Annotated in this window: 53 protein-coding genes and 2 pseudogenes; 15 read left to right on the top strand and 40 right to left on the bottom strand. The window is 59.0% G+C overall.

Annotation, left to right across the window (positions count from 1 at the left end; all coding sequences use genetic code 11):
- Window positions 1–49 precede the first annotated feature (49 nt).
- A complete protein-coding gene (locus K7431_RS03200) occupies window positions 50–991 on the top strand; it encodes a LysR substrate-binding domain-containing protein (protein WP_012724589.1) in 942 nt (313 codons plus the stop codon).
- 97 nt (window positions 992–1088) lie between these two features.
- Here K7431_RS03200 and K7431_RS03195 read toward each other — a convergent pair whose 3' ends face one another.
- A complete protein-coding gene (locus tag K7431_RS03195; RefSeq protein WP_012724588.1) occupies window positions 1089–2381 on the bottom strand; it encodes a PQQ-dependent sugar dehydrogenase in 1293 nt (430 codons plus the stop codon).
- Window positions 2378–2791 carry a DUF2231 domain-containing protein gene (locus tag K7431_RS03190; RefSeq protein WP_012724587.1) on the bottom strand — a complete coding sequence of 138 codons (414 nt, stop codon included), beginning with the start codon at window positions 2789–2791 and terminating at the stop codon, window positions 2378–2380. Before K7431_RS03190 ends, K7431_RS03195 begins: the two co-directional genes overlap by 4 nt.
- A 174-nt stretch (window positions 2792–2965) precedes the next feature.
- Here K7431_RS03190 and K7431_RS03185 point away from each other — a divergent pair, with 174 nt between their 5' ends.
- From K7431_RS03185 to K7431_RS03175, 3 genes are all read left to right on the top strand, one after another.
- Window positions 2966–3997, top strand: coding sequence for a UV damage repair endonuclease (locus tag K7431_RS03185; protein ID WP_012724586.1), 1032 nt, complete (start codon window positions 2966–2968; stop codon window positions 3995–3997).
- Window positions 3998–4090: 93 nt separating this feature from the next.
- The gene (locus tag K7431_RS03180; protein ID WP_012724585.1) at window positions 4091–4570 is read left to right on the top strand and encodes an AAA family ATPase; all 480 of its coding nucleotides are present in this window, start codon (window positions 4091–4093) and stop codon (window positions 4568–4570) included.
- On the top strand, window positions 4567–5343 hold the full coding sequence (locus K7431_RS03175; protein WP_043205438.1) for a nucleotidyltransferase domain-containing protein: 777 nt from the start codon (window positions 4567–4569) through the stop codon (window positions 5341–5343). The genes K7431_RS03180 and K7431_RS03175 overlap by 4 nt, the downstream gene beginning before the upstream one ends.
- 1216 nt (window positions 5344–6559) lie before the next feature.
- On the opposite strand, the gene K7431_RS31060 is transcribed toward K7431_RS03175, so the two are convergent.
- The 3 genes and pseudogenes from K7431_RS31060 to K7431_RS03165 form a co-directional block, all read right to left on the bottom strand.
- A complete protein-coding gene (locus K7431_RS31060; RefSeq protein ID WP_370636048.1) occupies window positions 6560–7327 on the bottom strand; it encodes a methyl-accepting chemotaxis protein in 768 nt (255 codons plus the stop codon).
- 87 nt (window positions 7328–7414) lie between these two features.
- Window positions 7415–8416, bottom strand: a pseudogene (locus K7431_RS31055) (cache domain-containing protein); the annotation flags it as partial.
- 231 nt (window positions 8417–8647) lie between these two features.
- The gene (locus tag K7431_RS03165) at window positions 8648–12631 is read right to left on the bottom strand and encodes a bifunctional nitrate reductase/sulfite reductase flavoprotein subunit alpha (protein WP_043205437.1); all 3984 of its coding nucleotides are present in this window, start codon (window positions 12629–12631) and stop codon (window positions 8648–8650) included.
- A gap of 586 nt (window positions 12632–13217) precedes the next feature.
- Here K7431_RS03165 and nirB point away from each other — a divergent pair.
- Both nirB and nirD read left to right on the top strand, forming a co-directional pair.
- Complete coding sequence (nirB, locus tag K7431_RS03160) at window positions 13218–15758, top strand: nitrite reductase large subunit NirB (protein WP_043205436.1); 2541 nt, start codon at window positions 13218–13220, stop codon at window positions 15756–15758.
- On the top strand, window positions 15758–16120 hold the full coding sequence (gene nirD / locus K7431_RS03155) for a nitrite reductase small subunit NirD (RefSeq protein ID WP_012724580.1): 363 nt from the start codon (window positions 15758–15760) through the stop codon (window positions 16118–16120). Before nirB ends, nirD begins: the two co-directional genes overlap by 1 nt.
- A 331-nt stretch (window positions 16121–16451) precedes the next feature.
- Here the strand turns inward: nirD and K7431_RS03150 are convergent, their stop codons facing one another.
- The 6 genes from K7431_RS03150 to K7431_RS03125 form a co-directional block, all read right to left on the bottom strand.
- Window positions 16452–17783 carry an ABC transporter substrate-binding protein gene (locus K7431_RS03150; RefSeq protein ID WP_012724579.1) on the bottom strand — a complete coding sequence of 444 codons (1332 nt, stop codon included), beginning with the start codon at window positions 17781–17783 and terminating at the stop codon, window positions 16452–16454.
- 28 nt (window positions 17784–17811) lie between these two features.
- Complete coding sequence (locus tag K7431_RS03145; protein ID WP_012724578.1) at window positions 17812–18879, bottom strand: branched-chain amino acid ABC transporter permease; 1068 nt, start codon at window positions 18877–18879, stop codon at window positions 17812–17814.
- 22 nt (window positions 18880–18901) lie between these two features.
- Window positions 18902–19783, bottom strand: coding sequence for a branched-chain amino acid ABC transporter permease (locus K7431_RS03140; protein ID WP_012724577.1), 882 nt, complete (start codon window positions 19781–19783; stop codon window positions 18902–18904).
- 2 nt (window positions 19784–19785) lie between these two features.
- Window positions 19786–20562, bottom strand: coding sequence for an ABC transporter ATP-binding protein (locus K7431_RS03135; RefSeq protein ID WP_012724576.1), 777 nt, complete (start codon window positions 20560–20562; stop codon window positions 19786–19788).
- Window positions 20563–20572: 10 nt separating this feature from the next.
- Window positions 20573–21628, bottom strand: coding sequence for an AMP-binding protein (locus K7431_RS03130; RefSeq protein WP_012724575.1), 1056 nt, complete (start codon window positions 21626–21628; stop codon window positions 20573–20575).
- A gap of 190 nt (window positions 21629–21818) precedes the next feature.
- Entirely contained in the window at window positions 21819–22382 is a 564-nt protein-coding gene (locus K7431_RS03125) for a TetR/AcrR family transcriptional regulator (RefSeq protein ID WP_012724574.1), read from the bottom strand.
- 141 nt (window positions 22383–22523) lie between these two features.
- On the opposite strand from K7431_RS03125, the gene K7431_RS03120 reads away from it, so the two are divergent.
- A complete protein-coding gene (locus K7431_RS03120; RefSeq protein ID WP_012724573.1) occupies window positions 22524–23216 on the top strand; it encodes a glutathione S-transferase in 693 nt (230 codons plus the stop codon).
- Window positions 23217–23492: 276 nt separating this feature from the next.
- Here K7431_RS03120 and K7431_RS03115 read toward each other — a convergent pair whose 3' ends face one another.
- The 6 genes from K7431_RS03115 to K7431_RS03090 all read right to left on the bottom strand — a co-directional run bounded on the left by K7431_RS03115 (window position 23493) and on the right by K7431_RS03090 (window position 27921).
- Window positions 23493–23681: a hypothetical protein gene (locus tag K7431_RS03115; RefSeq protein ID WP_043205435.1), complete on the bottom strand. Its 189-nt coding sequence runs from the start codon at window positions 23679–23681 to the stop codon at window positions 23493–23495.
- Window positions 23682–23714: 33 nt separating this feature from the next.
- On the bottom strand, window positions 23715–24275 hold the full coding sequence (locus tag K7431_RS03110; RefSeq protein WP_012724571.1) for a cysteine hydrolase family protein: 561 nt from the start codon (window positions 24273–24275) through the stop codon (window positions 23715–23717).
- A gap of 56 nt (window positions 24276–24331) precedes the next feature.
- Window positions 24332–25057 carry a hypothetical protein gene (locus K7431_RS03105; protein WP_012724570.1) on the bottom strand — a complete coding sequence of 242 codons (726 nt, stop codon included), beginning with the start codon at window positions 25055–25057 and terminating at the stop codon, window positions 24332–24334.
- A 48-nt stretch (window positions 25058–25105) separates the two neighbouring features.
- Window positions 25106–25939, bottom strand: a complete 834-nt coding sequence (locus K7431_RS03100) for a hypothetical protein (protein ID WP_012724569.1) — start codon at window positions 25937–25939, stop codon at window positions 25106–25108.
- A gap of 41 nt (window positions 25940–25980) precedes the next feature.
- Window positions 25981–27258, bottom strand: a complete 1278-nt coding sequence (locus K7431_RS03095; protein ID WP_012724568.1) for a PDDEXK-like family protein — start codon at window positions 27256–27258, stop codon at window positions 25981–25983.
- Window positions 27259–27444: 186 nt separating this feature from the next.
- Window positions 27445–27921 (bottom strand): GNAT family N-acetyltransferase, encoded by a 477-nt coding sequence (locus K7431_RS03090; protein WP_012724567.1) that lies wholly within the window; start codon window positions 27919–27921, stop codon window positions 27445–27447.
- Window positions 27922–28051: 130 nt separating this feature from the next.
- Between K7431_RS03090 and K7431_RS03085 the strand changes: the two genes are divergently transcribed.
- The gene (locus K7431_RS03085; RefSeq protein WP_012724566.1) at window positions 28052–29455 is read left to right on the top strand and encodes an XAC2610-related protein; all 1404 of its coding nucleotides are present in this window, start codon (window positions 28052–28054) and stop codon (window positions 29453–29455) included.
- A gap of 78 nt (window positions 29456–29533) precedes the next feature.
- Here the strand turns inward: K7431_RS03085 and K7431_RS03080 are convergent, their stop codons facing one another.
- Together K7431_RS03080 and K7431_RS31385 are read right to left on the bottom strand one after the other, a co-directional pair.
- Complete coding sequence (locus tag K7431_RS03080; RefSeq protein WP_412070938.1) at window positions 29534–30568, bottom strand: methyl-accepting chemotaxis protein; 1035 nt, start codon at window positions 30566–30568, stop codon at window positions 29534–29536.
- Window positions 30569–30826: 258 nt separating this feature from the next.
- Window positions 30827–31099: pseudogene (locus K7431_RS31385) on the bottom strand (PAS domain-containing protein); the annotation flags it as partial.
- A 163-nt stretch (window positions 31100–31262) separates the two neighbouring features.
- On the opposite strand from K7431_RS31385, the gene K7431_RS03075 reads away from it, so the two are divergent.
- Complete coding sequence (locus K7431_RS03075) at window positions 31263–33461, top strand: OsmC domain/YcaO domain-containing protein (protein WP_012724564.1); 2199 nt, start codon at window positions 31263–31265, stop codon at window positions 33459–33461.
- A gap of 240 nt (window positions 33462–33701) precedes the next feature.
- Here the strand turns inward: K7431_RS03075 and K7431_RS03070 are convergent, their stop codons facing one another.
- The 4 genes from K7431_RS03070 to K7431_RS03055 all read right to left on the bottom strand — a co-directional run bounded on the left by K7431_RS03070 (window position 33702) and on the right by K7431_RS03055 (window position 38906).
- Window positions 33702–34868 (bottom strand): cystathionine gamma-synthase, encoded by a 1167-nt coding sequence (locus K7431_RS03070; RefSeq protein ID WP_012724563.1) that lies wholly within the window; start codon window positions 34866–34868, stop codon window positions 33702–33704.
- Window positions 34865–36241, bottom strand: coding sequence for a pyridoxal-phosphate dependent enzyme (locus K7431_RS03065; RefSeq protein ID WP_012724562.1), 1377 nt, complete (start codon window positions 36239–36241; stop codon window positions 34865–34867). The genes K7431_RS03070 and K7431_RS03065 overlap by 4 nt, the downstream gene beginning before the upstream one ends.
- A gap of 117 nt (window positions 36242–36358) precedes the next feature.
- Window positions 36359–37222: a 4-hydroxy-tetrahydrodipicolinate synthase gene (gene dapA / locus K7431_RS03060; RefSeq protein WP_012724561.1), complete on the bottom strand. Its 864-nt coding sequence runs from the start codon at window positions 37220–37222 to the stop codon at window positions 36359–36361.
- A gap of 292 nt (window positions 37223–37514) precedes the next feature.
- On the bottom strand, window positions 37515–38906 hold the full coding sequence (locus K7431_RS03055) for a hypothetical protein (RefSeq protein ID WP_012724560.1): 1392 nt from the start codon (window positions 38904–38906) through the stop codon (window positions 37515–37517).
- Between the two features lie 208 nt (window positions 38907–39114).
- Between K7431_RS03055 and K7431_RS03050 the strand changes: the two genes are divergently transcribed.
- Window positions 39115–40011: an SGNH/GDSL hydrolase family protein gene (locus tag K7431_RS03050; RefSeq protein WP_012724559.1), complete on the top strand. Its 897-nt coding sequence runs from the start codon at window positions 39115–39117 to the stop codon at window positions 40009–40011.
- On the opposite strand, the gene K7431_RS03045 is transcribed toward K7431_RS03050, so the two are convergent.
- Window positions 40008–40490, bottom strand: a complete 483-nt coding sequence (locus K7431_RS03045; protein WP_012724558.1) for a VOC family protein — start codon at window positions 40488–40490, stop codon at window positions 40008–40010. The genes K7431_RS03050 and K7431_RS03045 overlap by 4 nt on opposite strands.
- 383 nt (window positions 40491–40873) lie before the next feature.
- Between K7431_RS03045 and K7431_RS03040 the strand changes: the two genes are divergently transcribed.
- On the top strand, window positions 40874–41056 hold the full coding sequence (locus K7431_RS03040) for a hypothetical protein (protein ID WP_012724557.1): 183 nt from the start codon (window positions 40874–40876) through the stop codon (window positions 41054–41056).
- 315 nt (window positions 41057–41371) lie between these two features.
- Here the strand turns inward: K7431_RS03040 and K7431_RS03035 are convergent, their stop codons facing one another.
- From K7431_RS03035 to K7431_RS03020, 4 genes are all read right to left on the bottom strand, one after another.
- Entirely contained in the window at window positions 41372–42259 is an 888-nt protein-coding gene (locus tag K7431_RS03035) for a serine hydrolase domain-containing protein (RefSeq protein WP_043205432.1), read from the bottom strand.
- Window positions 42260–42384: 125 nt separating this feature from the next.
- Window positions 42385–42831 (bottom strand): GNAT family N-acetyltransferase, encoded by a 447-nt coding sequence (locus K7431_RS03030; protein WP_043205430.1) that lies wholly within the window; start codon window positions 42829–42831, stop codon window positions 42385–42387.
- Window positions 42832–42966: 135 nt separating this feature from the next.
- A complete protein-coding gene (locus K7431_RS03025; protein ID WP_043205429.1) occupies window positions 42967–43182 on the bottom strand; it encodes a hypothetical protein in 216 nt (71 codons plus the stop codon).
- Window positions 43183–43218: 36 nt separating this feature from the next.
- Window positions 43219–43638 carry a hypothetical protein gene (locus K7431_RS03020; RefSeq protein ID WP_224265939.1) on the bottom strand — a complete coding sequence of 140 codons (420 nt, stop codon included), beginning with the start codon at window positions 43636–43638 and terminating at the stop codon, window positions 43219–43221.
- 216 nt (window positions 43639–43854) lie between these two features.
- On the opposite strand from K7431_RS03020, the gene K7431_RS03015 reads away from it, so the two are divergent.
- The 3 genes from K7431_RS03015 to K7431_RS03005 all read left to right on the top strand — a co-directional run bounded on the left by K7431_RS03015 (window position 43855) and on the right by K7431_RS03005 (window position 45447).
- Window positions 43855–44322, top strand: coding sequence for a DUF1203 domain-containing protein (locus tag K7431_RS03015; RefSeq protein WP_012724554.1), 468 nt, complete (start codon window positions 43855–43857; stop codon window positions 44320–44322).
- A 32-nt stretch (window positions 44323–44354) separates the two neighbouring features.
- The gene (locus tag K7431_RS03010) at window positions 44355–44966 is read left to right on the top strand and encodes a hypothetical protein (protein WP_148270923.1); all 612 of its coding nucleotides are present in this window, start codon (window positions 44355–44357) and stop codon (window positions 44964–44966) included.
- A gap of 70 nt (window positions 44967–45036) precedes the next feature.
- Window positions 45037–45447 (top strand): hypothetical protein, encoded by a 411-nt coding sequence (locus K7431_RS03005; RefSeq protein ID WP_012724552.1) that lies wholly within the window; start codon window positions 45037–45039, stop codon window positions 45445–45447.
- Between the two features lie 112 nt (window positions 45448–45559).
- Here the strand turns inward: K7431_RS03005 and K7431_RS03000 are convergent, their stop codons facing one another.
- From K7431_RS03000 to K7431_RS02970, 7 genes are all read right to left on the bottom strand, one after another.
- Complete coding sequence (locus tag K7431_RS03000) at window positions 45560–46291, bottom strand: polyphenol oxidase family protein (RefSeq protein WP_012724551.1); 732 nt, start codon at window positions 46289–46291, stop codon at window positions 45560–45562.
- 228 nt (window positions 46292–46519) lie between these two features.
- A complete protein-coding gene (locus tag K7431_RS02995; protein WP_012724550.1) occupies window positions 46520–46945 on the bottom strand; it encodes a putative quinol monooxygenase in 426 nt (141 codons plus the stop codon).
- Window positions 46942–48006, bottom strand: a complete 1065-nt coding sequence (locus K7431_RS02990) for a ferritin-like domain-containing protein (RefSeq protein ID WP_012724549.1) — start codon at window positions 48004–48006, stop codon at window positions 46942–46944. Before K7431_RS02990 ends, K7431_RS02995 begins: the two co-directional genes overlap by 4 nt.
- Before the next feature lie 19 nt (window positions 48007–48025).
- Complete coding sequence (locus K7431_RS02985) at window positions 48026–49657, bottom strand: GMC oxidoreductase (RefSeq protein ID WP_012724548.1); 1632 nt, start codon at window positions 49655–49657, stop codon at window positions 48026–48028.
- Window positions 49654–50133: a hypothetical protein gene (locus tag K7431_RS02980; protein ID WP_012724547.1), complete on the bottom strand. Its 480-nt coding sequence runs from the start codon at window positions 50131–50133 to the stop codon at window positions 49654–49656. Before K7431_RS02980 ends, K7431_RS02985 begins: the two co-directional genes overlap by 4 nt.
- Window positions 50134–50230: 97 nt before the next feature.
- Window positions 50231–50596 (bottom strand): hypothetical protein, encoded by a 366-nt coding sequence (locus K7431_RS02975; protein ID WP_052308669.1) that lies wholly within the window; start codon window positions 50594–50596, stop codon window positions 50231–50233.
- Between the two features lie 397 nt (window positions 50597–50993).
- On the bottom strand, window positions 50994–52646 hold the full coding sequence (locus tag K7431_RS02970; RefSeq protein WP_043205426.1) for a methyl-accepting chemotaxis protein: 1653 nt from the start codon (window positions 52644–52646) through the stop codon (window positions 50994–50996).
- Between the two features lie 313 nt (window positions 52647–52959).
- Here K7431_RS02970 and K7431_RS02965 point away from each other — a divergent pair, with 313 nt between their 5' ends.
- The gene (locus K7431_RS02965) at window positions 52960–53202 is read left to right on the top strand and encodes a hypothetical protein (protein WP_012724544.1); all 243 of its coding nucleotides are present in this window, start codon (window positions 52960–52962) and stop codon (window positions 53200–53202) included.
- Between the two features lie 60 nt (window positions 53203–53262).
- Here the strand turns inward: K7431_RS02965 and K7431_RS02960 are convergent, their stop codons facing one another.
- From K7431_RS02960 to K7431_RS02940, 5 genes are all read right to left on the bottom strand, one after another.
- Complete coding sequence (locus tag K7431_RS02960; RefSeq protein WP_043205425.1) at window positions 53263–53688, bottom strand: hypothetical protein; 426 nt, start codon at window positions 53686–53688, stop codon at window positions 53263–53265.
- Window positions 53689–53765: 77 nt separating this feature from the next.
- Window positions 53766–54053, bottom strand: coding sequence for a hypothetical protein (locus K7431_RS02955; protein ID WP_043205424.1), 288 nt, complete (start codon window positions 54051–54053; stop codon window positions 53766–53768).
- Between the two features lie 47 nt (window positions 54054–54100).
- A complete protein-coding gene (locus K7431_RS02950) occupies window positions 54101–54457 on the bottom strand; it encodes a VOC family protein (protein ID WP_012724542.1) in 357 nt (118 codons plus the stop codon).
- A gap of 168 nt (window positions 54458–54625) precedes the next feature.
- Complete coding sequence (locus K7431_RS02945) at window positions 54626–55078, bottom strand: thiol-disulfide oxidoreductase DCC family protein (RefSeq protein ID WP_012724541.1); 453 nt, start codon at window positions 55076–55078, stop codon at window positions 54626–54628.
- A 130-nt stretch (window positions 55079–55208) separates the two neighbouring features.
- A complete protein-coding gene (locus K7431_RS02940; RefSeq protein ID WP_012724540.1) occupies window positions 55209–56546 on the bottom strand; it encodes an MFS transporter in 1338 nt (445 codons plus the stop codon).
- Between the last annotated feature and the right edge of the window lie 40 nt (window positions 56547–56586).

The raw sequence follows: 56586 nt of genomic DNA, 5'->3' as shown, positions 1-56586 counted from the left end.
CGGGTATGCTACAAACGAGTTCTCAGCCCTGGATCCATAACCTCAGATTATGAATGCACTCGGCAAAACCTTACCGCCTCTCGCGAGCTTGTTGCCCTTTGAAGCGGCGGCGCGCCTGGAGAGTTTCTCCAGGGCGGCCGATGAGCTTCACATCACCCAGGCCGCTATCAGCCGGCAGATTCGGGGCCTGGAAGACAACTTGGGCGTCAAGCTGTTTTCAAGGCGCAATCGCGCAGTGTTCCTCACCCAGGAAGGGCGTGAGCTCGGGCGGGTGGTGAGCCTTGCGCTGCAAAGCATCAGCGAGGGGGCCGCCAGCCTGCGCGCGTCGCACCACCGCAACCGGGTGGTGCTGCTGTGCCAATTGTGCGAAGCGTTTTATTGGCTGATGCCGCGCCTCTCCACGTTTCACCAGCAGTACCCGCACATCGAGATCCAGGTGGTGACCTCCACCCGGCCACTCACGGAATTCAATGGCCCGTTCGACGTGGCGCTGCAAAGCACCTGGCGCGCCAGTGGCTCGCATCCGTTGATGTTCACCGCCTCCGACGAGGTGTTTCCGGTGTGCAGTCCCGCCTACCTGAGCGCGGAACAACCGCTGCCGATCACCGAATTGCAGTCCTATACATTTTTGCACCACAGCGCTGACGCGCCCCACTTGATGGAGTGGGATGAGTGGCTACGGGTATTCGGGCAGTTGATGGCCGGGAATGCACGCAGTGCCAGCTTCGACAGTTACCCGCTGATGCTGCAAGCGGCCGTGGAAGGGCACGGTATCGCCATGGGCTGGCGGCGTACGGCAAGTCGGTTGATTGAAAGCGGCGCGCTCGTAAGGCCTTGTGCGCAGAGTGTGCATTTGCCTGAGGCTATTTCGGTGTACAGGCACCAGGGAGAGGGGGCCCGGGCGGAGGTTGCGGCCTTGCTGGCTTGGCTGGAAGCGCAGCTGCAGGATGATGAGGGGGAAGGCGTCGGCGAGCGCGTCACTCGCGGCTAACCCGGCGTCCTGCCGGGTTAGCCTCCGATTCAAGCCTGGGTTCGGGCGCCGTGTTAGACAGGGCGCCCGAGGTTAAAAGCAGATCACGCGCAGCCAGCTACTGATTACGTGTCACCCGCCACACGGTATTGGCCAAGTCATCGGCAATGATCAGCGCACCTTTCGGGTCCACCGTCACACCCACCGGACGCCCACGGGTCTTGCCGTCGTCACCGCGAAAGCCAGTGGCAAAGTCGATCGGCTCACCGGACGGCTTGCCGTTGCTGAAGGGCACAAAGATCACCTTGTAGCCCACTGGGTTGTCGCGGTTCCAACTGCCGTGCTCGCCGACGAACACGCCGTCGGCAAATTTCTCGCCCATTTGCGGGATCGAAAAGTCCACGCCGAGGGCCGCAACGTGGGAACCCAGGCTGTAATCCGGCTTGATCGCGGCGGCGACCTTGGCCGGGTTCTGCGGTTGGGCGCGCGGGTCGACGTTCTGGCCCCAATAGCTGTAGGGCCAGCCGTAAAACGCGCCTTCGCGCACGGAGGTCAGGTAGTCCGGCACCAGGTCCGGGCCGAGCTCGTCGCGTTCGTTGACCACCGTCCACAATTGCCCGGTGTCCGGCTGGATGGTCAGTGCCGTCGGGTTACGCAAGCCGGTGGCGTAGGGCTTGTGTGCGCCGGTGGTGGCGTCGATCTGCCAGACCATCGCACGGTCGATCTCCACTTCCATGCCGCGTTCGGTGACGTTGCTGTTGGAGCCGATACCGACGTAGAGCTGGCTGCCGTCGGCGCTCACGGCCAGGGATTTGGTCCAGTGATGGTTGATCTGTGCCGGCAGGTCGGTGACGGTGCTGGGCGGGCCGCTGGCCTTGGTCTGGCCGTCGGCGTAGTCGAAGCTCACCAGCGCGTCCTGGTTGGCCACGTAGAGCTTGCCGTTGGCAAACGCCAGGCCGTACGGTGCGTTGAGGTTGTCGGCGAACACCGTCTTGAGTTCGTAGGTGCCGTCACCATCGGCGTCGCGCAGCAACGTCAGGCGGTTGCCGCTCTTGACCTTGGTGTTGCCTTCGGCCTTGATCAGGCTGGCGATCACATCCTTGGGCTTGAGCTTGGCCGCGCTGCCGCCACGGCCTTCGGCCACGAGGATGTCACCGTTGGGCAACACCAGGGTTTGGCGCGGGATGGCGAGGTCCGTGGCGATCGCCGTGACGCTGAAGCCTTCCGGAACCTTGGGTTTCTGCTCGCCCCAGGGCGCAGGCTCGGCGATCTTCATGCTCGGCAACAGGCTGCTTTGTTGTTCCGGCAGCTTGGGGTCGGGGCCGCGGGCCTGGGTCTTGTCGCCTTCGCCCCCGCAGGCGGCGAGCAATAATGTGGCGCTCAACAGGGTCAGGGTGCTGGACGTTTTCATTTGACACCTCCCGCGCGCAGGCCGGTCCAGGTGGCCGCCAGTGTCAGCAGCAAGACGATGGCCGACAGGACCAGGCCGGTCGGCATCGAGGCATAGGCATCCTTGGCATGCTGGAAGGCATTGACCAGGCCCACTACCCAGGTGGCCACCAGCAGCAGGACATAGCGTGTGGGTTGCCCGGCCTTGCGTTCGGCACGGAGCAGGTTGACCAGTGCGAACAGAAACGCGAAGCCAGCAAACACCAGCGCACCGGCAATCAACCAGGACGCGAAGTTGGCCCATTGAATCTGGTAGGTCTGGGTGTAGGCAATGTCGCTGAGCAAGGCACCGAGAAACAACGGCACGGTGCCGGCCAGTAAGGTCGCATGCAGCGGCCCGGGTGTGTATCGGTAAGCGGGAAGGGTAGTCATCGTGGTAGCGGCTCCTTGTTGTACAACGCCCCTTAGCAGGGCAGCGCATAGGAAATGAACGCACCGCGTGTCAGAAAGTTCAGCGTGAATCGTGTCGAAATATTGTGAACCCACTGGGCCGGTTTCGGCCTAACGCCGTATCATTTCCGCACTTTTATTCCGTCAGGCGCTTCCATGACTCATCCTCGCATCGGCTTTGCATGCCAGTACAAGCATCCCGAACGCCTGCTGTCGGCCAGCGCCTTGAAGCTGATCGAAGGCCCCTTCAACCCGCGCACGACCACATTGCGTTGGATGGAGAGTGTCTCGCCGCAGGTGGCTCGCGACAAATTGGTGGAAGTGGTCACCCACAACCTGGCCGCCCAATTACGCCTGCTGAGCTATGTCGCCGGACTGCCACCGACCCTGCGCATGCTGCGCCTGAGCAGTGATCTGCTGCCGTTCTACAGCCATCCGAACGTTGCCGCCGTCTATAAAGACCCGGCCATCGAGCGTCAATTGGTGGAAGGTTTTGCCGCCATCGGCGAGCTTGCCCGCGCTGCGGATATCCGCCTGTCGTTCCACCCCGGCCAGTACTGTGTGCTCGGTTCGGAGAACCCCGGCGTGGTGGAAAACAGCCTGGCTGAATTCGAATACCACGCCGACATGATCCGCATGATGGGTTACGGCCGGCGCTTCCAGGACCTCAAGTGCAACGTGCATATTGCCGGCCGCCTCGGCGTGGAAGGCACCCGTGCGGTGTGGTCGCGCCTGTCGGAAGTGGCGCGCAACTGCATCACCTTTGAGAACGACGAAAAGACCTACGGCCTCGATCATTGCCTGCAAGTGGCTGACTTGGCGCCGGTGGTGCTGGACATTCACCACTGTTGGGTCAACGAAAACCACTACATCGACCCCCACTCGGAGCGGGTCGCCCGCGTGATCGAAAGCTGGCGCGGCGTACGGCCGACCCTGCACTATTCCCAACCCCAGGAGAGCCTGCAGGAACTGGGGTTCGACGCCGAGCATAAGCTGGAAATGGACGCGCTGTTGCAGGTGGTGTCCAAGCGTGACCTGTACGCCCACAGCGCGCAGATGTGGAACCGTTGGACCAACGATTACGCGCTGCAATTTCTCGATCGCTTCGACATCATGCTTGAAGCCAAGGACAAGAACGTCGCCTCATTGGCGTTCTATGAGCACTGGAAGCGGCGCAGCCCACCTTGAAGAGGGGCCATCGCAATAGCTCAAGGCGTGCAGGACGTTGTGCGATCAATCCTCAGCCTGCATGCTGGCAGGCCTGACACAAGGAACCGCCCTATGCCAACCCTGCATCTGCTCTGCGGCAAGATCGCCTCGGGCAAGTCCACGCTCGCCGCGCGCCTTGCCGCCGAGCACGCCGCCATTGTGCTGAGTGAAGACCACTGGCTCGCCACGCTATACCCCGGTGAAATCCGCGCCATTGCCGATTACCTCAGCTGCGCCCAGCGTATTCGCGGCGTGCTGGGGCCGCTGGTCATCAATATGCTGCAATCGGGCGTCAACGTGGTGCTGGATTTTCCTGCCAATACCTTGGCCAGCCGCGAATGGCTGTTGGGCCTGGCGCACGTCGCCCAGGTCCCGCACTGCCTGCATTACCTTGAACAGGATGACGCCACCTGCCGCGCCCGACTGCACGCGCGCAACGCCCAAGGTGACCATGACTTTGCCGCCACGGATGCCGAATTTGACCTGATTACCCGCCACTTCTGCGTGCCGAGCGAGGAGGAGGGGCTGGTGATCGAGAGGCATCGGCCATGAGCGCATCGCGATCCACTGGCGTGGACGCCGACGGTTTTATCCTCACGGTTTCCGACGGCCCCGTGCAGCGTGAGTTTCAGCCATTGCTTGAGGATGTCTGCAACCAACTCTCACATCCAGAGTTTGGGGTGGACGGCATTTACCTCTATGGCAGTGTGGCGCGCGGCGATGCCGTCCCGGGTGTTTCCGATCTTGATCTCACGCTGGTGCTGCGCGAGTCGCCGACGTCAACGCAGTTGGCGCGCTTGGACGTCGTGCGGTGCGACCTGGAGCGGCGGCACCCGCACGTCACCAAGGTGGATTTCGATATCGGCAGCCGCGCACAAGCACTTGCGGCTGAAAACCGGAACCGCTGGGGCTACTGGCTCAAGCACCATTGCCGATGCGTATGGGGCAATGACCTGGCACTGCACTTCGAGCGGTTTCGGCCGTCACTGGACATTGCCTTGGCCGTGAATGGTGACTATGCCGCGGTGTTGACAGCCTATGTCACCCGCATCGCACGTGCCGACACCGAGCAAGAACGCCTTCGCTTGCAGCGCGAAGCGTCGCGCAAACTGATCAGAGCCACCCAGGTATTGAGTGGAGAAGACGGATCGACGTGGCCGCAGACACTTGAAGAGCATGTTGCGCTGTTCCTACGGGGTTATCCGACGCAGGTTGCCCAAGTGGCCTTCTTCCTGTTTGAAGCCCGAAACCCCAGTGCCGACAGCGAAAAATTCTTAGATCGGCTTCAAGCATTTCTGGGCTGGATGGTTTCACAGCAAAGGTAGATAGCAGCTCCCATACCGATCTTCGCCATGGCTCAAATTGCGCTCGCCGCTACGACCGAAATCCCACTTACACAGCCGATCCCTTGTGGGAGCTGTCGAGCTTTAGCGAGGCTGCGATAGCGGTGTGTCAGACGCTGAAAATGTTGGCAGTACCGCCGCCTTCGCAGCCTCGCTGGGGCTCGACAGCTCCCACATTTGATTTTCGTCGTGGCTCAAATTGCGCTCGTAGCTACGACCAAAATCCCACTTATACAGCCGATCCCTTGTGGGAGCTGTCGAGCTTTAGCGAGGCTGCGATAGCGGTGTGTCAGGCGCTGAAAATGTTGGCAGTACCGCCGCCTTCGCAGCCTCGCTGGGGCTCGACAGCTCCCACATTTGATCTTCGTCGTGGCTCCAATTGCGCTCGCCGCTACGACCGAAATCCCACCCACACAGCCGGATCCCTTGTGGGAGCTGTCGAGCTTCAGCGAGGCTGCGATAGCGGTGTTTCAGGCGCTGAAGATGCCGGCAGTGCCGCTGCCTTCGCAGCCTCGCCGGGGCTCGACAGCTCCCACATTTGATCTTCGTCGTGGCTCAAATTGCGCTCGCCGCTACGACCGAAATCCCACCCACACAGCCGATCCCTTGTGGGAGCTGTCGAGCTTTAGCGAGGCTGCGATAGCGGTGTTTCAGGCGCTGAAAATGTTGGCAGTACCGCCGCCTTCGCAGCCTCGCTGGGGCTCGACAGCTCCCACATTTGATTTTCGTCGTGGCTCAAATTGCGCTCGCCGCTACGACCGAAATCCCATCCACACAGCCGATCCCCTGTGGGAGCTGTCGAGCTTTAGCGAGGCTGCGATAGCGGTGTGTCAGGCGCTGAAAATGTTGGCAGTACCGCCGCCTTCGCAGCCTCGCTGGGGCTCGACAGCTCCCACATTTGATTTTCGTCGTGGCTCAAATTGCGCTCGCCGCTACGACCGAAATCCCACTTACACAGCCGATCCCCTGTGGGAGCTGTCGAGCTTTAGCGAGGCTGCGATAGCGGTGTGTCAGGCGCTGAAGATGCTGGCAGTGTCGCCGCCTTCGCAGCCTCGCTGGGGGTCGACAGCTCCCTCACTCAATGTTGGTCGCGCACTTCCAGGCTCATACGATTGGCGTATGACCCCCCGCATGTCGCTCGTTCACGCCTTTATCCCGTTGACGGTAGGCGGCACCTCAATGAGCATCGCCGCCTTCCTCAGGACTTGAACCGGCCCACCAGCCCATTCAACTCATCCGACAGGTCCGACAGCCGCCCGGAGTCGTCCTGCGCCGAGTTGGCCAGGCTTTCCACCAGCCGCGCTTCGTCGTAGATCTGTTGGATGTGCCGGTTGATCTCTTCGGCCACGCTGTGCTGTTCCTCGGCGGCAGCGGAGATCTGCAGGTTCTGGTCGCGGATTTCGTTTACCGACGTCTGGATGCCTTCAAAGCTGTCCCGCGCGCTTTCGATGGACGAGACGCTGGCGCGCGAGAGGTCCAGGCAACTGCCCATTTTTTGCGTGACTTCCTGGGTCTTGTTTTCCAGGGTGCCGAGCAGTTGCTCGATCTCGCCCGTGGAGTCGGAAGTGCGTTTGGCCAGCGCGCGCACTTCGTCAGCGACCACGGCGAAGCCACGGCCCTGGTCACCGGCACGGGCAGCCTCGATGGCGGCGTTGAGCGCCAGCAGGTTGGTCTGTTCGGCGATCGCGCGAATGGTGCCGAGGATTTGGTTGATGCTGCGGCTGCCGGCTTCCAGCTCGACCATGGCCTGGGACGATTCGGTGAGGCGGCGACCCAGACGGTTGACGTTATCGGTGGTGGCTTCGATCTGCTGTTTACCCTCGGCCACGCGCCGGTGCCCGTTTTCGGCGGATTCCGCGGCACCGCTGCATGAGCGCGCGACTTCATTGGCGGTAGCCACCATCTCGTTGAACGCCGTCGACACCAATTCGACCGCCTCGCGTTGCCGGCCAGCGGCCTCGTTCATGTTGTGCGCCACCTCGCTGTTGACCTTGGAGGCGTTCTGCAGGTTGGCCGAGGCCGCGCCGATATGCTGGATCAGTTGGCGGATCGCCGCGAGAAACTTGTTGAACCAGCCGGCCAGTTCGGCGGTTTCATCTTTGCCCTGTACCTGCAGTTCGTGGCGCAAGTCGCCTTCACCTTGGGCGATGGACTGCAGGCCGGTGCTGACCTGGCCGATGGGTTTGACGATGACCTTGGAGAACGCCGCCGCGATCAGCCCGAAGATCAGCACGAGCACGCCGACGATGGTCGCGGTGAGGTAGGTCATGCGGGTGGCTTCGGCCATGACTTCACGGTGTTCGATCAGCCCGATATAGCGCCAGCCGAGGCCGGGCGAGGTCCACACGTTGGCCATGTAGCGCACGCCGTCGATCACCACTTCCGTGGAGCCCTGCGGGGTGTCGGCCAAATGCGCATAAGGCGCGCCCAGGTCCTTGAGCGGCTTGAAGCTGTGGGCGGCGTCACGCGGGTCTACCAGCACCACGCCGTCTTCGATCAGCATCACATAGCCGCTTTCTCCCAGCTTGATGCTTTTGACCAGTTCGGTGAGGTTCTTCAGCGACACGCTGACCACGAATACGCCCTTGGGCTTGCCGTTGTCCAACAGCGCCCGCGCGGTGCCCACCAGTGCCACGTCGTCTTTGTCGTAGTAGTAAGCGGGGGTGCGCACGGTCTTGCCGGGGCTGGCCATCGCGGCCTTGTACCAAGGGCGTGTGCGTGGGTCGTACTTGGCCAGTTGCGGGTCATCCGGCCATTTGGCGTAGGTGCCGTCTTCCAGGCCGATGGAGAGGATCGCCGCCGCCGGGTGCGTGGCACCAAAGCGCGCGAAACGGTCGATCACAGCTTGCGCTTCGGCTGGCATCGGCTGGCTGGCCGCGTCGGTGGGCTGGTAGTTTTTCAGCGTGTTCACCGACGTGTATACAGGGTCGGTGGCCATCTGATCGACGTTTTGCAGTGTGCCGTCGAAGAACTGCCGGATGTTGCCATCGATCTGGCGGATTTCACGGGTGCTGCCATCGATGAACTGATCCACGGCCTGGGTGCGCGTGTTCATGACCGAGATCACCGCCACCAGGCTTACCGGGATAAAAGCGACAGAGACGAATGCCAGTACCAGTTTATTTTTTATTTTCATCGAGACGACCATCAGCGGAGAGGGCGGCCAAATCGCCGATTTCAATCAATAAAATACGGCGATTCGCTGTTTCTGCTGTTTCGGCCCGATACCGGTAAATCTTTAGGGTTTTTTGTACACAATACAAAGTGCTTATTGTTCTGTATCCAATCAGTACACATCACGCAGATAACGCTTCTGCTCGCTCAAGTGCCGCCAGTACTCCGCGGCGCCTTCCACGCCAAGCCCGCCGTGGGTTTGCGCCACTTGGCGCAGGGCCTGGTCGACGTCTTTGGCCATATGGCTGGCGTCGCCGCAGATGTACAGCTTTGCGCCGTCCTGCAACCAGCGCCACAGCTCGGCGCCCTGTTCGCGGATGCGGTCCTGCACGTAGACCTTCTGCGCCTGATCGCGGGAGAACGCCAGGCTCAAGTGGGTGAGCAGGCCGTCGCGCTGCATGCCTTGCAGTTCGTCCTGATAGTAGAAGTCGCTGGCCGCGTGCTGTTCACCGAAGAACAGCCAGTTGCGCCCCTGATGGCCCAGCGCTCGGCGTTCCTGCAAGAAGGCGCGGAACGGTGCGACGCCGGTGCCGGGGCCGATCATGATCATCGGCACCTCGCCGTCGCTGGGGGGGCGGAAGTGCTTGGACGGCTGCACGAACAACGGCACTTCTCCGTCGCCGACACGGTCGGCCAGGAAGGTCGAGGACACGCCTTTGCGTTTGCCATAGCGCACGGCGGCCACGGTGAGGTGCACTTGCTGCGGGTACGCCTTGGCACTCGAGGCGATCGAATACAAACGCGGTTGCAGGCGCTTAAGCGTGCCCAGCAGTTCGTCCGCCGAGCACTCGATCGGGTATTCCTGTAGCACGTCCGCCAGTTGCCGGCCCCACAACCAGTCATTCAATTGGGCCTTGTGCTCGGGGTTGAGCAGGTGCTTGAGGCCAGGGTTGGCGCTGCGCTCGGCGATGAAGGTCAAGGTATCGCTGCTGGGCCGGGCGATTTCGAAATGCTGGGTGAGCGCCTGTTGCAGGGGCACATCGCCGAAGGTGTCGATGTTCACGCTGGCACTGGGGCTCAGGCGGGTCAGGTCGAGCAGTTCGCTGACCAGTTCGGGGCAGTTGCGCGGCCGCACGCCCAACGCGTCACCGGCCTCATAAGTCAGCCCGGAGTCGGCCAGGTCCAGGGCGAACTGGCGGGTCTCCTTGTGCGGGCTTTGCGGGTTCAGGTGCCGGTTGAGCAGCAGGCGTGAGCCGTACAGCTTGGTCTTGCCGGCAGGCGTGGCCGGTGCGGCGAGTGCTACGGGCTTTGTCGGGTGAAGGGTCTGTTGGAAGCGCACCAGCCAGGCATCGGCCAGGGCTTCGAATTCGGTGTCGCAATCGACGCGTTCCAACAGGCGGGTTGCGCCCAGTTCCAACAGGCGCTGATCGAGCTGTTTGCCATGGTTGCAGAACTGGTCGTAGTTCGGATCGCCCAAGGCCAGCACCGCAAAGCGCAGCGAGTCCAGGCGCGTCTCGGCGGTGCTGAGGCTGTGCCAGAAGCCTTCGCCATTGTCCGGCGGGTCGCCGTCGCCAAAGGTGCTGCTGATCAGCGCCAGGGTGTGGGTGCTCGCCAGTTTGCTCGCGGGGAAGTCTGACATCGCGCTCAGCTCCACCGTGATGCCCGCCTCGCGCAGGCGCTTGGCGAATCGTTCGGCCAGGGCTTCGGCGTTACCGGTTTGCGACGCCCACAGCAGGGTGACGGCCGGGGAGGGCGCTGCGAGGGTTTCCGTATGGCTGAACAAGCCGCCGAGCACGCCGTTCAGCCACAGCCGGGATGCGTCGGCCAGCGGTGCATTCGCGGGCATTGTCGGTACGCCGACAACCTGGCGCGCGGCGTTGGATTGCAGGCCGCTGAGGAAACCGGCGAGGTAGGTGCGCTCACTGTCGCTCAGGGGCGGTGGCGATACGTGACGGATGCCGGCGAGGTCGGCGAAGGCGTCGAGGCGCGACAGGGTGCAATCCTCTGCTACGGGGGAAGGGAGGTCCAGGAACTGGTGGTCGATCAGTTCGACCCGGGCCAGGGCGACGGCGCAGAACTTGAACTCGGGCTGCAAGGAAATCGGGTCCACCGCATCGTTGGTCACTGCATTGATCGCCAGGTGTTCGCCGAACACATCGTTCCAATGAAACGGCGCAAAACAGTTGCCTGGCCGCACACGGTCGGTGACCACGGCGGGCAGCACGGCGTGGCCGCGCTGGGAGCGTACTTCAACCCGGTCCTTGTCCTGGACGCCCAAGCGGGCGGCGTCTTCCGGGTGCAGCTCGACGAAGGGGCCGGGGTTGAGTTTGTTCAACGTGGCGACTTTGCCGGTCTTGGTCAGGGTGTGCCATTGGTGCTGCACGCGGCCGGTGTTGAGCACGAAGGGGAAGGTGTCATCGGGCATCTCGGCGGGCGGCATATGGGGGCGGGCGAGGAACTGCGCCTTGCCGTTATCCGTGGCGAACGCGAGGGTGCCGTTGGTGCGGTAGCGGATCGGGTTGCGGTGCGCGGCCTCAGTGGATGCGCAGGGCCATTGCAGCGGCTGTTCACGCAGGCGCGGGTAACTCGCGCCACGGATGTCGTAGCCGGTCTTGGGGTTCCAGGCGCGTTTGATTTCTTCAAATACGTCGGCGGCGGAGGCATAGGTGAACGCCTCGGCAAAGCCCATCTCACACGCAACCCTGGCGATGATCTGCCAGTCGGGCAGGGTCTCGCCGGGGGCGTCGACGGCTTTCTGCATCAGGGTCAGGTTGCGCTCGGAGTTGATCATCACGCCCTCGGCCTCGGCCCACAGCGCGCCGGGCAGCAGGATGTCGGCGTAGCGGTTGGTCTCGGTGTCGAGGAACGCGTCCTGGGTGATCACCAGCTCGGCGGCCTGCAGGCCATTGATCACGGTTTGGCGGTTGGGCACGCTGGCAACGGGGTTGGTGCAGATGATCCAGCAGGCCTTGATCTGCCCGGCGGCCATCTGTTCGAACATCGCCACGGTGCCGCTACCGGCCTGTCGCGGCAGGCTGTCGTGGGGGATCTGCCACAGGTCCTCGATAAACACGCGGTCGGCCTCGACCAGTACCGAGCGTTGCCCCGGCAGGCCGGGGCCCATGTAGCCCATTTCGCGCCCGCCCATGGCGTTGGGTTGACCGGTGAGGGAAAACGGCCCGCTGCCCGGACGGCAAATGGCGCCGGTGGCCAGGTGCAGGTTGCACAGGGCGTTGGTATTCCAGGTGCCGTGGGTGCTCTGGTTAAGGCCCATGGTCCAGCAGCTCATCCACTCGGCGGCCTGGCCGATCCAGTCGGCGGCTTGGCGGATATCGGCTTCGGCAAGGCCGGTGATCGCAGCCACCCGTTCTGGCGAGTAGTCCTCCAGGAACGCGGGCATGGCCTCCCAGCCCTCGGTAAACGCGGCAATAAAGGCCGGGTCGGTATGGCCGTTTTTGACCAGCAGGTGCAACAGGCCGTTGAGCAGGGCCAGGTCGGTGCCGGGTTTGATGGGCAGGAACAGGTTGGCCTTGTCCGCCGTAGCGCTGCGCCGAGGGTCGACCACGATCAACTTCGCCCCGGCCTTGACCCGGTCCATCATGCGCAGGAACAGGATCGGGTGACAGTCGGCCATGTTCGCGCCGACCACGAAGAACAGGTCGGCGCGGTCGAAGTCTTCATAGGAGCCTGGCGGGCCGTCGGAGCCGAGGGACAGTTTGTAGCCGCTGCCGGCGCTGGCCATGCACAAGCGTGAGTTGGACTCGATGTTGGCGGTGCGCACGAAGCCTTTGGCCAATTTGTTGATCAGGTATTGGGACTCCAGCGACATCTGGCCCGACACGTAGAACGCCAACGCATCCGGCCCGTGGGTGTCGAGGATCTGGCGCAGGCGGCCTGCGGTTTCACGGATGGCCTTGTCCATGGCGATGCGCACGGGATCATGCTCGCGCGCCTGGCGCACATAGGCGTTCTCCATGCGCCCGGACTCGGCGATGGCTTGCCCGCAGGTGGTGCCCTTGGTGCACAGGCGGCCGAAGTTGGTGGGGTGGGCCTTATCGCCGATCACCTTGACCACCTTATTCTGCTCGACCTGCATGACGATGCCGCAGCCCACGCCACAATAAGGACACACACTGCGCACGTTTTGGTTTGCCATCCGTAACCCCGTAAACAAAAAAGGCGCCTTGTAACCCTCCGTTGAAAAAACGGGGATTACACGGCGCCTTTGTCGTGAGAGGGCAATCAGCGTTGATTGCCTGGTTGAAGTGTTCCTAGCAAGTCACGCGCCAGGTTTTTTATCGGCCTGAAACACCCATTCTGAGGAGGACCGAGATCATTGTGGCGAGGGAGCTTGCTCCCGCTGGAGTGCGCAGCGCTCCCAGGATGTTGGGGCCGCTACGCAGCCCAGCGGGAGCAAGCTCCCTCGCCACAGGAAGCGGGCGGGTGCACTTTTATGACGCGGGGCGCACCAGTTGGAGGCGCTGAAAGCGCGCGTAAAAAACCGCTGATTACGTTGTGATGCCGTGAACGCAGGCCTTGTCTTCGGTTGGCACAGACCCTGCAAGCTCCCTCTCAACCCACCTCGGTCAACGACGATCGACACCATGGGCAATAGCGGTGTATCCGGCGCAGTCGCCCGATCCGAACCCGCATAAGAACAGGCAAAGACGCCTGGAACCGCAAGGTTTCAGGCGTTTTTTTTTGCTTTTTTAAACCGTGATGAGCTTTGTCGGGTGATTTATATGAACAGTCTCAAAACCCTGATCGTCGTCGGCAATGGCATGGTCGGCCACCACTGTGTGGCGCAACTGATCGAACGCGGCGTGCTGGATCACTACCGCTTGCATGTGTTCAGCGAGGAGCCGATGCGCGCCTATGACCGGGTGCATCTGTCCGAGTATTTCACCGGCCGCGATGCTGAGTCGCTGGCACTCTCAGACGCCTCGCTGTACCAGACGCCGGGGGTGACGTTGCACCTGGGCGTGCCGGTATTGGAGATCGACCGCGCCCGCTGCGAGGTGATCACCGCCGACGGTTGCGTGGCCTATGACAAGCTGGTGCTGGCGACCGGTTCCTATCCGTTCGTGCCGCCCATTGAGGGCGCCGAAGGCGATTCGCGCCTGGTGTACCGCACCCTTGAAGACCTGGATGCCATCCGTAAGGCCGCCGCCAATGCGCGGCGCGGTGTGGTGGTGGGCGGTGGCCTGCTGGGCCTGGAAGCCGCCAACGCGCTGAAGAGCCTGGGCCTTGAAGCGCACGTGGTGGAGTTCGCGCCGCGCTTGATGCCGGTGCAACTGGACGATTTTGGCGGCCTGGCGCTCAAGGCGCAGATCGAGCGGTTGGGCGTGGGGGTGCATTTGTCGCGTGCGACTCAGTCGATCAGCGCCGGTGAGCAGTACCGCTATCGCATGAATTTTGCCAATGACGAGTTCCTCGAAACCGACCTGATCGTGTTTTCCGCCGGCATCCGCGCCCAGGACGCACTGGCTCGCCAGGCCGGCCTGGAGATCGGCCCGCGTGGCGGCGTGGTGATCAACGACGAGTACCTGAGCTGCGACCCGAACATCTACGCGATTGGCGAATGCGCCTCCTGGAACGGCAGCCTGTTCGGCCTGGTCGCGCCGGGCTACCAGATGGCCCGTGGGGTTGCTGCGCTGCTCTGCGAGCAAACCGCCGAGCCGTTTGTGGGCGCGGACATGTCGACCAAACTCAAGTTGCTCGGCGTGGACGTGGGCTCCATCGGCGACGCCCACGCCCATACGCCCGGCGCGCGCAGTTATCAATTTATCGACGAGGCCAGCGCCAGCTACCGCCGGCTGGTGGTGGATGCCTCGGGCAAGCACGTGATCGGTGCTGTTTTGGTGGGCGATAACAGCTATTACGACACCTTGCTGCAATACATGCAGAACAGCATCGTGCTGCCGTCCGAGCCGGCCAGCCTGATCCTGCCATCCTCCAGCGGTGCGCCGACCCTCGGCCCCGGTGCGTTGCCGGAGTCGGCCACGGTGTGCTCCTGCCACAACGTGACCAAAGGCTCGATCTGCTCGGCCATCGACAGCGGCTGCAGCGACCTCGGCCTGCTCAAATCCCAGACCAAGGCCTGCACCGGTTGCGGCGGCTGCGCGGGGTTGCTCAAGCAAGTGTTCGAGCATGAGCTGATCGCCCGGGGTGTCAGCGTCGACAAAAGCCTGTGCGAACACTTCGCCCACACCCGGCAGGAGCTGTATGCCCTGGTGCGCGTGGAAGGCATCATCACCTTCGAAGAACTGCTGGCCAAACACGGCCGTGGCCACACCGGTTGCGACGTGTGCAAGCCGGCGGTGGGTTCGATCCTGGCGTCGTGCTGGAACCAACCGATCATGGACGCCTCCCTGGTGCCGTTGCAGGACACCAACGATACGTTCATGGCCAACATGCAGAAGAACGGCACCTACTCGGTGGTGCCTCGCATTCCGGGCGGCGAGATCACCGCGGACAAACTTATCGTGATCGGCGAGGTGGCGAAGAAATACGACCTCTACACCAAGATCACCGGCGGCCAGCGCATCGACCTGTTTGGCGCGCAACTGCACGAGCTGCCGGATATCTGGGCCGAATTGATCGCGGCCGGTTTCGAGACCGGGCATGCGTATGGCAAATCCACGCGCACGGTGAAGTCCTGCGTGGGCAGTACCTGGTGCCGCTACGGCGTGCAAGACAGCGTGAAAATGGCGCTGCTGATCGAGGACCGCTACAAGGGCCTGCGCTCGCCGCACAAGCTCAAGTTCGCGGTGTCCGGCTGCACCCGCGAGTGCGCCGAAGCCCAGAGCAAAGACGTGGGCGTGATCGCCACCGAGAAGGGCTGGAACCTCTACATCGCCGGCAACGGCGGCATGCGCCCACGTCATGCGGAGCTGTTCGCCACCGACCTGGATGACGCCACGCTGATCCGCTACATCGACCGTTTCCTGATGTTCTACATTCGCACCGCCGACAAGTTGCAGCGCACCTCCGTATGGCGCGAAAGCCTGGAAGGCGGCCTGGATTTCCTCAAGGATGTGATCCTGGACGACAGCCTGGGCCTGGGTGCCGAGCTGGAAGCGCAGATGCAACAGGTGGTCGACCGCTATGAATGCGAGTGGGCCAACGCCCTCAAGGACCCGGAAAAACTCAAGCGTTTCCGCACCTTCGTCAACGACAAACGCCCCGACCCGGACATTCACTTCGTCCAGGAACGCGGCCAGCGCCGGCCGATCATGGCCGCTGAACTCAACCTGATTCCCGTCATCGAGGAGATTGCCTGATGAGCCAGCCTAATACTCAACGCACCCTGGCTACTTGGAAAGGTGTGTGCAGCGAGGCCGACCTGGTGAGCAATTCCGGGGTGGTGGTGTGGCTGGACGGCGCCCAAGTCGCGCTGTTCTACCTGCCCGGTGCGCAGGACCAGACGCTGTACGCCATCGACAACCACGACCCGCAATCCGGCGCGAATGTGATCGGTCGTGGCTTGGTCGGCAGCATCAAGGGCGACCTGGTGGTGGCCGCACCGATCTACAAGCAGCATTACCGTTTGCACGACGGCCAATGCCTGGAGGCACCGGAGCAGCGCCTGCGGGTGTGGCCGGTGCGGTTGAATGCTGGCGTAGTGGAAGTCAGCGTGGGCTGACACCCAGGTCAAAATGTGGGAGGGGGCTTGCCCCCGATAGCGGCCTGCCGGTCAACAGATTCATTGGCTGATCCACCGCCATCGGGGGCAAGCCCCCTCCCACATTTGACCTGCGTTGCATCCGATAGAGCTTACTGCTGCACCTAGTCGCTGATCAGGCGGCCAGCGCCGTCGCGTCATGAGTCAGTGTGGGCTGATACACCGAGGTCAAAATGTGGGAGGGGGCTTGCCCCCGATAGCGGCCTGCCGGTCAACAGATTCATTGGCTGATCCACCGCCATCGAGAGCACGCTCCCTCCCACATTTGAACTGTGTTGCATCCGATAGATGCTTACTGCTCTTTGCTGCAATCACGCGGGGTGATGCCTTTCTCCTTGGCGTACTGCGCGGCAGAGGCTTCGATGATCGGCCGCAACAGTGCGCGGTCGGCCTGTACCCAGTCGCTGATCAGGTTCCAGCGCTGGCCATCCCATTGCTGGAAGCGCACGGCGCCGCCGCCTTCGTGGTCGGCGCAGGAGAGTCTCAGCGGTTGCACCAGGCCTTTGGCGCCGAGTGCCTGAAGCCGTGCATCGTCGAGGTTCAGGTGTTCGAACCCCCAGCGCACCTGTTCGCCGGTGAGCGGTTGGTGGCCGTATTTTTCCTGGGCCAGGCGTAGCGCTTCGACGTTGAGAATGCCGTTGACCACGCCCAGGTTGTAATACACGGTGCCAAAGCGCTTGGGGTCGGCCAGGTTGCCTTTGCCGGCGTCCACCACGCTTTGCTTGATGCCTTGCAAGACCGGAAAGTCGGTGCCGGAAGGGTGCGTGGTGATCGAGATAAAGCCCTTGGCGGCGGCACCGGCGGGCACCACGTCTTCCTCCGAGTTGCTCCAGATATTGCCGATGATGTGATCGGCCGGGTAGCCGACTTTTTGCGCGGATTTCAGCGCCACCGGGTTCATCACGCCCCAGCCACGCAGGATCACCCAGTCGGGTTTGAGGCGGCGGATATTCAGCCACTGCGATTGCTGTTCGTTACCGGGGTGCGGCACTTCGAGCAGGGTCAATTCGAAGCCGGCATTTTTTGCCAGGGTGTCCAGTACGCCATTGGTTTCCTTGCCGTACGGCGAGCCGTGGTACAGCACCGCAATTTTCTTGCCCTTGAGCTTGTCCGCGCCCCCTTCGCGTTGGCCGATGTAGTTGATGATCGCCGAAACTTCTGAGTACGGATTGAGCTGCAGCGGAAATACATAGGGGAACACGCTGCCGTCGGTGGAGTCGGTACGGCCGTGGTTGATGGTGATCAGCGGCAATTTGTCGGCGGTGGAACGTTCCAGGGTGGCGTAGGCGATGCCCACAGACAGCGGGTTGGTCGCGGCGGCCGGGGCACCGTTGAGTCCGCCCTTGAGGCGTTCGTAGCATTCGACGCCTTTCTCCACCACGTACTCGGTCTCGCATTCACTCCAGGTCAGCTTGACGCCGTTAACCCCGCCCTTGGCGTTGATGTATTGCAGGTAGTCGATAAACCCGCCGAAGAAACCGGTGCCGCCGGCGGCATACGGGCCGACCCGGTAGCTCTGCAACGGAAAGTATTGTTCGTTGGCAGCCTGGGCGCCGGCCGAGAACGTGCCGGTGATCAGGGCCAGGCCCAAGGCCAGGCGGCGCAGCGATAAGCGGTGTGTCATGGAGGTCATTCCTGGGAGGTTATTGAGTTCAGTAACGCAGCGGCCACACCCTGGCCCGTTGACGAAAGCGCTGCCACAGGCGGGCCAGCCCCTCCGGTTCCTTGATCAAAAAAGCGATGATCAGCGCGCCGAAGAGCATCTTCTGGATGTTCTCCAATTGGCCCGCGTCCATCAGCCCGGCGGGCAGCAGGGCGAAGAGGTTGCCCAGCAGGATTGGGAACAACACGATGAACGCCGCCCCCAGGAAGTTGCCGAGCACGCTGCCCAGGCCGCCGATAATGATGATGAACAAGACCTGGAAGGAGCGGCTCAGGTCGAAGCCGTGAGGCTCGACGGTGCCCAGGTAAGCGAAGGCCCACAGTGAGCCCGCGACGCCCAAGTAAAAGCCGCTGATCGCAAACGCCAGCAGCTTGGTTTTCAACAGGCGAATACCGATGACGGCGGCGGCGGTGTCCATGTCGCGTACCGCCATCCAGTTGCGGCCAAGCTCGCTGCGGACCAAGTTTTTGCCCAGCCAGAACAGCGCCGCCACTAGGGTCAACGTCAGTACATAGCGGCCTCGGGGTGAGCTGAAATCCAGCCCGGCAACCAGCAGCGGTGGCGAGGTGATCACCCCGGAAGCGTTGTCGTTGGTGAACCAGCTGAAGCGGGTGAGCACCCACTCCACCACGAACTGCGCGGCCAGGGTCGCCACCAGCAAGTAAAACCCCTTGATACGCAGGCTCGGCAGCCCGAAGAGCACCGCCACCAGCGCCGCGATCACACCCCCCAGGGCAAAGCTGACCAGCAGCGGCAAACCGGGCACGCGCAGGTGCAGGTTGTAGGCGGCGAACGCGCCCACGGCCATGAACGCTGCCGAGCCCAATGAGAGTTGCCCGGCGTAGCCCGTCAGCAGGTTGAGCCCAAGCCCCGCCAGCGACAGCACCAGCAGCGGCACCAGAATGGCGCTGAACCAGTAGTCATTGCCCAGCCACGGCAGCGCAAAAAACGCAAAGCCCAGCAGCAGCCACAGCCCGATGCGGTCCTGGCGCAGACGAAAGGTACGGCGCTCGGCCGCGTAGGAGGTGCTGATTTGACCGACTTCTTGATACAGCATGCAGGCATTTCCTCAAGGACAATCAGACCCGTTCGATGGCGCGCTCGCCGAATAAGCCGGCAGGCCGCACCAGCAGGAACAGCAAGGCAAGGACGTACGGCACCCAGTTTTCAATGCCGCTGCCGATGATCGGGCCGAGGTAGATCTCGGCGATTTTCTCGCTTGCGCCGATGATCAAACCGCCGACAATCGCGCCGCCGATGGAAGAGAAACCGCCGATGATCAACACCGGCAACGCTTTGAGCACCACCAGCGACAGCGAGAACTGCACCCCCAGGCGCGCGCCCCAGAGCAACCCGGCCACCAGGCCGACAAACCCCGCCACCGCCCACACCAGCGCCCAGATACGCGGCAGCCGGATACCCACCGCCATGGACGCCAGCGGGTCATCCGCCACCGCACGCAACGACAGACCCACCCGCGTCTTGTTGAACAGCAGCGACAGGGCGATCACCAGCACGGCGGCGGTGCCGGCGGCAAACAGGTCGAATTGCGAGAGCAGCATGCCGCGGATTTCCAGCGGCTCGTCGGCGATGCCCAGGTCCAGCCCATGCACCTGTGCGCCCCAGAGGAACTGGGCGAACCCTTCGATCAGGTAAGACAGCCCAAGGGTGGCCATAAACAGGATGATCGGCGGGCGATTGACCAAGGGGCGCAGCACCACTTTTTCGATCAGCAGCGCCAGCACCACCATGCTTGCCAGGGTGAGCAGGAACGCCCAGGCGAAGGGGAAGCCGCGTTCCAGCAGGCTGACAAATGTCAGCGCGGCGAACAGCACCATGGCGCCCTGGGCAAAGTTGAACACGCCCGAGGCTTTGTAGATCAGCACAAAACCAATCGCCACCAGGGAATACATCACGCCCGCCAGCAGCCCGCCGATCAGCACTTCGAAGAAAAATTCCATGCTCAAGTCCCCAGGTAAGCGGCGATGACATCGGGGTTGGCGCGCACCTGCTCCGGGGTGCCGTCGCCAATCTTGCGACCGTAGTCGAGGACCACCACGTGGTCGCACAGGCCCATGACCACGCCGATATCGTGTTCGATCAACACCACGGTGGTGCCGAACTCGCGGTTGATGTCGCGGATGAACTGACTCATCTGCGCTTTCTCCTGCGCGTTCATGCCCGCCATGGGTTCATCCAGCAGTAGCAGGGTGGGCTCGGACGCCAGGGCGCGGGCCAGTTCGACACGCTTTTGCAGGCCATAGGGCAGGGTGCCTACCAGCACATGGCGCCAGGGATGGATCTGCAGAAAGGCAATCACCTTTTCCGCGTGCAGGCGGTGCGTGTCGTCCTCGCTGGGCGCGCGGCCCAGGCGCAGCATCTGTTCGATCCAACTGCTGCGGCGCTTGAGGTTGCGCCCGGTGAGGACGTTGTCGAGCACACTCATGCCCTTGAACAGCGCGATGTTCTGGAAGGTCCGCGCAATCCCGCCTTCGGCCGCCTGGTGTGCGCGCATACGCCGTCGCGTCTGGCCCGCGTAGTGGACAGTGCCGCTCTGGGGGTGGTAGACCCCGTTGATCACATTGAGCAGTGAGCTTTTACCCGCGCCGTTGGGGCCGATCAGCCCGCAGATGTCGCCGGCTTTGACGTCGAAACTGATGGAGGTGATGGCCTTGATACCCTTGAACGACAGGGAGATGTCATCGAGCCGCAGTAATACCGATTGAGTGGGTGAGTGCATGGCGGGCTCGTCAGACAGGCTGAGACAGCAAGTGGTCGATGGGTTCGTGGCGGGGGGAGGGCTCTTGCCAGTGGCCGGGTCGAATCCCCAAGGCGGAGAAGAACGCCGCCGTTTCCGGGCTCAGCGGCGGTCCGACCAGCAGCGGCACACGCAGGCGGCTCATGCCCAGCACATCCCGCAAGGGACGCCGCACCAACCAGTGGCCCAGCCAGTGGCGAGCGGGGGATGAGCTCGGCTGCATGGCCCAGCGGTACACGTGGTGGCTGAGGGTGCCCGGCATGGGCAGGCGCTCTTGCACCCACTGTTCCAGGCGGGCGTAGGATTCGCGGGTGCCGAGTACTAACGTGGGGCCGAGCTCTCGGCGGTCGGTGTCACGCGTGGCCAGAGCCTCGGGAAAGTTGAGGCAAAACCCGGTGTGCAGCCAGGGAGCGAGCAGGTAACGCGCTTGCCCGCTGGCGGCGAATACCCGTGCGGCCAATGCCTCCTCTTCGGCGCTCAGTTGTTCCCGCTGGACCAGCGTGCGAGCGCCCGCCAGCAACTGCGTGTGAGTCAAGCGCAGCGGGGTGTCGGCATGAAAGACGAACGCAGTATCGCCGGGTTGCGTGGCGCAGACGGGGGCGGGCGTTTCCGCGCTTAAGTCGGTATAGGCGATCAACTCGGCGCTTTGCTGCTGACTCAGCCCACGTCCGTCGAGGTACATCACTACTGCGTCTTCACGCAGGTGTTGCAGCGCTTGCAGGTCTTGCGCCAGCACGAAGCGCGGCCGCAGCCCGGCGAGCAGCGCACGGTTGTCGCGGTCCGGGTCCAGCAGCGTGACGCTGCCCCCCAGCCATTGCGCCGCCAGCGCCAACAGCAGCGCTTCGGGACGCGCTTGGCTGATGATCAACAGATCATCGTGCTGACGGAAATTGCGCGCCTGCAGGGCCGCGGCGAGCCGGTTGACCTCGTGCGCCAGTTCGCTCCAGCTGCGCGTGTGCCAGATGCCCAGATGCTTGTAGCGCAAGGCAATCGCCGAGCCTCGGGTGTGGGCTTGAAGCAACAGCGCCTGGGGCAGTGTTTGAGGCATGGGGGCATCCTTCGGGTTGATGCGAAGGCTTTTGCACGCGTCATGCCATAGCGTTAAATGCTTTTATTTCAATGGGATACGCGTGTTTCGTGAGGAGTTGGGTTGTGTTGATTCCGCACAAGCTGTCCAAGCACTGTTGTTGCGCCAACAGCGGTGTCAGTGGATGTCTTCGGTGGCGGGCCCCCGCCCGTCACGTCGGAATGAGCCCCGCGTCCCGATAGCTCTGCACCAGTTCGTCGTACAAACGCAGATCGGCGCGCGTGCGGGCAATCAACTGTGCACCGGCAATGGCGGTGTAGATGGCGCGGGCGCGGCGCTCGCAGCTTTCGGCATCGCCGGGTTGGATCTCAGTGAGCAGGGCCGCCAGCCAAGCCACGTTGATATCGGCAAACGCCAGGATCTCTTTCTTGACGGCCTCGGGCAGGTCCTGGTATTCGGCCGCCATAAAGCTGGACAGGCATAGCCGATTACCGTCCTCGAGGGATTGGCGAAAGATGCTGGGGTAGATTTGCATACACTCCAGCGGATCCGGGTTTTCCAGGCGTATGGCCTCGAGAGCACTGGCGGTGTTTTCCCAATACCGCTTGGCGACGGCCGCGCCGAGCTCGGCTTTGCTCGGGAAGTGGTAATAGATACTGGCGTTCTTGATCCCTACCGTTTCGCCGATGCTGCGAAAGTTGATGCCGCTGTAGCCGTAATGCTGAGCCGCGGCTTTGGCGGCTTCCAGGATGGCTTCACGCGCGTTTTCACTCACGTAGGGATTCCTCGGTCGTGGGGTGGGATGGGCGGATTCTACGCCCATAAGGTTTTACCTGCCAACTGGTAGGTAATGCTTGACAGCTGAAAAACAAGCGCTCAATGTTTACCTACCACTTGACAGGTAGGCGACCCCATCATGACGTTCCAACCGACACACTCCGACGCATCCTCCCACCCGCTGATGAAGATCTATGACTGGTACAGCGGCCCGTATCCGGCACGCGTGCGGATCGCCTTGGCCGAGAAAGGCCTGCTGCCGAGCATCGAGTTCGTCTCGGTCAACCTCTGGAAGGGCGAGCACAAACAGCCTGCATTCCTCGCCCTGAATTACTCCGGCACCCTGCCGGTGCTGGAGCTTCCAGACGGCACGTTGATCGCTGAATGCACCGCGATCACTCAGTACCTGGACGTCCTTGAAGGAACCCCGACCCTCACCGGTAAAACTCCCGTTGAGCAAGGCCTGATCCATATGCTGACCAAACGTGCGGAAATTGAGCTGATGGACGCGGTCAGCGTCTATTTCCATCACGCCACGCCTGGGCTTGGACCAGAGGTCGAGCTTTACCAGAACGCCGAATGGGGCATGCGTATGCGCGATAAGGCGGTGAGGGGCATGCGCTACTTCGATGGCCTCCTCAAAACACGGGCGTACGTAGCGGGCGATGCGTTTTCCATGGCGGACATTGCCGTACTGGGCGGCCTGATCTTCGCCGCACTGGTGGAACTGCCGATACCGCAGGAATGTGAGGCACTGCATGCGTGGCAAGCCAAGGTGAATGAGCGCGCCAGCGTCCAGGCGTGGCGAGCGATGGTGGCGCAGCCTCGCTAGGTTGGAAAAGGCGGCCCATTTGCATGGATTACTTTCCGCTGTGGGGGTGGGTTTGTGCCGTTCTGAAAATGGCATGCCTGGCTAAACCCCGTACTGGTCACGGTGACGCTTATCACGGAACGCGTCGCACGGGCCCGCAACATCTTTTCCCGCGCTACGCCTCGGAACCGGAGCACACACGCAGCATGCCCGTCTGGTTTTATCACTGGAACAACGCGCTGCCTTACGCAGAAGACCCACATGGGGCGTTGCGCAACGATTGAACCTCTGACGCTTTCAGCCCGCGATTGCGTTCAGTTCGGCAAACACTTCGTCCGTCGATATCAATTCATCCACGGCAAGGTTTTCGTGCAAATGGGCGTCGGCCCGGTACGCACCGTGCTGGAAGGTAATGCGTCGCCGGCTGTTGAAGCCGCGCTGGAGCAACAGACCACGCTGTTGTTGACGGCGTATCTGCAAGCGCACGCGTCAGCCGCACCCTACCGGTGACAGGTGCGCTCAATCATGAGCCAGGATCTCGTCGGCAGTGACAACCTCGGCATAATCCATTGCCAGGTTACTCAACGACAACGCATGCACATCCTCGGCCGGCCACAGGCGCCCGGACAAATCCGTTTGATCGAAGGTGTAGCAGGCGTCTGAAACCACCGTCACCTCAAAACCCAGGTTGCCGCCGGAACGTGCCGTGGACTCCACCGAGTTATTGGTGATCACACCGACGATCACCAATTGCCGGATCGAACGCACCTGCAGCCAGCGCTCCAACCCCGTGGCGGCGAAGGCATCCGGCACGTTCTTTTCCACCACATGCTCATGCGCAAGCGGTTCCAGCGCCGGCTGGAACTCGCAACCCGGTTGGCCCGGCCAGAACACCGAGCCGGGCGAACGGGAAATGTGCCGGATGTGCACGACCGGGCGGCCGGATTGTCGCCACGCATCCAACAGGCGCTGTATCTGCACTTCGGCGCCTGGGTTGTTACGCCGCCCCAGCGTTGGCTGGGTCATGCCTTGCTGCATGTCGATGATCAGCAGTGCGGTGTGGGTGGCTATCGGCGGCATGGCGCATCCCTTTTATTGACCGGCTATATAGTTAGATGATCCGACGGGGTTTACACCTACATGGGGAGTTTCATGTAGGACCACAAGATTTTTTCACGCACGTCGTCTTTGTTAGGCATTCTCGGGCCATTAATATCTGAAATGTTGCATACATGAAAATTTTTCTTGCCCCAGCTCTCAAGTGGATCAGGAGACCTGCACATGACCGAGCCTTGCACGTATTCACTCGGAACTTTGGCTGTTGGGGGATTCTCTGTGAGACTAAACCAATCCTTTTCAGCGATCTTATGAGTCATAAAAAGAGCATAGGCGGTTGTTATCCACACGATCACGGCCAGTGTCAGGCCGACGTAAGGTATTACCCGGACTCCAATTCCTTCAATTGTGGAGCCACTGGGTCCGGTCAGTGCAATCGCCAGAATGGCGGATGTCCAAACGCTTGCAAGAGCAAAAGCAGCCTGAAACTTACCTTCGCTGCTTTTTGCATACAGACAAAACTTGACAGGGTTTTTGCGGATGGTTGCCAGTGATTCAACGGTTGTGAACAGTGGCTTCTGTTGTTCGCTGGAAAGAAAATCGCGTACTTTTTTGTCGGCTCTAAAGTAAATCCAGAAACTCGATACCGTCAGTACGATTAAAGCGGCTATGGTGATGGCGCCGTTTCCGATGTTGTCCTTGCCCGTGTCTAGACCGTCCCAATACTTCCAAGACAAAACGGCTGCGGCAATGTTGACTGTCCAGATCAAGGGGTTTTCAATGAATTCGAGTTTGTCTTTGAACACAGCGTATTCCTTGTGATATTCAAAGTGATGATGAAATGAAATGGCCCTTTATACGCTTGCGAGTGCGGGCGCGATAAGTTCAAATTTTAAAGGGTTTTCATCGTTAAAACGTTGCAGAAGCTCCATGATTTTTAGTTTTGGAACCCCAATTATTGTATTGTCTTTTCTGTATTTTATGCCAATTCCAGCGAAGCGGAATGTATCGTCAATGCTGGCTTTTAGCTTTTGTTCCTTAGCGAAAAAATACATAGCGCCCCCGCTCATTCCGGCAGGGTGAGGTGCAGTGCTGACAGGGCCGGCATATTTTAAGTTGGCGTTTTTGCGGATGTATTTCCCAGTTATTTCTGCATTATTGTTAGTCACTATTCGAGAGCGAATAGAGTAGTATTTCGCATTTTTAAAGTAACGCCCGCTCTCGCCGTCCTCAACATATTGCTGGACCAGGGATTCCGGAGATTTGGAGTTGTGGATTTTTTTCGACTTCGACTGGCTTACGGGAAAACCGATCCAGGCGAAGTATTTTTTATCAAATCCAATCAGGCTGCTCAGGGTTAGATTGAAATAATTCTTTCCCTCAAAGGCGGTATTGAAATGATCTACAATAACAATATCTTCTTGTTCGAAAATTTGATGGCCGATAGCATTTTCGCAGATGTTATAGAAGCTGCCGTCCGTCATGAATAGGTAGATTTTGTCAATCGAAGTGCTGCCGTTCAATGCATGTGCAGCAAATAAAATGTAATGATGCCCGTCGTATTTTGCCAGCGTGCCTGTAGATGAAAACTCATAGTTTCCCAAGCTGTCCTTGATGTATAGAGGAATCACATGCCTTTGTGCATTTCTATCGTAATCGTCAGATTGGTAGTTAAATGGCTCGCTCACTTCAGTTTCCCTTGAGATGATCTCGGTTGTTCGTTGTGCTTTCAGCCATTAGGTACAGACTTTTTCAACCGGTTTGCATGCTCTTTAAGCTTGCGGGTCAGATCAACAACGCCAAGCTCTCGGTTAAGCACAACTTTTCGCACTGACGTTCCCTGATGTCTTGCAAAGCGGCTATCAAATGACTTGAGGTATTCCCGTAGCTGCTCTCCCTCAGCTTCGGATTTGGCTTGGGCCACGTCGAGAATCAACGAAATATCGTATTTCGTTTTCGTACTGTCCGTGTACCTGACATGAAGGTAAACCGGCCAATAGTGCTCGCGAATAAACTGTTCCCAGCGCGGGGGACATACGGCCAGCCAAGCACGGGCATGATCGATAGTTTCCCGACTGAAACCAGGCACCTTTGCCAACAGCATTTCTTTTATCGAGGCCATCCCCTGAGTATCGCGAAGCAATGTAAACGCCGCTTTATTCTGCAGCATGAAAATCATGTGCTTCGAGCTACCGTCTTGTAACCAACATTTCTCGAGGCGCCCAGTGTTGGTTTCAAGCATGTGCCTGACAGCAGAACCGTGTGATTGATGTAACTCTGCTGCCAACGTGATTGCTCGCTGGCTTGCAGGACTTTCCCATTCGGTTTGCCGGTTGCAGTAGCTCACGACCAATCTGGCCGCCGCGTTACCGCGCTCCATGTGCAGCAGCGCGCGGTCAGCCGATGCTTTTAGCCAGTCATACCCGAGATGTAGCCAATAGCCATTGGAAGGACGCTCCGACCAGTCTCCTCCTACAAAATCCCGATCAAGGGCAATGTGGACGCTGCTGTAGTCCTTCAGATGAGGATTGCTGGCTACTACTTCCTGCCAGTTGGCGCGATAAGTGTCTAACTGAAGCTCGCTGTGCGCAGTGCCAGCCTTGTTCTCTATCAACAGCACGAACTTGTTGTCCGGGTCGATCACAAACAAGTCAACGCGCTCAGCCGCTTTTAATCCTAACTCTCGAGCCGTGAAGACGCTGCCGAAGCTGGCCGTACGGATTCTGGACGGTGGCCATTCAGTAAAAAAGCGGGACGTCGTACTTCTTCCATCGAGTCCGCAGTCAGCGGCTGCTTGGGTTGCGCTGATCAGCAGGTCGCGCACGATCTGATCGCCTTGCCCGTGTCCCTCTCGCGGGTCGAATAGCCAGGCAAGGAAATCCGAGTGCTGATTTTCACTGAGGGTTATGACATCAAGGATGTCATCTCCGATTTTCAGGATTTCACAGAGCTCAGACAGTTTTGGGTCACAGAGGAAGTCCTCTACGGCTCCGATTGTTGCATCCATGCGGTAACGCTCACTTCAAATAGGGTGGGGCGGCGGCAAATTATGTCTAACGCGCACAGAAAAAGTGCTGTCGTAATTCGCAATCAGGGTGATGGCGATATGATGTCATTTCTTGTGTCCAGCGGCAACAGTCAGTAACCATAGATCCGCTTTTGGCCGGTCATTTCGAAGCCATTGCAGAAGCCTTCAGCATTGATCATGCGACACGCTCTGACGAACATAATAATTGTCGAATTCACTGCTTTCGACGAACTTGAAACCATGGCGGGTATAAAAGCGATTCGAGGCACTGTCTTTGAGTGCCCCCACTTTAATAGGGCGCTCAGCTGCATCGGCTTCGTTGAAGATCTGCGTGAGAACAGCAGCGCCGATGCCTGATCCTTGCATGCTCGGTCTAACGTACAAATGATCGAGTAACAGTTCATTGTGGTACTGCTTGACGACTACGAAACCTACCCGCTCTCCAGAAACCTCGATGTAGCGTGTGTTGTGGGCTTCAAAACCATTCAGAAACCGCTCCCTCGCGCGCACTGGATCAAAGCGGCCAACACGCTCCAGGCTTTCGCGCATAGCCTCGATTCGAATGGTTACAAGGTCGTCCACATCGCTTTGTTGAGCCTGGACCAAAACGACTGAAGCCGTTTGAGGGGGTGTGTAGGGCATGTTTGCACATCCTTTTGCTGGCGTGACGCGAAACATATCAGCCCATGCGTAGACCCAAACAGGGATTTATGCGAAGCAGCCGCCGTTTGCCATTACACTGCTGCCCCGAATTTCAGCAAGGATGCTCTGAATGCGTTCGTTAGTGCGCGGTGTGTTCCTTTCGATAACCTTTGCCGCACCGGCCATGGCCGAGCCGCGCTCGTTCTCGGTCAACGATCCCAGTGGCAAATTCCTGGTCGAAGCAGTGTTCCCGGACGTGCCGCAAGACGTGCAGCAACTGGCTCGCGCCCTGATCACCGTGCGTGACAGAACCACCCTAGAAACCCTGCAACAGTTGCAGACCCCGGCCGGTAACGTGCCGCAGGATCGCAATGGCGCGACACGCGCTGACCATCTGGTGGGCGAGTACGGCTTGTTGTACTTCGCCGATATCAACGGGGATGGGCGCCAGGACCTGGCGATTCGTAATGGTGAAGATGCCAATGAGAGCTTGCAGTACCACTACGATGTGTATCTGCAAGACCCGGTTAAAACCCAATGGGTACTGAACCGTCCATTGACCGACCTGGCGAACGAAACCTTCGGCGGGATGTTTTCAGTCGCGAAGGACGGCATCATCCATTCGCAAACCAACCGTGGCTGCTGCTGGACACGTTCCAGCCGTTTGCACATGCGCGACGGTGAGTTGGTGCGGCTGGATTCCTACACCCAACAAGAAGTCCCGCCTACCGAGGATGGAGAAAACTCGAGCATGCCCCGTGGCTACATGCTGCGCACCACTGGCGAGTGGAAAGACGGTAACTGGCAGGAGACACCGCGCCTCGAAGGCCCCGTCAATGAAGACCCTCAGTACTTGGTCGGCACCCTCAACGGCAAGATCCCGGTGCAACTCTGGTACCAGCAGCAAGGTGCGGTGCTGATCGGTGAAGTGCGTTACACCAAAAGTGGCAGTGGCAAGCCGATCAAGCTGGTGGGTGAGCAGGGCGAGTATGACGGCAAGGCGTTCGACTACCTGTTCGAATACGCCGATGACGGCCACCAGACCGGGATCTGGCGCATAACCCAGGAAACCGTCGAGCCTTATCGCTACAGCGGTAGCTGGGTGGCTGGCGGCAAGGGCAACACGCCTGAACTGGAGATCCAATTGCAGCGTGAGGACCGCGAACCGGAGTACGACAAACTCAGCGAAGTCGCGCGCGACCAACGCAGTGGCCATTACCAGATGCGTGATGACTTCCTCGACCGCGATGGCGACCTGGACCTGACTATCTTGCCCGAACGCGATGCCGAGGGCCGGGAACTCGCGCAATTCACCCTCACACTCAAAGCCACCGGCACCTCCAAAGCCATCGTGACCGCGCATCACACCGTGCCGATGGAAACCGAAAACCTGATTATCGTGCGTGACCCCCTGGCGTCCAAACGGGCAGGCCCGTACCACATCCAACTGGTAAAGAACTTCGCGGTCATTGAACACAACTCGGCGCCCGACAGCCTGGATTACTTGACGGGGAAGTACCGTAAGCAGCCATGACTTGAAACCGGCTGATGGGCGTCTCCTTTGGCGTAAAGCGTTGCACCGTCGAGCGTCGCTTCTCAACGGTGCTCACCGTCAGCGATTGAACCGCTCGACCAATGCATATTGGGTGGCCGCGGTATTCGTCAGCTCCTTGCTCAAGTCCGTGGATTGATGGGCTTGCATCGAGGTCTGGTCGGCCAGTTCGGCGATGGTGGTGATGTTGCGGCTGATCTCCTCGGCGACCGCGCTTTGCTCTTCGGTGGCGGCGGCGATCTGGGTGGTCATTTCGGTGATATGGGACACGGCCTCGCTGATGCCTACCAGCGCCTGGTCGGCCTCCAGCACCCAGGCCACGCCTTCTTGGGCTTGGCGTTGGCCGTGCTCCATGCTTTGCACCGCGTTGTTTGAAGACGCCTGCAGCTGGGTAATCAGCGCGTGGATCTGGGTGGTGGACTGGGACGTACGCTGTGCCAGTTGGCGCACTTCGTCGGCGACCACGGCAAAACCACGGCCTTGCTCGCCAGCCCGTGCGGCTTCGATGGCGGCGTTCAGGGCCAGTAAGTTGGTCTGGTCGGCAATGCCCTTGATCACATCCACTACGCTGCCGATTTCGTCACTGTCCTTGGCCAATCGCGCCACGGTGGCTCCGGTTTCGCCGACCACTGCGGACAGGCGTTCGATGGCTTCGCGGGTATCACGCGCCACTTCACGGCCGCGCCCAGTCAGTACGTTGGCTTGCTGAGTGGCGTCGGCGGTACGTTGAACGTGGCTGGCGACTTCCTGGGTGGTAGCGGCCATCTGGTTGACGGCGGCCGAGACCTGTTCGGTTTCGACGCGCTGGCGGTCCAGGCCCTTGGAGCTGGCGGTGGCCAGCTGATCGGATTGCCCGGCCAGGGCGCTCAACTGTTCGGCACTGTCCTGCAGGCGGGTGAGGCAGGTTTTCAGGCGCGCGTCCTGGCTGAGGAACGCGGTTTCCAGACGGGCCTGTGGGCCGCGTGCATCGCTGTACATCTGCGCGATCAAGGCATCCGACGTCGAAGGCTCCACACCTTGCAGCAGGCGCAACGTGCTGCCTTGGCGCCAGCGCGAGCAGAGCACACCCACCGGCACGGCGACCGCAACAGCCACCGCGATGGCGATGGGTGCACTGAGGAATAACCCCGCGAGGCTGCCGGCCAATCCGGTCGCCACGTACGGCACGCAACTGATCGCGGCCGGCAGCCAGGCATCCAGGCGCGGTACGCCCGGCTTGCCTTGGCTGATGCGTTGGTACAAGGCCTGGGCACGGCGGATTTCATCGGCAGTAGGCTTGACCCGCACCGACTCGTAACCCACCACCTTGCTGCCCTCGAAGATCGGCGTGACATAGGCGTTGACCCAATAGTGGTCGCCATTTTTCGAGCGGTTCTTGACGATGCCCATCCAGGGCAGGCCTTGTTTGAGCGCACCCCACATGTGCGCAAAAACCGCGGGCGGCACATCCGGGTGACGTACGATATTCTGCGGGGCGCCGATCAGGTCGGCGCGTTCAAAACCACTGATCTCGACAAAGGCGTCGTTGCAGTAAGTGATGACACCTCGGACATCTGTGGCGGAGATGAGTTTTTGCGAAGGCGCGAGGGAAATCTCACGCTGTGTTACGGGCTGGTTATTGCGCATTCCGACTACTCCCTGATTGCCCTCAGTTCATCGGCGCCAATTGCAAAAAAGTTAATCCACATGGGTCAATTGGCCCGCCACTGGTCAAAAGCCTGAAACTTCCCGATGAAAAACCTCATAATGGCGGCCATTTTTGTTTAGTCCGTTATTCTGGTGTGCCCCCATGGAAATCAAGGTCAACTTTCTCGACAACCTCCGACTTGAAGCCAAGTTCGATGACTTCACGGTGATTGCCGACCAGCCGATTCGCTATAAAGGCGATGGCTCGGCACCGGGGCCGTTCGATTACTTCCTGGCGTCGTCGGCCTTGTGCGCGGCGTACTTCGTGAAGTTGTATTGCCAGACGCGCAATATCCCCACCGACAATATTCGCCTGTCGCAGAACAACATCGTCGACCCGGAAAACCGCTATAACCAGATCTTCAAGATTCAGGTCGAGTTGCCGGCGGACATCTCCGACAAGGACCGCCAGGGCATCCTGCGTTCCATCGACCGTTGCACGGTCAAAAAAGTGGTGCAGGCCGGACCGGAGTTCGTCATCGAGGAAGTCGAGAACCTGGACGCCGATGCCCAGGCCTTGTTGATGCCCGGTTCGACCTCCGACGGCGGCACCTACATCGCCGGCAAAGACCTGCCACTGGAGCAGACCATCGCCAACATGTCCGGCATTCTGGCCGGACTGGGCATGAAGATCGAGATCGCTTCGTGGCGCAATATCGTGCCTAACGTGTGGTCGCTGCATATCCGAGATGCGCACTCGCCGATGTGCTTCACCAACGGCAAGGGCGCGACCAAAGAGGGCGCCTTGGCGTCGGCACTGGGCGAGTTCATCGAGCGGCTTAACTGCAACTTCTTCTACAACGACCAGTTCTGGGGCGAAGAGCTGGCGAATGCGCCGTTCGTGCATTACCCGGACGAGCGCTGGTTCCAGCCAGGCCCCAACGACGAACTGCCCAAGGAAATCCTCGACGCCTACTGCCTGAAGGTCTACAACCGCGAAGGCGAGCTGCGCGGTTCGCACCTGTTCGACACCAATTCCGGCAATGAGGAACGCGGTATCGTTTCGCTGCCGTTCGTGCGCCAGTCGGACGGTGAGGTGGTGTACTTCCCGTCCAACCTGATCGAAAACCTCTACCTCAGCAACGGCATGAGCGCGGGGAACACCCTGGCCGAAGCCCAGGTGCAGTGCCTGTCGGAGATCTTCGAGCGCGCCGTGAAGCGTGAAATCATTGAAGGCGAATTCGCCTTGCCGGACGTACCGGCCGAGGTGCTGGCCAAGTACCCAGGCATCCTCGCCGGTATCCAGGGCCTGGAAGCCCAGGGTTTCCCTGTCTTGGTGAAAGACGCGTCACTGGGCGGTGAATTCCCGGTGATGTGCGTGACCCTGATGAACCCGCGTACCGGCGGCGTATTCGCCTCCTTCGGCGCGCACCCAAGCCTGGAAGTGGCGCTGGAACGCAGCCTCACCGAACTGCTGCAAGGCCGCAGTTTCGAAGGCCTGAACGACTTGCCGCAGCCGACCTTCGAAGGCCAGGCGGTGACCGAACCGAACAACTTCGTCGAGCACTTCATCGACTCCAGCGGCGTGGTGTCGTGGCGCTTCTTCAGCGCCCAGTCGGACTACGAATTCGTCGAGTGGGACTTCACGGGCGCAGGCGAAGACTCGAATGCCCAGGAGGCCGCGACCCTGTTCGGTATTCTTGAAGGCATGGGTAAAGAATCCTACATGGCGGTGTACGAACACCTCGGCGCTACCGCGTGCCGCATCCTGGTGCCGGACTACTCGGAAATCTACCCGGTGGATGACCTGATCTGGGACAACACCAACAAGGCGCTGTTCTTCCGCGAGGACATCCTCAACCTGCACAGCCTCAACGAGGAAGCGTTGCAGGCGTTGGTCGAGCGCCTGATAGAGAGCGAGCTGGACGACTACACCGATATCACCACCCTGATCGGCATCGAGTTCGACGACAACACCGCCTGGGGCCAACTGACCATCCTGGAATTGAAGCTGCTGATCTTCCTGGCCTTGCAGCAATATGAAGAGGCCAAGGAGTGTGTGGAGATGTTCCTGCAGTACAACGACAACACCGCCGAGCGTGGCCTGTTTTACCAGGCAATGAATGCGGTGCTGGAGATGGAGCTGGACGACGACCTGGACCTGGCGGATTACGAGGCCAACTTCCGCCGCATGTTCGGCGATGAGCGGATGGATGCAGTGATTGGTTCGGTGAACGGCGATGTGCGCTTCCATGGCCTGACGCCGACCAGCATGAAGCTGGAGGGGTTGGACCGGCATCAACGTTTGATCGAGAGCTACAAGAAGCTGCATGCGGCACGTGCCACCGTCACCACCGGCTGATACTTGGCCCTGCAGGAGCTGGCTTGTTGTGGTGAGCGTGATTGTTGTGGTGATCGGGCTCTTGTGGTGAGCGGGCTTGCCCCGCGCTGGGCTGCGTAGCAGCCCCATGGGGAGTATCAGATTTTTTGTGTTCGGGGTGGTTTGGGCCTGCTTCGCAGGCCAGCGCGGGGCAAGCCCGCTCACTACAAGAGCGTGCTCAACCACAAGAGCGCGCTCACTACACAAACCAATCCAACCTGTTTAGATGCGTGCCAACGCCTGCGCCAGGTCGGCGCGCAGGTCTTCCACATCCTCAACCCCCACCGACAACCGCACCAACCCATCGCCAATCCCCAACTGCGCCCGCGTGGCCGCCGGGATGCTTGCATGGGTCATGATCGCTGGGTGCTCGATCAGGCTTTCCACGCCGCCGAGGCTTTCGGCCAGGGCGAAGATCTTGACGTTTTCCAGGAAGCGCGTGGCGCCGGCCAGGTCGCTGTTCAGGTCAATCGAGATCATCCCGCCAAAGCCGCGCATCTGTTGGCGCGCCAGTGCATGCTGCGGGTGGGACGTGAGGCCGGGGTAGTAAACCCGCGCCACTTGCGGTTGCTGCTCCAGCCAGGTGGCCAGGTCGAGGGCGTTGCTGCAATGGCGCTCCATGCGCAGCGCCAGGGTTTTCACGCCGCGCAGGGTGAGGAAGGCATCGAAGGGGCCGGCGATGGCGCCGACCGAGTTCTGCAGGAAACCCAGACGTTCGGCCAGTTCGGGGTTATCGCCGACAATGGCAATACCGCCGATCACATCGGAGTGGCCGTTGAGGTACTTGGTCGTAGAGTGCACCACCACGTCAAAACCCAGCTCCAGCGGGCGCTGGATCCACGGGCTGGCGAAGGTGTTGTCGGCCACGCAGATGATGCCTCGATCGCGGCAGATGCGGGCAATGGCGCTGAGGTCGGTGAGACTCAGCAGCGGGTTACTGGGGGTCTCGACCCAGACCATGCGGGTGTCGTCCTGCAAGCTCGCTTCAAATGCCGACACATCACTCAGGTCGACAAAGCTGAAGCGGTGCCCGGCGCTGCGTTGGCGCACCTTGTCGAACAGGCGGAAGGTGCCGCCGTATAGGTCATTGCCGGAGACGATGTGGGCGCCGGCATCCAACAGCTCCAGCACCGTCGAGATCGCCGCCAGCCCGGATGCGAAGGCAAACGCCTGGCTGCCGCCTTCGAGGTCGGCCACGCAGCGCTCCAGGGCAAACCGCGTGGGGTTGTGGGAGCGGCCGTAATCGAAGCCCTTGTGCACACCGGGGCTGTCTTGCAGGTAGGTGGAGTTCGCGTAGATCGGTGGCATCAGCGCGCCAGTGGTCGGGTCGGGAAATTGCCCGGCGTGGATCACGCGGGTGGCAAACGCGCTTTTATCGGACTGACTCATGCGAGGGATCTCCGTAGGTGGTTGAGCAGGTCGACGCGGGTGATCAGGCCGTGAAAGCCTGAAGCATCGGCAATAATGGCGACCAGGCCGCGATCCAGCTCCGCCTGAAGCTCCGCCAGGCTGGCGTTGGGGGCGAGGGTTTGCAGGGTATTGGTCATGGCGCTGGCGACCCTCATGTTGAAATGCGCGGCGTCCTGGTGCAGGCCCAGCAGGATGTCGGACTCATCGATCACCCCCACCAACTCACGGCCGTCCACCAACACCGGCAGTTGCGAGACATCCGCCAGGCGCATGCGCTGGAATGCGGTGAGCAGGCTGTCGTCAGGGCTCACGCTGATGACTCGGCCGTCTTCGAAGCGCCGCGCGATCAGGTCGCGCAGGTCGCCGTAGTGCTTGTAGTGCAGCAGGCCCGCGTCGTTCATCCATTGGTCGTTGTAGACCTTCGACAGGTAGCGTGTGCCCGTGTCGCACACAAACGTGACCACGCGCTTGGGCGTGGTCTGTTCGCGGCAGTAACGCAGTGCGGCGGCGAGCAGGGTGCCGGTGGACGACCCGCCGAGAATGCCCTCGGCCTTGAGTAACTGGCGGGCGTGATCGAAGCTTTCTTCATCGCTGATGGAATAGGCATGGCGCACGCTGGACAGGTCGGCAATCCAGGGGATGAAGTCCTCGCCAATGCCTTCCACCGCCCACGAGCCTGGCGTCTCCAACTGGCCGCTGCGGCTGTACTCGGCCATCACCGAACCCACGGGATCGGCAAGTACCATGGCCAGTTCGGGTTGCACGCGCTTGAAGAACCGCGTCAGGCCGGTGAGTGTGCCGGCCGAGCCGACGCCCACCACGATTGCGTCCAGATCATGTTGGGTTTGTGCCCAGATCTCCGGCGCGGTGCTAGTCTCGTGGGCCAGAGGGTTGGCCGGGTTGTTGAACTGGTCGGCGAAGAAGGACTCCGGGATGTCCTTGGCCAGGCGTGCGGCCACGTCCTGGTAATACTCGGGGTGGCCTTTGCCCACATCGGAGCGGGTGATGTGCACCTCGGCGCCCATGGCCTTGAGGTGCAACACTTTTTCCGTGGACATCTTGTCGGGCACCACCAGCACCACCCGGTAGCCTTTGGCCCGGCCGACCAGTGCCAGGCCCAGGCCGGTGTTGCCGGCGGTGGCTTCGATGATGGTGCCGCCGGGGCGCAGGCGGCCGTCGCGCTCGGCAGCGTCGATCATGGCCAGGCCGATGCGGTCCTTGATGGAGCCGCCGGGGTTTTGGGATTCCAGTTTGAGAAACAGCGTGCACAGACCGGTGTCGAAACGGCTGACGCGCACCAGTGGTGTGTTGCCGATCAGTTCGAGTACGGCGGGGCGGGAAGGGCTGGGCATGTCGTCACCTGAATACGGATGGGATGGACAGCAAAAGCGCAAAGCGTGGGTTCGACGATAGGCCGGGATCGGTCCGGTCGCAACCGGACGGTCCGTTGGCTGACTGTTTTTGGCGCATTAGCCGGGCGGGTTCAGCACCTGCTGTAAACGCGTGACAACGGCGGTAGTGGCGGCCTGCATCGGCGCGCGCAATTCGCCGCCGATCAAGCCTTGCAGGGCCAGCGCGGCCTTGACCGGCGCCGGGTTGGGCTCCATGAACAGTGTGTTGATCAGCGGCAGCAACTGAAAGAATGTCGCTCGCGCTTCGGCCAACTGGTTGTCGCGTACCTGCTGGCACAGCGCCACAAACGCTTGCGTCTGAATATGTGCCGAGGCCGCAATGGCTCCGGTCGCGCCGAGGCACAACGCGTTGAACATCTGTACGTCTTCGCCGCACAGCACGTCCACCTCACCGCTGGCCAGCAGCGCGAGGGTATTGCCCAGGTTGCCACCGCAATCCTTGATCGCCACGATGCGCTCATGGGCAACGATGTTGAGCAGGGTCACCTGGTCGAAGGTCACGCCGGTACGGTAGGGAATGTCGTAGAGAATGATCGGCACGCTGGACGCATCGGCCACGGTACGGAAGAACGCTTCCAGGCCCGCCTGGGATGGGCGGATATAACTCGGCGCCGGCACCAGTAACCCGGCCACCGGGCGTTGCAGCACTTCACGTTGGAACTGCAGCAACTCGACCTGGTTATTGCCTGCCAGGCCCATCACCACTTGGTGCGCGGGCACCCATTGCAACACCGCATCCAGCACGGCCAGTTGCTCCTGACGGCTCAGCGACGCCGCTTCCCCGGTGGTGGTGCACACCATGATCCCGGACACGTGCTTTTCCAGCAGGTGACTGACCAGCCGGTGCAGGCCGTTAAAGTCGATAGCGCCGTGGTGGAACGGCGTGACCACGGGAACCCAGATACCTTGAAACGTTGACATGCACTTTCTCCTGATGATTGACCGCTGGAGTCACCGTCAGAAGGGCAGAGGCAAGTGTGCAAGGTGGGTAGACCGTCGCGCTCAATGTCCTGTCAGCTCATCTGACGGGACAGCGCGCCCCGGTCACATGAGCGACTGTTTCTTCGATTTGAGGGTGTGTGCAACGCAACCTTGCGCCTTGGCAATCAAGCCAATGGCGCACAGGTTAACGGAGGACATTGCAGACATTGGCTGACACACCCTGAATAAGGCCTCCATCTTCATGGAATATTACAGAGTGTGTCAACGGGGCTTATTCGAATTTATCGATACGCGAGTCGGAGTAAAAAAACTCGTTCTTGTCGGTGCTCGACTCAAGGAAGTAGGCGTAGTCGGTCAGGAAGTACAGGTGGCTGACGCGCTTGTACTTGTCGTCGTCGACGCGGCAGGACAAGGCCTTGGCGGTGCCCGACAGTTTCGCGTTGAGTTCGCTGGCTTGCAGTTCACGCTCGACCTGGCAACGGGTGGTTTGTGAGTTTGTGCTGCTGCCGATCAGGCTGTTGAGGCTGGAACGTGTGCTTGCATAGGTCACTGTCTCACCCACGGGCAGGGCCTTCCAGTTGCCGGTGAAGCTCAGTTGGGTCAGCGTCGAGCTTTCGGCCATGCCTGAACCGCCGTAGGTGGCTTTCGACACCAGGTTGAACAGGTTGCGCCAGCTCACGGCCTGGCTCTCATAGCCGTCGCCACGGGTGGCCAGGGCCAGTTGACCGCTCGGCGCATCCTGGCTGATGAACTGGGTACTTTTGTTATCACTGGCCTTACCACGGTAGTTGCTGGTGCCGACAAACTGTACGTATTTGAACGAACGAGTGGGCTTGTCCAGGTTCAGTTGCGTGATGGCCGCCAGCACGGCAGGCTGCACGGACGTCAGGGCAATGGTGGTCGGTGCTTTCATGCGGGGCTTGAACGTCGGCAGTGCGGCGATTTTTTCCGGGTTGACGCAGACTTTATTGAACAGCAACTCATAGTCGGCATTGCTGCCAGCGATGTTCTGCGGCGTGGGGAAACTGTCGACACGACCGTCGCTGACGCGGTTGTTGGCATCCATGTCGTAGCCGGCAAGTTGCAGGTAAGTACCGGCTTTGCACGCCACCGAAAAGTGTTCGCGTTTTTGCGCATACGGGGCGTTGTAGGGCAGGTCATTGAGCACCGTCGGGTTATCGAAGGCAGCCCAGAAGCGCGTTTCGCCGTTGACGGTCTTGATGCTGTTGGCATCGATCAGGACCTGGTTGTCACGTTCGTTGGTCTGCACCAGGCGCCAGTCCGGCTGCGGTGTTTCGGCACAGGCGCGTACGAAGGTCTGGTTGGCGGCCAGGGTCGCGTACAGTTGCGGCGACAATGTCTGCGCTGTTGCATAGCGGCCAATGCTGCCTGGGTACATGCGTCGGACAGCATCCATGTACAACAGATGCACCTTCGGTGAAGAGCACGCAGCTTCCATTTGCAGGGTACGACGCACGCCATTGGGGAGGGCGGGCATCAGCAGCTCAAAGCTCAGCGAGTCGCCTTCGCGCACAATGCTATTTTCCACCAAGGGCTGAGTGAGCGCCTGGGTGAAGATTTGATCGATCTGTTTTTGTTGGGTGGCGCAACCGGCCAAGGTGGCGAAGCCACCGATCAGCAAAAGGGGAGTGATAAAGCGCACGAGAGCCTCGTTGAGTCCATTCAGGGATGTAAGGGTGACGGCGGATAAAGTTGAATCTTTAACCGGATGTTGCGGGCCGCAAGCCTAACGAGGATGGCCGCCTCTGTACAGCCGTGGCGTGGCCGCCGCCGGATATGTAAAGGTCGCAATCGTTCTGCCGTGGTCGTAGTGAGGCGGTAGGCTGTGCAGATATTCCGGGAGAACCTCGATGATCCGACGTGCGTGTTTGGCCGCTCTGCTGACCTTGTCCGCCTCGACCGCCTTTGGCGTTTCGAACTACGATCATCTGTATGCCTTCGGCGACAGCTACTCCGACAATGGCGCGGGCGAAGCACTCACCACCCGGCTTGCCGCGCAGAAGGTCAAGGAGGCCCAGGCGCTGCCAGGCCCCCTGTACTGGAAGGGGCGCTGGAGCAATGGCCCCACCGCCGTCGAAGGCCTGGCACAGGCATTGAACATTCCCCTGACCGACTATGCGGTGGGCGGAGCCAAAAGTGGCCATGGCAACTACTACGCGTGGATGATGCCGTCCCGCGACACCGGCCTACTGGGGCAGGTCGCTGAGCATTTGCAAGTCGCCAAGGGCTACAAGGCCGACCCCAAAGCGCTGTATTTCATCTTCATCTCGGCCAACGATTTTTTTGAATGGGCCGACTTCGCCCATCCTGAAACGGTCGAGGCCTTGAGCGAAGCCAGCCTGGCGAATATCCGCAGCGCCACCGAGCAGTTGGTTACAGCGGGAGCCAGGCACATCATGGTTGTGGGCACCACCGACCTGAGCCATGTGCCTGCCGTGGTGCAGGGCAATCAGGTCGACAATGCGGAAAAGTACCAGCAGTTGCTCGCGCAGAAACTCCCTGCAGTGCTGGCGCAGATCGGGACGGAGAAGGTCAGCTACTTCGATCATCTGGCCTTTAGCGACACACTGCGCGCTAACCCGGCGGAAAAGGGGCTCACCGACCTCGACACACCGTGCCAAGCCACCTACCCGGAGGTGAAGCCGGTGTGTGCCGACCCCGATACCCATTACTACTGGGACGAATGGCACCCCACCCGCAAGGTTCATGCACTGGCGGCCAAGGCGATGCTTGAGGCGTTGCCTTAACCTGCAGCGACCGCCGCCTCAATGGCGGCGATATCGATCTTTTTCATGGTCATCATCGCCTCGAAGGCACGCTTGGCGGTCGCCGTGTCAGGGTGAGTCACTGCGTCAGTCAGTACGCGTGGGCTGATCTGCCACGACACCCCCCATTTGTCCTTGCACCAGCCGCAGGCGCTTTCCTGGCCGCCGTTGCCGACGATGGCGTCCCAATAGCGGTCGGTTTCGGCCTGGTCATCGGTGGCCACCTGAAACGAAAACGCCTCGGTATGGGAGAAGATTGGCCCGCCGTTAAGGCCGATGCAAGGGAGGCCCAGGACGGTGAAATCCACGGTCAATACGTCGCCCTGTTTGCCGGCCGGAAAATCGCCGGGGGCCAGGTGGACAGCGTTCACCTGGCTGTCCGAAAAAGTCTTGGCATAGAAGGTCGCAGCCTCCAGGGCGGTGCCGTTGTACCAGAGGCAGAGGGTGTTTTTGCGGGTCATGATGGGTCTCCACATGAGAATGGGAGTGTGGAGTTTAGACGGCCAGTTGCTGCACGATAGGAAAGCCACGCGTGAAGGCTCGAATTGCATTGGAGGCGCTTATCCCAAAATGCCCCCAAGCAGGGTTCTATTCAGCCAAGATCGGGGATGTGACAATTCATTCATCACCCGGCGACAGGAACCAGGCGGGCTTATGGCACGTTGCTCGCGACAGCCATTCTGATTGGCCGGCCCGCTCTCTACTTTGCGTGGGCAATCCTGCGATGAGGCGTGATGACGATCAGCTGGATTTGCTGCTAGGCCGGAGGGCGTCGTTCGGCGCGCTCACTACGTCAGACCGAAATGTATTCCGTTTTTGGATGCTATGACTCTCTGCGCGCGCCTTGGTCCTTGCCTGCAAACATATTGACGGCCGGCATCCCTTTGAAAACGATGATGAGGTGGCGGCGTTTGAGGCAATTGCTGCTGAACTGAACGATGCCTCCGATGCGGAAAGGAACTGTTTAGTTGAGGCGGCTAAAAAGCTTGGAGTCGATAGTTGGGCTGAAGAGATGGGCATTATCTGATACGGCGGATTGGACCTGTATGAACGACAGTAATTGGCTGGTGCGCGACCGTCGCTCTGATTAGCCATCCTTGCCTTTCCACACGTGGAGGACTTGTCATGAACAGTGATTGCTGATTTTTTGTAGGTAAAAGAACCTCCAATACGACATCTACTGAGCTCTGATACTGCAACTTTCGGGGCTTCACCCAGTGAAGCCTGATGAATGTCTGGGCATCCGCTCTGGGGCGATTACCGCCCTCGCGACAGTCCGAGATCGACCCAAGGCGGTCATTCGGCGAATCTTTTGACCGAGGCTAATAGGAGTTAAATGCAGTCAGCTCTTCTGACGCAGAACTTGCATGAGCTGCTCAACGACGATGGCTTCGACGAAGCCTTCACTGGACCCCACCTTAAAAGCAGCACAACAAGCCGATCCGTCGCCGTCGCAGAGACGGTAGACAGCAATGACACTGCTCGGTCCGCAGCCGGTGTGCCCGCATAGCGAATACCCGCCGTCAATCGACCCTTGCATCACGCCAAGGCCATAGCCCGGCGTGATCCAAGGGCGACCGGGAATCGGGCCGCCCAATGTTCGTGCTCTCTGCATTTCCTGAAGCAAGTCCGTGGAGAGTAGGTCTGCACAAAAGAGTCGATCCAGAAATAACGCTGCTTGCGAAATGTCACCGATCAACAAGCCGTGGTAAACCCAGGCGGGATCATAATTTGAGGCACTTCCAAGGTGGGTCGTTTGTAAGTCTGCTCGCGTTTTTGCAAAGCGAACGCTCGATAAGCCCAGAGGAGAAAGTGTCCGTTGAATTACCGCTTCATCAAGCTTCAGATCAGTCAGCCGTTCAATTAGCCAGCCGACAAGCAGGTAGCCGACATTGGAGTAACGCCAACCGTTTCCGGGACTGTATCGGAGTCGAGCACCGTCAAGGCGTTGCATCATTTCATCGGCCGGCCAGGCTGGCTCACTGTTTTTAACGGCAGAGTGATACTCCGCAAGTTCTCCGTAATCAGCCAGACCGGCCTCATGCCGCAGTAACTGGCGTAGCGTAAAAGGCTGATCAAGAACGGGGTCGTCCAATCCGACCAGCCCGTCACGCACCAACGATAGGGCAGTAGCAGCCAAGACTGTTTTCGTGAAACTCCACCAGGGGACCATCAGTTCTGAGCGATCAGCCGCTTGTAGCTGACCATTTGAAACTAGTGAACTGAGCATTGGCTTCCTTGGAGTCTTCAGCGGATCGGCAGCTTGACAAGATACCTCAATCATTCCTCTTCGCGCAGGCAAAGGTCAGCCGTTGCACTGTCCTGAACGACTGCTCTTGGCCGACAGCTCCCTGATCAGGCATTGACCAACTCCATGATGTGGGTGGCATGGACATCTTCTGTTCGACTGAAGCCGCAGCGCAAATAAAACGCGTCGCCTCCAGAAGTATCGGTGGAAAGACGCACCTTCTGAAAGTGAAGAGTTGCGTGTGCAACCAACGCGTTTACCAGCGCCTGACCGACGTGTTGATGCCTTGCCGCAGGTGCAACGTACACTCGCCGCAGCCTTGCGGTATCGGGCTTGTTATAGGGATCAACTGTTAGCCCTCCGATTCCTATCACTTGCTGGTTCGAATACGCTGCCATGAGACATTCACCGGGTGCGTTGAAGCGATTCGTTCCAGAATGCCACTCCGAAATCAGGCGCGTAAGAAACCGGAAACCTTCTGCAACGGCCTCTTTCTCCAAAGTAAGAACTTCCGCCGGCAGGTGCGTAATCTGTTGAATCTCGGTTAGTTTCATTAATCGTCCCTGATTCGGTGTGAATCCTTTTGGCTGATCGAGGATGCATCGGGCGCATGCTATGAGCGATGCAAGTGGCAGCGCAGCTACCGACCTTTCGCTGACCTTCAAAATCAGACGATTTTGGCTTAAAGATTAGTCGCTAAAAGGCTGCGCTCCGGCGCGCTTGTACTGTTCGTTCCACCAGACGACAAGTTCGGCATGTTGTTCATGAGTGATCCACGCCACGTTCGTTTTGTCTGTTGGATCGCCCCGCAAACCAACGGCTTCTCGGTAGGCTTTCATCGCAGCCAAGCTTTCATCCTGCGTGAGGACGATGAGGTAATCGTCGTTTTGCCAACCTTCGTTCATAAAATAATGACCCACTTCCAGTCGCTGCTAGGCGTCTTATCTGAGCGTAAAAACCAGAACCGCCAAATTTCCCACTATACCGAGGACCACCCACGCAAACGCTACCAGTGCCTTGAAGACCTTCCGCGAGGGGCTGAAAACAACGCTAAGCAATGCCCCGATGAGGATGCCTGGAAAGCTGAATAAGTAGAAAAGCCACCCCATGGAGTCTGTGACCCAGAGGTGGAAAAGGAACAAGTACAGCCCCATGGCAGTCGCCATTCCTCCCAGCGATTCTCGTGACGCTTTGCACAACAACGCGATGCAAAGCACTGCCACTTGCGGTAACCAGGTGCATGCAAAGTTCTCCAGGAAGAAGGGGCCTTTTCCCGTGGTGTAGACGGCAACGGCAAGGCCCAATCCGACGCCGATGGTTGCCAGCGGAATACGACTGAACTGTGGAGGGTTATTTTCCATCGATCTCATTCCCTGTGACCTTTTTGATGCGGAAGGTTCGTGAAAGTCCGCAGCCTTTTTACAGTGAAATCCCGCTAAATCAAGCGACATTCGAGATGCCAGCTTTTTACCCAAACAGCCGGTCGCGGCAGCTTGAATAAAGCAGCAAGAATCGGATAGTAAGCACTGTACGAATTCCAGTCTGATAGCACTCCAAACCAAAATAGGAGTTCGACCATGGCGTTCCGTATAACTGGCCTTTCCCCGGAGCCATTTCAGTCACTGTTTGGGTTGCCCGACCAAGAGCTCGCGTCTCTCGGGATAAAGCGTTACATCGTCGACAGCAACCCAGGCTTTCCTGACCGTATCGAAATGAAGGATGCGGAGCTAGGTCAGAGTGTGCTTTTACTCAACCATGTCTGTCAGCCAGCCAAGACGCCATACCATGCCTCACACGCGATCTTCATACGGGAGTGGGCCGCGCACGCTTACGACGCAGTCGATCAGGTACCCGAGTCTATGCGGATCCGCCTGCTATCACTTCGCGCTTTCACTGATGATGGGATGATGCTCGACGCCGACGTCGCTGATGGAATAGCAATAGAACCTGTCGTTACCCGGATGTTTGCCAATCCAGAGGTTAGTTACATTCACGTTCACAATGCCAAGCAGGGTTGCTACTCCGGGCGAATAGATCGGGCTTAGTTACCGCAGGTGTTTGTGGTTCGTCTTCGATTTTGCTGGTCACCCCTGCCGTTGCGAACATGCTTAATAGGCTGATTGCCGAAAATTATGGCTTTCAGAATGACTTGGCAGGCGTTACATCGGGTACAGTTACCGAGCTTTTGGCCTCCAAGTTTGGTATGTCTCCTGAGCGTGCTGCAGCGCTTGTCGTTGCAGTCAGATTGGGCGTTGCGGCGTTTAATGCGGCAAAAGGTGGTGGCGGTGCAAAAGGCATCGGTGGTACTACAGTTGACAGGAGTGGGCCAACTGTTGCGCCGCCCTCAAAACCGAGTTTCCCCGCGTCGCAAGCCGATGGTGACTTTGGCTACTTGAACCAACCTGGACCAAGTAAACCACCGGCATTTTTTGATGCTCAAGCGTCAGCTAAGAGTTTTATTAATAATGGTAGGATTTACGCCGCAGACTTACAGAAATTGGTTCCGCCTGGCAAGCCAGATCTATTCAAACCTTCAGCTACTTTCACCGACGGTAGCAAGTTCCTGTACACGTTGAATGGCCAGCGGGTGGAGATAAAGTGGCATGCATCCGGATGCGAACGCTGCCATGAATCATGTAGGGTCGAACTCAGGAGCTGGATGGGCCGCGCAAATAAAAATAGGAAATAAATTGCTTGGTCAAGACGGCGTGCTTTACCGGAGGCCTTCGAATACAACGCATACCTGTGGATTTCTAAGCATGAAAAATGTTGAATATTATGAGTCGCTGCCAGATTTCATGACCAAGGAGGAACTTGAAACGGCGTTTACAGAGTTGTTGGATGAGTTCGAACCTGAAAAAAACGGCAGCGCGGTGCTTATAAAGTCATTGGTGCAATTGAGTGAACGACAGTGGCATACCTATAGTTTACTAGACGATAGTCTCAGAGAGCGAATTGAACATTGCTTGTTGTGTTTATGGAGTGGTCATGATCTGGAGCAGGCTGAAGAGGTTATTAGCATTATGGCGAGTTTAGGGCTTGAAGCGATCAATACTTTCCTAGCCTCTCGCTCGCCTAAAGACGTGTCACCGGAGGTGTTTAATGAGATTTCACTCGCGTTATCCGAGTTGGGTAGCTCTGTGTCAGATCCGTATATTGGGATGCGCTAATTAGCGGCGACATAGTTGCGAATAATTTCCTGAATCGCCCCTAGTTTCGTAGACACGCCGAGTGACCGCTTTTGGCCGATTTCTGCCTGTCGCAACTGGCCGAAATCGCCATTCAGCAAACCGGATCCCGATAACGTCTTATCCAGGAATACTGGAAGGATTTAGGCTCGGCTTGATGGCTCCGCCGCCGATAGCTGCCCAGATCAGCGCTGTGGCAATAAGTACAATGTTCAAGCACCTGAATCTGTTCAATACTCACGCCACTCGCCACCAAGTGGTGTAGTGCATATTTTCGTAGATCGAACCAGGCTTCATTATGTGTGACCTCAGGTTCGACCCAAGGCGCACTTGCGGGTGGCACTCTGTGGGGCGTCCACGGCGGAGAATCGTTTTGCCAAAGATGGCTGTCGGCATATTCAATACCCTCGACAAACTTCCTGTTCACCTCATAACAACAGGGGCCGATGGATGGGCCTATCACTATTCGCAATCCAGCAAGAGAAGCACCTTCTTTCTCTAACCGGCCTATCGAATTACCGAGGATGCCTGCTTTCAAACCCTGCCATCCGGCATGGATTGCCGCGACAAATGGTTGATCAACCGACGCAATCAGAACCGGCAAGCAATCGGCAGTGATGACCGCTACCGCACCCCGGACTCCTCTAGAGAACAGTGCATCGGCGACAGGATGTTCATCTCGCCCTTCCACGTCAGCATCGATGATGTGCGTACCGTGAGCCTGGGCACAGTAACGTGTTCCTTCCGGCAGCGTTAAATTTCCAGAAGTCTCGAAACCATGCTCCACGCCGGGGATATCGAGCAGCAACGAAGACAGGTAGGTCATAAAGCAGGTCCTATCGATGGCAATCCCGGGTACTGGCATATCATCCGTAATAGGGATGGGTCAAGCTCGCAGGAGCCCTGCTGGACGTTTACGCTCACAGCCTAAAGCTGCTTGATATGACCGTCCGCACCTGGCCGTTAGCCGCCACTCTAGTGAGTCCCCTCAAACGAGGCTACGCACAGGGGGTAAGTTGTAGCAAGCGCCCCCCATGCACGTTTGGCAAAATGCTTAAGTCCTGCAAGCGGCGTCGCGGACAACCCCGGAAACGCGAGCCAGCGTCGTATTCAGGGTGGCGGGCCACCCTGGCCGTGCAGGGTCCTGCTTAAAATAGTGGCTGTATTCCTTCAAGAAAGACTGAAAAACCGAGCCCTTGACGTGGCGGCTGAAGGCGGATTCATCTTTGTAGATTTCCACGAAGGTCACCTCCGTTTGCTGCGCCAATGGAATTGCTGGTAACGGTGGTTCGATAGGATTGTTGTCAGCGTCCAAGGGGGCGGGGGCTTGCAAGTGAACCATGTACATCCAGGTGTCGGGCTCTTTTTCCCTGACTCTCTCGGCCAAGCCGTCCAGCGCTTGTTTCAGGTCGAGTGGGCATCCATCCAGCAGTTCCCAGCGAGATATCAATGTGATCATCATTGCGTCCTTTTCAGTCATGCCAAAGGTTGAATCCATTCAAAGGAAGGTGCGCCATTTCTTCCCTGGGGATCGTTTGCGATAGGCGTTGCTACCATGGTCAGCGCGGTAGCAGTCATGTCGTGCATGCTGTTCAAAATGGCGGTGTACATTGCGCCCGCGGCGCCATTCAACGCTTCAGCAATTTGATAGAGCATGAGTGAGTAAAGGCGATTGAATTGCTCATTAAGTGCCGACATTGCTGGATCGAGCGCATAATCTGTTGACTTCGGATTGCTCAGGATCGGATAGACCTCGTTGTAGTCCACTTCGAAGGCTTGGCCGGTGGGTGCCTGATGAGGATTGTCGCCAGCCTGGTAGTGGCGACCGAACTGAATTTCCCGAAACCGGAAGAAGTGGGATACCTCATTTGGCTGGCTAAAATACTGTTGGTCGTCGTCATATACGTTATGGCGGCTGCCTTCACCTTGAGTGACGATCACTTGAATGGCGCGCCGAGCCGATGCCAAGTCGGTGATGACGATGGGGCTTCCGCCTCCGCCCCAATAGTAGTCGAGTCCCAATTGGTGCTCGACGTTGCCACTGAACACGGCCGTCGGCCCATAGGTCTTGCACAGCGTCTCAAGCTTGTTGGAGAGCGCCTCGTAAAATTCACCGATCGTGTAGCCGGGCACGTCGATCTGCTGGACGGCCGCGAGCTCGGGATGTTCGCCCCAGCCTTCAGGCAGCTCGATCTGGGTAAAGGTTTCGATGTTGGCCGGGCTGAAAGGGCCGAGGTTGGCCTCGAACTCCCTGTCCTTGAAACGCTTGCCGTTGAACGCCAGTGCCAATGGAAATGACGGGACATTGTCAGCCGTGAAACATGCTCTGCCACCGATAGCAGAGAGCAGATTGCCGGCCAGAGACAAATGCAGCATTTCCTCCATCATCACACCTCGCAGGATGTTAGCGGGCACTCGATTTTTTCCGGGCTTGATACTGATCAGGGGGGTCATATAAAGCGGGATGGTGGATAGTTCCAAGGTCATGGCGGTATGCAGCCACTTGCTCAGTTCTTGTTTTTCCTGTTCCAACGTACTCATGTGATGTGCCCTCGCATTGTCATGGGTGTGCCGGAGCTGCCAGGTGTTCGCCCAACCGTAGCGCCAGTGCCGTAAGCGTCAATGTCGGGTTGATTGCGCCAGTGTTTGGGAAGGCTGCGTTGGAGCAGATATAAACGTTGTCGACACCGAAAACCTTGAGGTCTTTATCGATGACACCCTCTTGCTCTGTCCCTGCCATCCGGCAGGTGCAGGCGGAATGATCGGCTCGCCAGGAAATGGAGGGCGGCCCGGCGAGGGTTGCGCCCATCGACTCAAAGATGTTTCCCACATGGGCGCTTATTTGCTGCATCCGTGTGTTGAAGTCCGCGGACTGCGAGTAGTCCACGATGGTTTCCTGCAGGCCCATGCGGTTGCGGATATCCAGATTCGAGACTCTGTTGCTGTATTCACTCGGGATCTCGACCATGCCGTGAATCTGCACTTGGGTTGGACCTTGAACTGCTTTCTCAATGTCCTGACGCAGCATGCCGTTCTGCATCATTTGGGTGACACTCGACGGCTTGTTGTTGACCAGCGTGGCGAACGAACTCGGCGGGTTTATCAGTATAAATTTACCCGCGGCCTGCTCCTGCGGGCTGTCGAAATAACGGCTGCACAATGTTGGGAAGTCCATCTCGGGCTGCAACCGGTTGGGATTGTCTTTGAGAGTGCCGGTGAACACGAAGTAGGGGTGGGTCACGAAATATCGGCCTACCAGGTCATGATCGTTGCCGATACCCAGGGGCCAATATGTCGAGCATGAACGCAGCAGCAGCTTCGGCGACTCGATCGCGCCGCCGGCCACAATTACCGTGTTGGCTTCAACCGTAAGGAACTCGCCGCTCATTTTATTCAGGTAGGTGACACCGCTGGCATGCTGTCGAGACGACATGGTGATTTGCTCCACCACGCAGTTGTCCATGATGCACAGGTTCGGAAAATTGCCCCATGCCGTCATGTCGCCCAAGAAGTTGGGCGCTGCGTAACGCGCACCGAAAGGACAATATTTGCAGGTGCCTGTGGTTTTGCAGGGCGCGTGGCGGGACGTGGTGTTGGTGATGCCATGGCGGGCGATCGGCACATTGGCGCTGCTCATTCCCAAGGCGGTCATGGCCTGGTAGACGGGCTGGTCCTCAAGCGTGTAAGGAAAGGCAGGGAACGGGTAGGGGGACGAGCGGGGCGGGTCTTGGTCGGTTGAGTCTCCTGAAACGCCAATGTAGCACTCTGCCTGGTTGTAGAAGGGCTCAAGGTCGGTGTAGGTAATCGGCCAGTCGGCACCTTGGCCGGTGTTGCTCTTTAGTCGGAAATCTTCTGCTTTGAGCCGGAAGGACCAGCCTCCCCAATGGATGGTAGAACCTCCATAAGTCATGACCCTGGCTCCCGCCAGTGGGACGACGGTCGCGCCAACACTTAGGTTCTCGCCTGGAGCGTCACGCTGCGGGTAATCCAGGTCATTGTATTTGTAATAGGGCAGCTTCGTGTAAGAGCTGCCCGAAACCATGAAGTCATCCCACAGGGCCTGGTCTTGCATCTTCACCCGGGTGCCAGCTTCAAGGATTAGGATTTCCCGGTTGGGATCGGCTTCCAGCATTCGGTTGGCTATCGCTGCGGCCGCTACGCCAGAGCCTATGATCAAGACGTCGGTATTCATTGTGCGCCCTCCTGCCCGGTCCGGTAGGGGACAGGCTCACCCGGGATGAAGGCGCCGGCAATGTAGCCGGGGTAATTGATAGCCCCTGTGAATGCCTTGAATCCGCCCTGCGAGACTTGGAAAGCAATGAACTCGTTAGATACCTTCTGCCGTACCAGGCTCAACGGCGTCTGTGGCGGCGCTTGGTTGGCTGCTGTGTCGGTGAATAGCATCTTGTAAGCCGCCGCCTCGCCCAAACGTTCGACTAACTCATCCAGCGTCTGGTTGGCTTGAATATAAAAGCTTCTGTACTCGGGGTGCAGTCGGATACGGTTGTCCATGAATACGAACAGCCGTGATTTAAAGTTCTGTGGGTTATCCAGATTGTCCCAGAAATGGCAAATATGTTCGAAGAGGTCGAACATCGCCTCGTATACCTCTGGGGGTAGCGGCTCGGCGCTCAGGTTGGCCGGATGGTTGATCTGTTGCTGGTACATACGTCACTTCCTCCATGGAAAATCGTCGCATAGCCCGCAGCAAGCCATCAGTTGCCTCTCTAACGCCGACGGGCCCCAGTCAGATGGTCGCAGCTTGTCAGGCAGCAGGTTGTGTTACGGTCAGCGTGTAGTTGTAATTATTTTCGCCGACTTGCTGCGGGCTGCTGATTTGGCAAGCCAATCCAGATTCGCGACCTAACGTGATGTACGGCACCCACGAGCCCGGCTCAGAGCCGGAATTGATGACGCAGTTGATCTCGGGATTTTCAGTCAGGTAAAGCGTAAAAAACACGTTGCCGTCGTTGTCCCATAAGCCTGTGCTCACGGGCCCGGCAGTGGCGGGAGTGGATACGGTAATTTGCCCGCCGTAGCTGGCCCCACCGTCATCACTGGCAAAGGACACACCCAACGCAAGGCTGCTGGATAGAGTGAAATTACAGGTGAGGTTTGAGGTGCTGGTCATGATTCGCTCCTTGAATTCAATACGTGGTGTGACCCGATGAAACAGGTGGGTTGGTCCAGTATAGTGGCAATTCGCCAAGCGCCAGTCGAAGTCCAGAATTAATTGGATCCTGTTAAATTACTTGGCTCCGACCCTGTCCGGGTGACGGCGATATCAGTCCCTGCAGGCGGAGCACGCGCGCGCAACGCGCCCTCCGAACCGCAGTGTTCCATTTTGATCAAGTTACGTAGCAGCGTCGCTGAACGCTCTATCTGCTGGGCGTTGTGCTACTTATTACGTGGCCGAGAAGCTATACATGTCGTTCTGATGGATTGGGTTGCGGTGATCTGTAAAAATAATTCTGAGCGTGAATCAATCGAGCGCTCCTCACTCCGCAGACGCAATCTTAATAAGCTCATCAAACCGTAAACTTACCTATTTGCCGCTGTAGCACGGCTCCGAGTTCTGCCAAGTCATTACTTGAACTGGCCGTTCTCTCGCACGACAAAGCTGAATCATCCGCAATATTACGAACTGAAGTAACACTGCGGTTAATTTCTTCTGCCACGCAACTTTGTTCCTCACCGGCGGTTGCGATTTGCCTGACCATCTGCTGGATGTTGTCAATCATCCCCACGATGGTTTCAACCGAACTCCCGGTGTTTGAAACTTGTATGACGGTTTCATCAGTCAAACCGCGACAGACTTCCATCATCCCAGCAGCTTCTTCGGCTATTTTTTGCAGATTGGCGGTCAGAGCTCCAATTTCCAGGGTTGCGCCCTGAGTCCGTTTGGCAAGCGTTCTCACCTCATCTGCTACCACCGCAAATCCTCGACCCGCATCACCCGCCCTCGCAGCTTCGATAGCGGCATTCAGCGCCAATAAGTTGGTTTGATCTGCGACTGACGTTATAACTTGCAATACCCCACCTATATTTAGGCTCTCTATTTTGAGTTGTGCCATAGCGGCTGCAGATTTCGACACCTCAGAGGCCAGACGTTTGATTTGGGCTATTGCGTCTTTTGCCATGGTGCCGCCGGTCTGCGCGTGAAGGTTAGCGTTGAGTGCCGCATGGGCTGCTTCTTCGGAGTTGCGCGCAACTTCAAGGGTGGTTGCTACCATTTCGTGGATCGCGGTGGCGACTTGGTCGATTTCAATTCTCTGATTTCCTACGCCGATGCGGGTTTGCTCTGTCGCAGCGGAAAGGTCAACGGCGGCATCAGAAATAACGGCCGATGACGTATTAACTTGACTAATAAGCAGGCTCAGGCGTGACTGCATTTCACCTAAGGAGGACAGCACACTACCGGCCACTGACATTTTCGCTTCAAGAATCGGGCGCAAGTCACCACTGGCAACGCGCTGAGCGATGGTGGACAAGACAGTCGGCTCTGCACCAAGAGCACGTGATAAACCACGAACTATCAGAGTGGTCAGTACGACCCCTATGGTAATTGCCAGTGCGCAGAAGAACATCAGAAAGTTACGGGTGTTTTTATATTCGTTTTGCGAGTCACTGATGCTAGCCTGCGCGAGACTTGAGTTAAAGCTCTTGTAATTCATAACGCTGGTTACAAGTTTCTTTAGAAGTGGCAGGCATTCACTGTTCATCATATCAATGGCCGCTTTATCATTGCCACTCATGGCTAACCGCGTGATCTCTAAAGCGACAGGGCCATAAATTTTCTCAATTTTCTCGATCTCAGCCACTAAACTCCGAGCGTTGTTACCCTCGGCGGATGGAGGTAACACATTGACGCCCGCTACCAGTTCCGACAAAAGCTTTTTAACTTTTTGATGTTCGGTATTTATGGCATCCGCCTCAGCCTGTCGTTCCACTGCAGAGGTGATCAGTACAAGGTTGCGTGCTGAAATAGCACGTTGCTGCGCAGCGAGCAATAAATCGTTCATCAGCCCCATGCGCTTATCCAAACCATCAACATAATTTGAGAAGCGTAGATTTGATTCATTTAAACTAATGACAGAAAATGCAGAGATCATAAACGTAATCACTACCATTAAGCCAAAGCCCAACAGCAATCTTGTCCGCACCGACCATGAATTTAACATGCTGAGTCTCCAAGAGATTTTTAGTATTCTTATGGTGCAGCCAAGAATATGGCGCATTGGGACTATGGGCCGCTGGATGGCAATAGTTCAAGTGTTAAATGGCGTTGTGATACTAAAGTGCTAAATTGCAACTCTAGCAGCCCAATCGAATTGCCTGCACTGTCTGTGCATATCTATTTGAGTGGTTTTTTATTTCTGGCTGGATATTTACTTCAAAGTCATACGCAAAACAAGAAGTGCTCTATACTTAACTCAATTTAATTTTGTCGAGCCGTAGAATGAACTCTATGCTCAAGTTCATGACAGACCGCTTTTGGCCGAAAGCAGTCCATCAGAAAAAATCATATTGATCATCATCGGGCATCTGTCGACAGGCGGGCTGGGTTTCTACAACTACACGCAGCATCCGCTTGCCTACGCCTTTGTATTGGCCATGAACGGCAAGCCCGACGCGGCTGAAGAGGAGCTCCGACGCTATCATGCGCGTCTTTCAGAGGCCGCCCAGAGGAAGCTTCGTAAGCTGTTCGTGGAGGCCGGCGGTTATCCTGGTCAGTGATGAGCACGGCCAGGTTCGAGGGTGTCGATGTAAAACAACCGGCCCCGCGCTAGTCGTCGATTAACGCTTCAGGGCCTCACACTGGTTACGTAAGTTGCTGTCTCGAATATTTCCGCAGCTTTGACCGTTGATCGTGGCATTGCAGTAAGCGCGTTGATTGTCGTCACTGATGTTGCCGCAACTTTGCCCGTTCATTTCAGCATTGCAGGTGGCCCGCAGGTTATCGTCGCGGATGTTGCCGCAGCTTTGTCCGTTGATTTTGGCATTGCAATAGGCGCGTTGATTGTCGTCACTAATGTTGCCGCAACTTTGCCCGTTCATTTCAGCATTGCAGGTGGCCCGCAGGTTATCGTCGCGAATGTTGCTGCAGCTTTGTCCGTTGATTTTGGCATTGCAATAGGCGCGTTGATTGTCGTCACTGATGTTGCCGCAACCGGCGTAGGCGTACCCACTCAACATCAATAGCAACGCAAATATGACTCTCATCGTTCTCTCCATAGCGGGCAGGAAATAGCTTGGCCGCTGACTGATCCAAAAAAGATCGTGATGCATCAGTGAGCCGGTCAGGTTTTCAACTGGTTGAATAGCTGTTGCAGAAACACATCACCTGCCGCTGATTCTGAAAGTAAATAGTGCCCAAACCAAATATCCCAGCCAGCGGCGAGGCTAAACTCAGCGCAATGGAAACTTGGGTGAATTGTCGTGTCAAGGCCGACGACGGGCGATCCCACCTGTCGGAACCCATGGTGTTTGACTAAGGTGTCGACCAGCGAAAGCCAATAAGCGTCAGGCAATTCGTTGAGGCCCAGGGTTAGATGACCATTGGCTGCGGTGTGAAGAGCTGGGTGCATGGCGGACCCTTCAATCTGCTGTCGATATTGATCACGCGTTCCCAAGCCTACTGCTGCACCGTCCAGACCGCCAATTCATACCCATCCAGGTCCGTAAAGTGAAACCGACTTCCACCCGGGAACGTAAACGTCTCGCGGGTGATAACGGCACCCAGGGCTTTGAGTCTCTGTTGCGTATCATCGAGATCATCCGCATACAAAATCACCAGCGGTCCCCCCGGTCTAACGGGCTCCCCGGTGGTGAAGCCTCCGCTCAGGCGGCCGTCGCTGAATTCGGTGTAACTGGGGTCATAGTCGACGAATGTCCAGCCGAATGCGCCGCCGTAGAAGGCTTTGCTACGGGCAATATCGCCCACGTTGAATTCGATGTTGTCGATTTGTCGGTCTTTGCCGCGAATACTCATGCCTGTCTCCTTGGCTGATGTTCGGAGTCGCGAGTGTAACGTAAGCAAACGCCGTCATGAACGTGAGCGTCCGGGTGCGCCCAAAATGCCTATGATGCAGTCGGAAACAGAATCAAGGGAGGAAATACAGTGGCGTTTGATGAGGTGCTTGACCGGCTGCGCAGTGGTTCATAGCCGGCCTTTCAGAAAGCGCTGATCATGATCCGGATGTGGCAACAGGCAGCTGTCGTACTTCCCAAAAAGTCGATAGCGATTGCGCGCCACGCGGTCGTAAGCCCAATCCCGCAGCCCGCGCGGGATAAAGCGCAACAGCAGCAATGCACGCCACGTGGCAGGCAGTTGCGCAATGATTTCGAACACTGCCTCTGAACGCACCCAATAGTGATGGTCGCGAATGACCGCCAGGGTGTCGAACTGATCCAGGGGCAAACCCGCCCAGGCCAGCAACGCCTGGCCCTCGGGAGATTGCACTGCCGCCAACCGCACGCGCCGCGGGTGGTCATGGCGAATCAGGAACCTTGCCCAACCGTTGCACAGCTTGCACACGCCGTCGAACAACACCACGGTCTCGCCGGGGTTGAGCAAAGGCGCCGGGGCAGGGCGGGTTTGGCAGACTGGCATCGGCGTGGGTCCAGACGGGGCGGATGGCTGTCGATCATACCTGTCTTCGGGAACTGCTGTGCGGCGGCACTGCTGGCATTTTCTGCGCCTGACCCACCGCTATCGCAGCCTCGCGCCTATAGGTATGAACCTAACGCGACAGCGACAGTGCCGCGCCTTTTTCCTCCGTGCCCACGTCGTGCAGGGAAATCCTCGACGTTTCCGGCAACGCCAAACCACCCGCCAGTGCGAGCAATGCCACCGCTATCAGATAAAACGCCGGTGACAGGTTGCTGCCCGTGGTGCTGATCAGCCACGTCGCTATCAGCGGCGCGGTACCGCCGAAGATCGTGTACGCCATGTTGTAAGTGATTGCGGAGGCGGTGTACCGCGTGCGTGTCGGGAAGGTCTCCGACAGCAGCGCTGCCGTGACCACGCCACACAACACGGCGCCCACCGCCAGCAACATGACGCCGACAATGGACGCTGCAAACGAGCCGGAACTGGCCATCAGGAACGATGGGTACACCACCACAATCAACAACACGCACGCGGTCATCACCGTGACCCGACGCCCCACCCGGTCCGAATACAACCCCGCCAGCGGGCAAATCGCCGCAGCGAAGATCAGCGCGATCAGCGACACCAGCAACGCCATCGCCCGACTCAGCCCGCCCGCCACTTGCAGATAGGTCGCGAAGTAGGTGGTGAACATATAAAACGACAGCGCCGTCAGTGACACAAAAGCGCCCAGGCAGCAGATCGCCGCACCATGGTTGCGCAAGGTTTCCTTGAGTGGCGAGTGGGCGACCGCATGCTCCTGCTTCACTGCCTGGAAGGCCGGCGTCTCATCCAGCTTCCAACGCAGGTAAAGCCCCACCAGCCCGAGCGGCGCGGCGATCAGGAACGGCAGGCGCCAGCCCCAGTTGCCCATCGCCTCGGCCGATAACGATGCTTCAAGGGCGTACGCCACCACGGCGGCGGCGGCGAAGGCGGAAAATGTCGACACGGGCACGAAGCTGCCGTACCAGGCGCGCTTGTCACTGGGTGCGTGTTCCATCAGGTACGCACAGGCCCCGGCATATTCGCCCCCGGCGGAGAAGCCTTGGGCGCAACGGATCAGCGACAACAGAATCGGCGCCGCGACACCGATGGCGGCGTAGGTGGGGAGCAGGCCGATCAAGGTGGTGGCGCCGGCCATCAGCAGGATCGTCATGGCCAGGGTACGTTTGCGCCCGATGCGGTCGCCGAGCATGCCGAAGAAAATCCCGCCCAAGGGCCGGAAGGCGAAGGCGACGGCGAACACCGCGAAGGTTTTGAGCAACGCCGCACTGGCGTCGCCGCTGGGGAAGAATTGTTGGGCGATAGTGGTGGCGAGGAAACCGTAGACGGCGAAGTCAAACCACTCGACGAAGTTACCGATGCCGGCGGCGATGATGACCTTGCGCAGGGTTTGGGGGCTTACCTGTTCGGTGGAGGGGCTCGTCATGGGGAAGGCCTCGGAAGGGGTCGGGGATACTGGATTATCC

Source organism: Pseudomonas fluorescens group sp. (genome assembly GCF_020093335.1).
GTDB lineage: Bacteria > Pseudomonadota > Gammaproteobacteria > Pseudomonadales > Pseudomonadaceae > Aquipseudomonas > Aquipseudomonas petroselini.
Note: the sequence above shows the minus strand (reverse complement) of the source record. Positions and strands in the feature narration are given on the sequence as shown.

Excerpts from the sequence above, each read along its gene's own strand:
- K7431_RS03200 (WP_012724589.1), top strand. The coding sequence starts at position 50 with ATGAATGCACTCGGCAAAACCTTACCGCCTCTCGCGAGCTTGTTGCCC.
- K7431_RS03195 (WP_012724588.1), bottom strand. The coding sequence starts at position 2,381 with ATGAAAACGTCCAGCACCCTGACCCTGTTGAGCGCCACATTATTGCTC.
- K7431_RS03190 (WP_012724587.1), bottom strand. The coding sequence starts at position 2,791 with ATGACTACCCTTCCCGCTTACCGATACACACCCGGGCCGCTGCATGCG.
- K7431_RS03185 (WP_012724586.1), top strand. The coding sequence starts at position 2,966 with ATGACTCATCCTCGCATCGGCTTTGCATGCCAGTACAAGCATCCCGAA.
- K7431_RS03180 (WP_012724585.1), top strand. The coding sequence starts at position 4,091 with ATGCCAACCCTGCATCTGCTCTGCGGCAAGATCGCCTCGGGCAAGTCC.
- K7431_RS03175 (WP_043205438.1), top strand. The coding sequence starts at position 4,567 with ATGAGCGCATCGCGATCCACTGGCGTGGACGCCGACGGTTTTATCCTC.
- K7431_RS31060 (WP_370636048.1), bottom strand. The coding sequence starts at position 7,327 with ATGAACGAGGCCGCTGGCCGGCAACGCGAGGCGGTCGAATTGGTGTCG.
- K7431_RS03165 (WP_043205437.1), bottom strand. The coding sequence starts at position 12,631 with ATGGCAAACCAAAACGTGCGCAGTGTGTGTCCTTATTGTGGCGTGGGC.
- nirB (WP_043205436.1), top strand. The coding sequence starts at position 13,218 with ATGAACAGTCTCAAAACCCTGATCGTCGTCGGCAATGGCATGGTCGGC.
- nirD (WP_012724580.1), top strand. The coding sequence starts at position 15,758 with ATGAGCCAGCCTAATACTCAACGCACCCTGGCTACTTGGAAAGGTGTG.
- K7431_RS03150 (WP_012724579.1), bottom strand. The coding sequence starts at position 17,783 with ATGACACACCGCTTATCGCTGCGCCGCCTGGCCTTGGGCCTGGCCCTG.
- K7431_RS03145 (WP_012724578.1), bottom strand. The coding sequence starts at position 18,879 with ATGCTGTATCAAGAAGTCGGTCAAATCAGCACCTCCTACGCGGCCGAG.
- K7431_RS03140 (WP_012724577.1), bottom strand. The coding sequence starts at position 19,783 with ATGGAATTTTTCTTCGAAGTGCTGATCGGCGGGCTGCTGGCGGGCGTG.
- K7431_RS03135 (WP_012724576.1), bottom strand. The coding sequence starts at position 20,562 with ATGCACTCACCCACTCAATCGGTATTACTGCGGCTCGATGACATCTCC.
- K7431_RS03130 (WP_012724575.1), bottom strand. The coding sequence starts at position 21,628 with ATGCCTCAAACACTGCCCCAGGCGCTGTTGCTTCAAGCCCACACCCGA.
- K7431_RS03120 (WP_012724573.1), top strand. The coding sequence starts at position 22,524 with ATGACGTTCCAACCGACACACTCCGACGCATCCTCCCACCCGCTGATG.
- K7431_RS03110 (WP_012724571.1), bottom strand. The coding sequence starts at position 24,275 with ATGCCGCCGATAGCCACCCACACCGCACTGCTGATCATCGACATGCAG.
- K7431_RS03095 (WP_012724568.1), bottom strand. The coding sequence starts at position 27,258 with ATGGATGCAACAATCGGAGCCGTAGAGGACTTCCTCTGTGACCCAAAA.
- K7431_RS03090 (WP_012724567.1), bottom strand. The coding sequence starts at position 27,921 with ATGCCCTACACACCCCCTCAAACGGCTTCAGTCGTTTTGGTCCAGGCT.
- K7431_RS03085 (WP_012724566.1), top strand. The coding sequence starts at position 28,052 with ATGCGTTCGTTAGTGCGCGGTGTGTTCCTTTCGATAACCTTTGCCGCA.
- K7431_RS03075 (WP_012724564.1), top strand. The coding sequence starts at position 31,263 with ATGGAAATCAAGGTCAACTTTCTCGACAACCTCCGACTTGAAGCCAAG.
- K7431_RS03070 (WP_012724563.1), bottom strand. The coding sequence starts at position 34,868 with ATGAGTCAGTCCGATAAAAGCGCGTTTGCCACCCGCGTGATCCACGCC.
- K7431_RS03065 (WP_012724562.1), bottom strand. The coding sequence starts at position 36,241 with ATGCCCAGCCCTTCCCGCCCCGCCGTACTCGAACTGATCGGCAACACA.
- dapA (WP_012724561.1), bottom strand. The coding sequence starts at position 37,222 with ATGTCAACGTTTCAAGGTATCTGGGTTCCCGTGGTCACGCCGTTCCAC.
- K7431_RS03050 (WP_012724559.1), top strand. The coding sequence starts at position 39,115 with ATGATCCGACGTGCGTGTTTGGCCGCTCTGCTGACCTTGTCCGCCTCG.
- K7431_RS03045 (WP_012724558.1), bottom strand. The coding sequence starts at position 40,490 with ATGACCCGCAAAAACACCCTCTGCCTCTGGTACAACGGCACCGCCCTG.
- K7431_RS03035 (WP_043205432.1), bottom strand. The coding sequence starts at position 42,259 with ATGCTCAGTTCACTAGTTTCAAATGGTCAGCTACAAGCGGCTGATCGC.
- K7431_RS03030 (WP_043205430.1), bottom strand. The coding sequence starts at position 42,831 with ATGAAACTAACCGAGATTCAACAGATTACGCACCTGCCGGCGGAAGTT.
- K7431_RS03025 (WP_043205429.1), bottom strand. The coding sequence starts at position 43,182 with ATGAACGAAGGTTGGCAAAACGACGATTACCTCATCGTCCTCACGCAG.
- K7431_RS03020 (WP_224265939.1), bottom strand. The coding sequence starts at position 43,638 with ATGGAAAATAACCCTCCACAGTTCAGTCGTATTCCGCTGGCAACCATC.
- K7431_RS03015 (WP_012724554.1), top strand. The coding sequence starts at position 43,855 with ATGGCGTTCCGTATAACTGGCCTTTCCCCGGAGCCATTTCAGTCACTG.
- K7431_RS03005 (WP_012724552.1), top strand. The coding sequence starts at position 45,037 with ATGAAAAATGTTGAATATTATGAGTCGCTGCCAGATTTCATGACCAAG.
- K7431_RS03000 (WP_012724551.1), bottom strand. The coding sequence starts at position 46,291 with ATGACCTACCTGTCTTCGTTGCTGCTCGATATCCCCGGCGTGGAGCAT.
- K7431_RS02995 (WP_012724550.1), bottom strand. The coding sequence starts at position 46,945 with ATGACTGAAAAGGACGCAATGATGATCACATTGATATCTCGCTGGGAA.
- K7431_RS02990 (WP_012724549.1), bottom strand. The coding sequence starts at position 48,006 with ATGAGTACGTTGGAACAGGAAAAACAAGAACTGAGCAAGTGGCTGCAT.
- K7431_RS02985 (WP_012724548.1), bottom strand. The coding sequence starts at position 49,657 with ATGAATACCGACGTCTTGATCATAGGCTCTGGCGTAGCGGCCGCAGCG.
- K7431_RS02980 (WP_012724547.1), bottom strand. The coding sequence starts at position 50,133 with ATGTACCAGCAACAGATCAACCATCCGGCCAACCTGAGCGCCGAGCCG.
- K7431_RS02975 (WP_052308669.1), bottom strand. The coding sequence starts at position 50,596 with ATGACCAGCACCTCAAACCTCACCTGTAATTTCACTCTATCCAGCAGC.
- K7431_RS02970 (WP_043205426.1), bottom strand. The coding sequence starts at position 52,646 with ATGTTAAATTCATGGTCGGTGCGGACAAGATTGCTGTTGGGCTTTGGC.
- K7431_RS02960 (WP_043205425.1), bottom strand. The coding sequence starts at position 53,688 with ATGAGAGTCATATTTGCGTTGCTATTGATGTTGAGTGGGTACGCCTAC.
- K7431_RS02955 (WP_043205424.1), bottom strand. The coding sequence starts at position 54,053 with ATGCACCCAGCTCTTCACACCGCAGCCAATGGTCATCTAACCCTGGGC.
- K7431_RS02950 (WP_012724542.1), bottom strand. The coding sequence starts at position 54,457 with ATGAGTATTCGCGGCAAAGACCGACAAATCGACAACATCGAATTCAAC.
- K7431_RS02945 (WP_012724541.1), bottom strand. The coding sequence starts at position 55,078 with ATGCCAGTCTGCCAAACCCGCCCTGCCCCGGCGCCTTTGCTCAACCCC.
- K7431_RS02940 (WP_012724540.1), bottom strand. The coding sequence starts at position 56,546 with ATGACGAGCCCCTCCACCGAACAGGTAAGCCCCCAAACCCTGCGCAAG.